The sequence below is a fragment of the Micromonospora sp. NPDC005237 genome, from assembly GCF_040607775.1.
Lineage (GTDB): Bacteria > Actinomycetota > Actinomycetes > Mycobacteriales > Micromonosporaceae > Micromonospora.
The window spans coordinates 428205-483145 of record NZ_JBEXHJ010000006.1 but is presented as its reverse complement, the minus strand read 5'-3'; the positions used below and the strand labels follow the sequence as shown (position 1 = coordinate 483145).

Here is a 54941-nt window from a genome sequence, read left to right as displayed (position 1 = left end):
GCCGACGACCGCCCCGCCGACGACCGCCCCGCCGACCACGGCCCCGCCGACGACGGCCCCGCCGACGACCCCGCCGCCCGCCGCCACCGGTTCCACTCTGCGTGCCCTCGCCAACAACCAGTACGTCAGCGCCGCCAACGCCTCCACCCCGCTGATCGCCAACAAGACCACTGCGGGGACCAGCGAGCGGTTCGAACTGGTCAACCTCGCCAACGGCAACGTCGCGCTGCGCGCCAAGAGCAACGGGCAGTTCGTCGCGGCGGAGAACGCCGGGGCTGCCGCGCTGATCGCCAACCGGGCCACCGCCGGGGCGTGGGAGACGTTCCAGCTGATCCGCAACTCCGACGGCACGGTCAGCCTGCGGGCCACCGTGAACAGCCGGTACGTGGCCGCCGACAACGGGGGCTCCTCCCCGCTGATCGCCAACCGGACCTCCATCGGCCAGTGGGAGAAGTTCAACCTCGTCACCAACTGACCGCGCCGCGGCTCGCTTCTTCACCACCCTCACCTGGCCGTGGTGCGCCCCCGCACGCCCGGCCCTGGTCGTCGAGGAAGGACGATCATGCTCTCGAACCCCCGGCGCTGGTCCCGGGCACTCGTCGCGGCGGTCACCACCGTCGCGAGTGTGACCCTGGCCGTGGCCGCACCCTCCACCGCCGCCCAGGCGGTGGTTATCCCCGCCAGCGACTATCAGCAGGTCAAACTCGCCACCGGCTCGGCCGAGCTGGGCGAGGCCATGTCCCTGGCCATCCTGCCCAACCGCTCGGTGCTGCACACCGCCCGCAACGGCGTCCTGCGGGTCACCGACGTGGCCGGCAACACCAAGGTCTCCGGCACCCTGTCCGTCTACACGCACGACGAGGAGGGGTTGCAGGGCGTCGCCGTCGACCCCAACTTCGCCACCAACAGATGGATCTACCTGTACTACTCGCCCACGTTGAGCACCCCGTCCGGGGACGCCCCCACCACCGGCACGCAGTCGGACTGGGACCGGTGGAAGGGGCACCTGCGGCTGTCCCGGTTCACCCTCAACAGCGACGACACGCTCAACCTGAGCAGCGAGAAGATCGTGCTCCAGGTCGCCAACGACCGTGGGCAGTGCTGCCACGTCGGCGGTGACCTGGACTTCGACGCCGCCGGCAACCTGTACCTGACCACCGGCGACGACACCAACCCGTTCGAGTCGTCGGGCTACGCGCCGCTGGATGAGCGCACCGACCGCAACCCGCAGTTCGACGCCCAGCGCTCGGCGGGCAACACCAACGACCTGCGGGGCAAGGTGCTGCGGATCAAGCCGCAGGCGGACGGGACGTACACGATCCCGTCGGGCAACCTGTTCGCGCCCGGCACGGCCAACACCCGTCCGGAGATCTACGCGATGGGTATGCGCAACCCGTTCCGGATGAGCGTCGACAAGGCGACCGGCGTCGTCTACGTCGGCGACTACGGCCCGGACGCCGGGAGCACCAACTCCAGCCGGGGTCCGCAGGGTCAGGTGGAGTTCAACCGCATCACGGCGCCCGGAAACTTCGGCTGGCCGTACTGCACCGGCAGCAACACGAGCACGGAAACATACAATGAATACACCTTCCCGTCCGGGCCGTCGCAGTCGAAGTACAACTGCACGGGCGGGCCGACCAACAACTCGTTCCGCAACACGGGCCTCGGCACGCTGCCCGCGGCGAAGCCGGCCTGGATCAAGTACGCCGGCGACTCCGGATCACCGTCGGAGTTCGGCAGCGGCTCCGAGTCGCCCATGGCCGGGCCGGTCTACCGGTACGACGCCTCGCTCAACTCCAGCATCAAGTTCCCGCAGTCGCTCAACGGCCAGTTCTTCGCCGGCGAGTACGGCCGACGCTGGATCAAGCCGATCGCCATCAACGCCGACGGCTCCCGCGGCGAGATCTCCTCGTTCCCGTGGAGCGGCACCCAGGTCATGGACATGGCCTTCGGCCCGGACGGCGCGCTGTACGTGCTGGACTACGGCACCGGCTCGAACAACCAGGCGCTGTTCCGGATCGAGTACATCGGCGGCGGCAATCGCAACCCCATCGCGGTTGCCTCGGCGAACCCCACGTCGGGGGCCAACCCGTTGACGGTGAACTTCTCGTCGGCTGGCAGCTCCGACCCCGAGGGCGGGGCGCTGAGCTACCTGTGGACGTTCGGCGACGGCACCACGTCGACGGCGGCCAACCCCACCAAGACGTACACCACCAACGGCACCTACTCCCCCACCCTGAAGGTCACCGACCCGGCCGGCCTGACCGGTACGGCGAGCCTGGTCATCACCGTGGGAAACACCGCGCCGACGGTGACGCTGACCTCGCCCGTCGACGGGCAGCTGTTCAACTTCGGCGACACGGTGTCGTACCAGATCAGCGTGAGCGACCCACAGGACGGCACGATCGACTGTTCCAAGGTGAGCCTGACGTACGCGCTGGGCCACGACAGCCACGCTCACCAGATCACCTCGAAGAACGGGTGCAGCGGCTCGATCACCCTCCCGACCGACGGTGAGCACGACGCGGCGGCCAACATCTACGGGGTCTTCGACGCCGCCTACACCGACAACGGCGGGCTGACCACGCACAGCATCAAGACGCTGCAACCGAAGCACCGCCAGGGTGAGCACTTCGGCGCGACGTCCGGTGTCCAGGCCACCGACCACACCAGCGCCGAGGGTGGCCGCACGGCCGGGTTCATCGAGAACAACGACTGGATCTCGTACACGCCGTACAACCTGGCCAACGCCAACCGCATTACCGTGCGGGCGTCGTCGGCCGGCGCCGGTGGCACCATCGAGGTCCGGACCGGGTCGGCCACCGGCACTCTGCTGGGCACGGTCACGGTTCCGGTGACCGGCAACTGGGAGACGTTCGTCGATGCGTCAGCCACTATCAGCAACCCGCCCAGCGCGTCGACCACGCTGTACCTGGTCTTCAAGGGCGGGTCGGGCTACCTGTTCGATGTCGACGCGTTCACCTTCACCACCGGCACCGGTGGCAGCACGCCGGTGAGCACGCTGCGGGCGCAGGTCAACAACCAGTACGTGTCGGCGGTCGGCAGCACCGCGTTGATCGCCAACAAGGCCAGCGTCGGCACGACCGAGCAGTTCGACCGGGTGGACGCCGGCAACGGCAACATCGCGCTGCGGTCACGTGCCAACGGGCTCTACGTTTCGGCCACGAACGCCGGCGCCGCAGCGTTGGTCGCCAACGCCACGTCGGTCGGGTCGTGGGAGACCTTCCAGCTCATCACCAACTCGGATGGGACGGTCAGTCTGCGCGCCACGGTCAACAACCAGATCGTGTGCGCGGAGAACGCCGGGGCCGGGTCACTGATCGCCAACCGTACGTCCGTCGGGGCCTGGGAGAAGTTCGTCCTCACCACCGGCTGACACGTGGTGGGCCCGGCCCGTTCGGTGACCGGGCCGGGCCCACCGCACCATCGACTGCCGACGCGCCGCGTCGAGAGGGGTCCCCGCCGTCAGGAGTCGGCGGGGACCCCGCTGTCGAGTTGCCCGATCATCGGCGCCAGCAGGTCGTTGAGTTCCCGGGCCAGCACCACGACCGCCCGACGTGCCGCGGCGGCGACGTCGTCGTCCGGGCCGTCGGGTGTCGGCGGCAGGCCCTCGAGCGGCAGCGGCGCCTCCACCTGGAGCAGCGCGCGAAGATGCGGACTACGCGTCCGGTCCTGCTCGGTGGGCGTGGTGAACTGGCCGAACAGCTGCGGCCAGTCCCGCCAACCACGGTCGCGTTGCCACTGCTTGGTCCAGGTCAGCTCCGCGGGCCAGCGGGAGGCCACGGTGACCGCGCAGACCATGCCGCCGTCCCACGGACTGCGTTCGCAGGTCGCCGAGATGATGCGCCGGTGCCACAGGACGAAGCCGGGCGACAGCTCGCTGGCCACCCGCCAGGCCGTCGCGGCGAACGCGACCGGCGCGAAGTCGCCCCACGTCTCGGCGAATTCGTCGATCCGGCGGAGCACCTCGGCCTCGTAGCGACCGTGCCCGCCGGTGCCGTGCTCGCGGTCGAACTGCTCGTCCACCCAGAAGGCGCGCGGTTCCCGCATCCTCGACCCCGTTCTCGACGACCGTCAGCACCCCGGTCGCACGAGTGCCACGCCACTATCCCACCATGATGCAGAACGGGTGGCCGGCCGGGTCGGCGTACACGCGCAACGGCTCGTCCGGGTCCTCGATCCGGTCGTAGCGCAGCCGGCCGCCGAGGCGCAGCACACGCTCGTGTTGAACCAGCAGCTCGTCGACGGAGTCCACGGTCAGGTCCAGGTGTAGCTGTTGTGGCACGTCGTTCTTCGGCCACGTCGCCTCGGGCAGGTCGTCGATTTGCTGGAACGCGATCTGTGGGCCACCGTCCGGGGACCTGAGCACCAACCAGTCACGGCCGCGCTCGTCGGGTCGGCCGTCCACGGGTGGCTCGTCGCCGGGTCGATAGACGAAGCCCATGAGCTGCCGGTAGAACTCCGCCAACTTCCGCACGTCGGTGCCGTCGAGCACCACCGACGTCAGCCGCGGAACGCTCTCCTGGTCGATCATCCTCCATCACCTCCGGACGCCATTGTGGTCGCGCCCTGCCCCCGTCGCACCCGCAGCCGCCGCGTGCTTGACACGCACCCCACTGCAGAGTGGACGATTCAGCGTGCGGATTCTCGTGGTGGGTGGCAGTGGCCTGATCGGCGCGCACGTCGTGGAGGTGCTGCGCGAGCGCGGTCATGCCACGACCGCGGTGTCGCGTACCGCCCAGCAGGGAGTCGACCACCTGCTCGACGTCGAGTCCGCCTCGATCGACGACCTGCGGTCGCTGCTCGCCGGTCACGACGGCGTCGTGTACGCCACCCGGACCGACGAGCAGCGGCCGCTGCCCACGCCGATCTACCCGCAGTTCCGGCGCGACAACGTCGATCCGGTGGTACGCCTGTTCACCGCCGCCCGCGCCCAGGGCCTCACCCGTGGCGTGATCATGGGCTCGTACTACACGTACTTTGACCGGTCGCACCCGCAGTGGCGGCTCGCCGAGCGGCACACGTACATCCGCTGCCGCCTGGAGCAGGCCCGGGAGGGGCGCGCCGCCGCCGGGGCGGGTCTGCCGGTCGCCGTACTCGAACTGCCCTTCGTCTTCGGCCGGGCCGGCGACCGGCTGCCGAACTGGGCCGGTCCGCTGGACCGGTGGGCGCGCTCGCGTACACCTCTGGTCGCGCCGACCGGCGGAAGCGCGGCGGCTTCGGCGCGCAGCGTGGCCGAGGTCGCGGCCGACGCCCTGGAGCAGGCCAGCGGCGCGGACATTCCGGTCGCCGACGAGAACCTCACCTGGCACGACATGATCGCGCGCATCGCCGACGCGGTCGGCCGACGCCGCAGGGTCGGCCGGCTACCGGCCGGCGCGGCACGCACGGCCCTGCGGCTCGGCGGCGCGTTGCAGGCCCTCAGTCGCAAGGAGTCCGGGATCAATCCCACTTACCTCGCCGACCTCCTGCTCGCGGAGTTGTTCATCGAGCCGACGACCGGCCGCGCGCTGGACCCGGCGCTGCGCGAAACCTTCCCTGGCTAGCCGGTTGGGCGCGCGAGGTACGCCGTCTTGACGTCGGCGGAGAACCCGCAGGCGCGGTAGAACGCGTGGGTCGCCAGGTTCTGCGAACCCGTCATCAGCATCGCCTTGTAGCAACCGGCGTCCCAGGCGGCCTGGAGCGTGCCGGCCATGATCTGCCGACCGAGCCCGGTGCCGCGTCGGGATTCGTCGACGACGACGTTCTCGATGACGGCGTACGGCGATGCCGATCGGCTGAGGTTGGGGATCACGTTGAGGTACGTCGTGGCGACGACGACCCCGTCCAGGTCGAGGACGAACAGACGCAGCCCGGGTGAGCCGAGGATCTGCGCGAAGGCCGCCGCATCGGTGCCGTCGTCCAGCACCGGATCGTCCGGGTTCAACTGCCGGTACAGGTGGATGATCTGCGCGAAGTCGTCGGGCCGGGCCGCACGGAACATGCCGCGAGCGTAACGAAGGCGGCGGTCGCCGTGAGCGCCGCGCTCAGTGGCAGTGCTGCGGCGAAGCCGCGCCGACCGGACCGACTCCCCAAGATCTGCGCAACTTCGGGGATATCGTGGTCTCCCTGCGCCGGGAGGCCGCAACAACCCTGAAGTTGTTGGCTCCGCCAGTGGCGGTGTCGCCCTCGTCGCCCATCCCCGCCGGCCGGGTTTCGTCGCGCTGCGCGTGACGGCCACCGGCACCGCCGGCAACACCGTGACGCAGACGGTGCTGCTGGCCTACCGGACCGCGTGACGGGTGGAGTCCGGGGCGGCGGTAACCACCCCGGACTCCACCGCCCGTGCTGTCGGCGACACTCACGTCGTACGCCAGCGTGACGTGTTGTCCAGCATTGGTCCCGGCTCCCGCCTCCGGGCAACCGCACGATCATGTGTGCGAGGCTGGCGCGGTGACCGACTTCGGCATCCGCGCGGCCACCCCAGCCGACGCCGACTTCCTGGTGGACATGCTCGTCGAGGCCGTGAACTGGCTGCCCGAGCGCGACTGGCCTCGCGAGCGGATCCTGGCGGATCCCGCGCTGGCCCACTACGTCACGGGGTGGATGCGACGCACCGACGTCGGTGTGGTCGCGGTCGACCCCGCTCACCGGCCGCTCGGCGCCGCCCTGGTTCCGGCACCTGAGCGCCGAAGATCCCGGCTACGGGTACGTCGCCGACGACGTGCCGGAGCTGACCATCGGTGTCCTGCGAGCCTGGCGAGGGCGGGGTGTCGGCCGGGCGCTGCTGCGTACCGTCCTGGGCGCCGCGCGGGACCGCGGCATCCGGACCGTGTCGCTGAGCGTGGAGCGGGCGAATGCCGCCGCCCGTCTCTACGCGTCCGAAGGGTTCCGCACGGTCGAGTCGTTCACGGACGCGGACACCATGGTCGCCGAGGTCGGGGCCTGACTCTCGCGGCTCAACGGAGGTGCTCGGCCAGTCCGACGATGATGCCCTCCGGGCCGCGCAGGTAACAGAGCAGGAAGATGTCCTCGTACCGCTCGACCTCCCCGACGAGTTCGGCCCCATGGGTACGCAGTCGGGCGATGACGTCCTCGATGTCGTCGACGGCGAACATGATCCGACGGATCCCCAGGGTGTTCGCGGGCGCGTTCTCCGGTGCGGGGCTGATCGCCTTCGGCGTGTGGAACATCGCCAGCTCGACCTTGCCGTGACCGTCCGGGGTCCGCAGCATCGCGACCTCCTGGCGGACGTCGTCGATGCCGATCACACGCTCCACCCACCGTCCCTCGATCGGCCCCCTGCCCTCCAGCTCCATGCCGAGTTCGACGAAGAACGCGATGACAGCGTCGAGGTCGTTGACGACAATGAGGACGTTGTCCATCCGCTGGATCGCCATGCGGGATCTCCTCGCTCTGGTGCGCCGCCGTGGTCGCATCCTCCCCCGAGACGAAGCCACCAGCGGGTTCTCGACACGGAAAGGGTCCCGACTGGTTTTTCTCTCGCCGTGCGACGCCTGGGCCGCGCTCGCTCGAAGGCGGCTGCGTCAACGCCACACCCTCCCGACGTGGGGCGGCATGGCTGGCAGGCTGCCCTCCCGGGATCGACCTCGGCGGGGAGTACAACCGGGTGTGCGATCATCGGGTCGTGGATGACCGGCTCCCAGGCGCGGTGGCGAGCACGGCCGATGACCTGGGCGGCAGAGGCGATGTCGCCCAGCCGGGCGTCGTGTCGCTTGGCACCGCCCTCCGGCGTTGGGCCCTTGGCCTCACCATGGGAACTCTCCTCGTCCTGGCGCTGTCCTAATTCTACTCCGACGGGATGCTCGCGATTCTCAGCGCGTTGGGCCTCCTGCATCGCACGGATGACCGACGGTCACGGTGGGTACTGGGCTCAGCGGTGCTGATCGCAGTGCCAGCGGCCCTTGCCGCTGCGGTGCTGTTGAAAGGGTCGCTACCGCAGCCCTGGGACGGCATCCTGTTCGCCGCACTCGGCGCTCTGCTCGGAAGCGTCGCCTACGCTGCCGTCACCCAGATCCGGCCAGGGACACGCTGACCACCCACCGGGGTCATCGTGGCCAACCAGGCTGTCGCCCCTCCACGTCGCGGGCAGCCGGCACCCGAACTCCGGTTGGGGCGTCCGATGTTAGGTTCGCTGGCATGACGCGGCAGATCACGGCCAGCGAGTTTCACGCGGCCGAGGGTGTGGAGGACTGGCGCTCCCTGTATCACCTGGTCTCCGCTCACTTCCCCACCGGTTCGTTGACCGAGGGCATCGCGTTCGTCGATGAGATCGGCCGCCTCACCGACGAGGCCGAGCAGCGGATTCTGACCATCGACGTACGCGGCACCGGCGTGACGGTGTCCCTGTCCCGGCGCGATGCCGGGCTGGCCAGGCGGATCTCGGCCGCCGCCAGGGAGCGGGGCCTCTCCGCCGATCCGACCGCCGTGCAGGTCATCAACCTCACCCTCGACGCGCTCGTCAGCGCGGAGGTGCTGCCGTTCTGGCGTGCGGTGCTCGGCTATTCCCAGATCGGCGACGACTACCTCTACGACCCGTCGCGCCGTGGCCCCGGCTTCGGCGTCCAGCAGATGGACGTGCCGCGCCCGCAACGGAACCGCATGCATCTCGACATCGCTGTTCCGCACGATCAGGCCGAGGCGCGCATCGCCGCCGCCCTGGCCGCCGGCGGCCAGTTGGTTTCCGACGCACACGCGCCGATGTGGTGGGTTCTGGCCGACGCGGAGGGCAACGAGGTGTGCGTCGCCACCTGGGTCGGCCGCGACCTCAGAGCGTCCGGGGCGATCTGAGCTGCGGGTCCGAGCACCCGCCAGCAGCACAGGCCCCCACGGCTTCTGGCTGCCCAATAGGGTCGGCGGCATGACGCCAGCCCCTGCCACCACCGCCTTCGACTCGCTCCGCCTCGACGCGGTGCCCGACCAGCAAGCGCTGCGCCGGGCCTACGACCTCCCCAGCGAGGCGGCCGTACGGAAACAGATGACCGAACTCACCGAGCAGACCCGACGGTTGATCGGCTGTGCGTCCCTTGTCCTGGTCGCGAGCGTGGACGCCGAGGACAACTGCGACGTCTCCCCGCGCGGCGGCCCCGCCGGATTCGTGGCCGTGCTGGACGCACGGACGGTGGCGATCCCCGACGCGACTGGCAACAAGCGCCTGGACACGCTGCAGAACGTCATCGCCACCGGACGGGCCGGGCTGCTGTTCATCATCCCCGGGCGCACCACGACGCTTCGGGTGAACGGCCGAGCCTGCGTCTCCACCCGCCCCGACCTGCTGTCGCAGCTGACCGCCGTGGGTAAGCCGCCGGCCAGTGCGCTGGTGGTGGGAATCGAGGAGGTCTACCCGCACTGCCCCAAGTCGCTCCTGCGCACCGGGGTCTGGGAGCCCGAGCGGTGGCTGCCAGCGGACGCGCAGCCGACCTCGGCCGAGGTGACGCTGGCCCAGCTGCGGATGCCGGAGCTGACGATCGCCGACATCGAGCAGGCGGAGGCGGACTCGCTGAAGTACCGGTACGAGTGACGAGCCGCGCAACGATCGTTTGAAACGATTCTTCGATCTTCCAGCGGCGGCCGGCCACCAGGACGAGGCTGCGTAGCGGGACGGCCTCGGGTGTCCAGCAGCGGTAGAAGGCCAGCTTGCCAGTCCTGCGGTTGCGGCGGATCAGCAGCCAGTGGTGCCCGCCGTGGGCGTCGGCGGCGTGTGGCAGTGCGGTAGAGGACTAGTCGTAGTAGCGATAGCCTTTCGCGCCTCGACCGGCGGACACCCGCTGCCAGGCGGTGGCAGGAAGACCGGCGGCTAGCACGTCAACGCGGTAGACGCCAAGGCCGGTGATCACCTGATGCGAACAGGCCACGGCCAGGACGTAGCCCAGTCGCAGCTCACGAAGCCGTGCGCCCAGATGCGGATCGTTGCCGTAGGCCTCGTCGCCGGCCACCCATCGACATGGCAGCGCGGCGGTGACCGCCGCGGCGATCATCCGAGACGCGAGCTGCGGCTTGGTCGCGAACCGCACCTGCTCAGGGACACCGGCCTCGGCGCGGCGCTCGGCGTCGTCGCACCAGGACCTGGGCAGGTAGAGCGCCGTGTCGAGCATCGCGTGAACAGCATCGGTGGCGTAGACGAGGTGCACGGCGACCTGACAGTTCTCGATCTTCCCGGCGGTGCCCGAATACTGCCGCTGCACGCCGACGGTGTGCCGGCCCTTCTTCAGATCGCCGGTCTCGTCGATGGCCAGTACCGCCTCGGCATCACCGAGGTGGTGGCCGACGAACTCGCGAACATCGGCGCGGACCTCGGCATCGTCCCACTTCACCCGGGTCAGCAGGTCCTGCATTCCGTCCAGACCCCTGTCACCCGCATGCTCCGCGATCGTCCAGCAGTTCTTTCGTGGTAACGGCGCCAGCAAGCCCCGGACGAAGTCACGCACCCGACGACGAGGCTCCGGCCTGCGGAGACGCTGCCCGGTCGTCAGCATCAGGTCATCGAACAACACCCGCCACCGCTGGGCGTCTACCCTGTATCCGGCAGTCACCGCCGCGTCATGCTCAGTCCACACAACCGTCCATGCTCGATGGTGGCTGCACCCGCTCCGGCCCCGGGTGAGCCCTCCCCCGGATCAGACCAACATCTCTGGCTGGAGTACGAGCTGATCGCAGCCGGCGCCATACCAGGCCTGCCGAGATACTCGCCGCAACGCCGATGACGACGCAGTTCAATAGGCGAGCGGCCGCTGGGACGGAGATTCGGACGGGACTGAGGCCATCTTCAGGCCCCGCTGCGCGCACTCTCGGTTCGGTCAACAAAGTTCTGGAATGCTCCTCATCAATGATCAGGAGAAAGCGTCGTCCTCGCCTCGTCCCCGCCGTACTCGCCGCCCAGGACCCCCGAGCCATCAGCCAGAAACGCCGAGCGACGTCGCCACGAAACATGCCGCCCAGCATGTCCCGAAGCAGCGGCTCCGAGATGGTGCCAATCTCGTAGCCCATCCAGGCGTACTGCAACAGCAGGTTGGTGTAGATGTGCTGCCGCTTGGCGGTGTCATCGGGCAAGTCCAGCGGACCCCAGCAGGGCAGGTAAACAGGTAAATCATCGAGTTGCATCCGGATCAGATCCGCGTGGAAACCGCGGATGGCCTGGATCCGTTCCGCTCTGGTCTGGCGGGCCTGGAGCAGCAGCGACGCCGCTACGCCTCCGAGCGCAAGTGCCGACAGGACCGCCGACGTGGCTCCGTAGGTCTGGCCGATATCACTTAACCGGCCCCAGTCTTCCGCCTCTCCCAGGCTCACAGCTCGCAGTGCGATGGGCGACAGGATCACCAGCCCCACCACGAGAAGGACTACAGCGACTGCGGCCGACGCTTGGCCGACGCGACGGGCCAGGCTCCGCCCTCCTATCGCCGGGCCTGGCACCGAAGCGCCACCGACACTGCGTCCGTCTGCACGGTCCCGACCCCTGGTGCTTCGATGCATCCCGGCATTCTGCCGTCCCGTGCTGCTCTTCTGCTGACCGTAACAATGGCTGGGTTGCGCCCCCGTGCTGCTGTCGTACCAGCGAGGACGGCATGAAGGTTCGGATCACGATCTCCGGCTGGAGTACTAGCCTCGGTGGCATACCACGACGACCGCTTGCCCTTAGGCAACAATCACGGGCGTCTACCTGCTGCTCTGTCGGCCATCCGCTACCGGCGTGGTCCGTGCTCGTCCGGTGGCGCCCGAGCCGGTCGTCACCCAAGCGCCGCCCTGGCTGATCTCGCAGCGGCGACACCTGCGCCCGCGATTGCGGATGCCGGCGATGATCCTGCCCTTGCCGGCGCACACGCGGCCGGCTACCTGCGTGCGTGGGCCGCCCTAGGCATGATGGTGGTCATGGAAAAGAGCCACTCGTTGATCGCGACGATGTGGGCGGTAGCTTGGTAGCGGACGGCGGGTTTGTCGTAGCGAGTAACGAGTGCCCGGTAGCAGCGTCCACCACCCGATCCGGGTACCCGGATACCGGCCAGGACCGGGATTGACTGCGGGCTGTCTCCTCGATGGCCGGTCAGCCCGGTCTACGAGTCGTCTCGGCCCTGCCAGGTCGTCACACAAGCCTCGTTACCCTCGATATCGGCGAGAACCCAGAAGGCGGGAGCATGGGACGCGGATACAAGTCGGCCACCGGCCGTCAGCGCGGCTTCGATCCGCCGTGGAGATTCGTCGTGCGGGACACAGATGTCGAAGTGGATGCGATTCCGGTCCCGGCGTGGCTGATCCATTTGCTGAAACCAGATCGCCGGACCCTGCCCGACCGGGTCGACGATCGGATCCTTCGGACCGTCGGCTCCCGCCTCGTCCGTGTAGCCCAGCACGGCCTTCCAGAACGGCCTGACCGCTGCGATGTCGAGCGCGTCGATAGCGATCTCCACGAGCTGGACCGACCGGGGCGCTCCCGTACCAATCTCAGGCTCCGTCCGTAGCCCGACATTCCAAATGGCGGCGGAAACTTGATGCGCCAGGTCGATATCGCAAGCGGTAAGCGCCGCCTGATCCAACGATTGCAGGGTCATGACAACCCGGTCTGGCCGGATATCAACGCGTAGGTGCTGATCGGCATGGCTGCCGCACGCCGCCACCACGCGCGCCGCCACCTCAGTTGCCTGGACCAATGAGCCGACGGGGACCGACGTGCGCAACGCGCCCAGCAAATACCGCCATCCCTGGTCGCTGACCGCGTCCGAGGCCGCCCGCCGACTCAGTGTCCGTTCCATGTAGGCATCCTCACATGCGCCCAAACGAATTCCGCACGCTGGCAAGGATCTAAATGGTCTAGACGTGGTCGTTACTTGGCGTTGAAGTAGCTCGCTTCCGGATGGTGGACCACGATGGCGTCGGTGGCCTGCTCCGGCATCAGCTGGAACTCCTCGGACAGCTCCACGCCGATCCGCTCCGACCCGAGCAGATCCACGATCTTCGCCCGGTCCTCCAGGTCGGGGCAGGCCGGGTAGCCGAACGCGTACCGGCAGCCCCGGTAGTCGTTGCGCAGGATTCCGGCCAGGTCGCTCGGGTCGTCGTGGCCCAGCGGACGCCCGTCGGGCAGGGTCAGCTCGGCGCGGATGCGCCGGTGCCAGTACTCGGCGAGGGCCTCGGTGAGCTGCACGGACAGCCCGTGCACCTCCAGGTAGTCGCGGTACTCGTTGCGGGCGAACAGCTTCGCCGCGTACTCGCTGACGGGTTGCCCGACGGTGACCAGTTGCAGCGCGACCACATCGAGCTGGTCGCCCTTGGGCTTGAAGAAGTCCGCGAGGCAGAGCCGTCGCTCCTGGCGCTGGCGGGGGAAGGAGAACCGGGCGCGCTCCGCGTGCCCGTTCTCGTCGAGCACCACCAGGTCATTGCCTTCGGAGTACGCGGGGAAGTAGCCGTACACCACGGCTGCCTCAAGGACCTGGTCGGCGATGAGCCGGTCCAGCCAGTACCGCAGACGCGGCCGGCCCTCGGTCTCGACCAGTTCCTCATAGGACGGCCCGCTGCCGCCCCGGGCGCCGCGCAGCCCCCACTGCCCGAGGAACGTGGCCCGCTCGTCGAGCAGCGCCGCGTAGTCGGCCATCGGTACACCCTTGACCACCCGGGTGCCGAAGAACGGCGGGGCGGGCACCTCCACGTCCAGCGCCACATCGGAGCGCACCGAGGAGTCGTGCAGCTCCGGCAGGGACTCGGTGACCATGGTGCGCTGCCGTTCCCGGCGGGCACGACGGGCCGCCAGGGCCGCCTCCCGCTCCGGGTCGATCACCGGCGCTCCGCCGCGCTTGGCGGTCATCACCTTGTCCATCAGGGACAGACCCTCGAACGCGTCCCGCGCGTAGTGCACCTCACCGGGGAACATCGACCGCAGGTCGTCCTCGACGTACGCGCGGGTCAGCGCCGCCCCACCGAGCAGGACCGGCCAGCGGTCGGCGACCCCGCGCGTGGCCATCTCGGCCAGATTCTCCTTCATGATGACCGTGCTCTTGACCAGCAGCCCGGACATGCCGATCGCGTCGGCGCGGTGCTGCTCGGCGGCGTCCAGGATGGCGCTGATCGGCTGCTTGATGCCGATGTTGACGACCTCGTAGCCGTTGTTGGACAGGATGATGTCGACGAGGTTCTTGCCGATGTCGTGCACGTCGCCGCGCACGGTGGCCAGCACGATGCGGCCCTTGCCGCCGTCCTCGGTGGTCTCCATGTGCGGCTCCAGGTACGCCACCGCGGTCTTCATCACCTCGGCCGACTGGAGCACGAACGGCAGCTGCATCTGCCCGGAGCCGAACAGCTCGCCGACGACCTTCATGCCGTCCAGCAGGATGTCGTTGATGATCGACAGCGGGGCTCGGCCGCCGGCCATCGCCTCGTCCAGGTCGGCCTCCAGGCCGTTGCGCTCACCGTCGATGATGCGCCGCTTGAGCCGCTCGTCCAGGGGCAGCGCCGCCAGCTCCTGCGCACGGGTGGCGCGCGCGCTGGTCACGTCGACGCCCTCGAAGAGCTCCAGGAAGCGCTGCACCGGGTCGTACCCCTCGCGGCGCCGGTCGTAGACCAGGTCGAGCGCGACCTCGCGCTGCTCGTCGGGGATCTTCGACATCGGCAGGATCTTGCTGGCGTGCACGATGGCCGAGGTCAGGCCGGCCTGGACGCACTCGTGCAGGAACACCGAGTTGAGCACCTGCCGGGCCGCCGGGTTGAGCCCGAAGGAGATGTTCGAGATGCCCAGGGTGAAGTTGACCCCCGGGTAGCGGGTGGAGATCTCCCGGATCGCCTCGATCGTCTCGATGCCGTCGCGGCGGGTCTCCTCCTGACCGGTGGCGATCGGGAACGTCAGCGCGTCGATCAGGATGTCGGCGCGGTCCATCCCCCACCGGCCGGTCAGGTCGTCGATCAGCCGTGCCGCGACCCGGACCTTCCACTCCTTCGTACGCGCCTGGCCCTCCTCGTCGATGAGCAGCGCCACCACCGCCGCGCCGTGCTCGCGCACGACGGGCATGACCCGCGCGTACCGGGAGTCGGGGCCGTCGCCGTCCTCGAAGTTGACCGAGTTGACCACGCACCGGCCGCCGAGCATCTCCAGCCCGGCCTCGACGACGGCCGGCTCGGTGGAGTCCAGCATGATCGGCAGCGTCGACGCGGTGGCGAACCGGCCGGCCAGCTCGCGCATGTCCCGGGTGCCGTCGCGCCCGACGTAGTCCACGCACAGGTCGAGCAGGTGCGAACCGTCGCGGGCCTGGCTGCGGGCGATCTCCACGCAGGCGCGGAAGTCACCGGCGAGCATCGCCTCCCGGAACGCCTTCGAGCCGTTGGCGTTGGTCCGCTCCCCCACCATCAGCACCGACGCGTCCTGGGCGAACGGCACCGGGTGGTAGACCGACGAGACACCCGCCTCGTGCTGCGGCTCGCGGGCCGGGGCGGTGACGCCGTGCAGCCGCTCGGCCAGCACCCGGATGTGCTCCGGCGTGGTGCCGCAGCAGCCGCCGACGAGCCCCACGCCGTACTCGGTGACGAACCGCTCCAGGGCGTCGGCCATCTCCACGGGAGTCAGCGGGAAGTACGCGCCGTCGGCGGTCAGCACCGGCAGGCCGGCGTTCGGCATCACCGACACCGGGATGCGGGAGTGCTGCGACAGGTAGCGCAGGTGCTCGCTCATCTCGGCCGGGCCGGTGGAGCAGTTGAGCCCGATCAGGTCCACCCCGAGCGGCTCGATCGCGGCCAGGGCCGCGCCGATCTCGCTGCCCACCAGCATCGTGCCGGTGGTCTCCACGGACACCTGACAGATGATCGGCACCTGCTGCCCCAGCTCGGCCATCGCTCGCTTCGACCCGACGACCGCCGCCTTGACCTGCAACAGGTCCTGGCAGGTCTCGATGATCAGAGCGTCCGCGCCCCCGTCGATCAGGCCGGCGGCGTTCTCCTGGTACGCGTCGCGCAGGGTCGCGTAGTCGGCGTGCCCGAGGGTCGGCAGCTTGGTGCCCGGCCCCATCGAGCCCAGCACGAACCGGGGCCGGGCCGGGGTGCTCGCCGCGTCGGCGGCCTCCCGCGCGATCCGGGCGGCCGCCGTCGACAGCTCCCGGATGCGGTGCGGGATGTCATATTCGGCCAGGTTGGCCAGGTTGGCGCCGAAGGTGTTGGTCTCCACGCAGTCCGCGCCGGCGGCCAGGTAGGCGTCGTGCACCCCCCGCACCACGTCGGGACGGGTGACGTTGAGGATCTCGTTGCACCCTTCGAGCCCGTCGAAGTCGTCGAGCGTGAGGTCAGCGGCCTGCAACATCGTGCCCATCGCCCCGTCGGCGATGAGGATCCGATCGGCCAGCACATCCAGCAACGAAGTCCGCACCCGTTCAGGTTAGTGCGATCCTGCGTGAACCCGAGCGCCGTCCGGGCCCGATCCCATATTGTGTCGGGCGGATCACGCTGTCCGGTTCGCCGCCGTATGCCCGGTGGTGGACCGGGCGGACCGGCGCGGCCGACGGGCCGCATCCCTGCCCGGCACGTAGGCTGGCGGACGTGAAGGACAACAGGGACGCCGCCGTGCACCACGGCCCGACGACCGGGCGCGGTCCCGGTGTCGGCCGCGACGAGCAGGGTGAGGTGACGGCGTGACCGAGTTCGACGGACTGCCGGTACTGCGGTCCCCCGTGGCCATTGCCGCATTCGAGGGTTGGAACGACGCCGCCGACGCGTCCACCGCGGCCGTCGAGCACCTGGAGCAGGTCTGGAACGCGCGGCAGATCGCCGAGCTGGACCCGGAGGACTTCTACGACTTCCAGGTCAGCCGGCCCACCATCACCATGGCCGACGGGGAGACCCGCCGGGTGGAGTGGCCGACGACCCGGTTCATGGTGGCGAGCCCCGAGGGCACCGACCGGGACGTCGTGCTGATCCGGGGCATCGAGCCGAGCATGCGCTGGCGGACGTTCTGCGAGCAGGTTCTGGAGATCTGCCACAGCCTGGAGGTGGAGCGGGTGGTGCTGCTCGGCGCGTTGCTGGCCGACGTGCCGTACACCCGGCCGTTGCCGATCAGCGGCAGCGCCTCCGACGCGCAGGCCGCGGAGCGCTACCAGCTCACCCCGACCCGCTACGACGGCCCGACCGGCATCGTCGGCGTGCTGCACGACGCCTGCGCCCGCGCCGAGGTCGACGCCGTGTCGTTCTGGGTGCACGTGCCGCACTACGCCAACAACCCGCCCTGCCCCAAGGCCACCCTCGCCCTGCTGCACCGGGTCGAGGAGGTCGTCGACCTGCCGGTGCCGATGGCCGACCTGGCCGAGGAGTCCGCCGAGTGGGAGCAGCGGGTGCGCAGCGCCGCCGAGCAGGACGCCGAGCTGGGCGAGTACGTCCGCGAGCTGGAAGAACGGGTCGGCGACGAGGGCATCACCCCGTTGACCGGTGACGAGATCGCGCAGGAGTTCGAGAAGTACCTGCGGCGTCGGGGCGGTTCGGCCGGCCCCACCGCCGGCTCCTGGTAGCACTGTTCTCTGCGGGCCCTCGGACCTTTTTGGTCCGGGGGCCCGTTTTCGCGTGTCCGGGGTGGCGCCGTCACACCCTCTACGGCATCCTAGGAACCTAGATGTGATCAAGGAGGCGGGTGTGCAGATCAATCCCGGCGCGGCCGAGTTCCCCCACCGGCAGATCGCCGCGCAACTCAAGGACCAGGTCCGCCGCGGTGACTGGGGGCCGGGCGAACGGCTGCCGTCCATCCCGGCCATCGCCGAGATGTTCGGCGTCGCCAAGCAGACCGTGCAACGCGCCGTCGACCAGCTGCGGGTCGAGGGCATCCTGATTACCAAACCCGGCTCCGGTACGTACGTCCGGGGCACCCGGCGCCGACTCAACCGGCTCTCCCGGGGCCGGTACGGCGGTTTCCGGGGCTACCACACCGACCTGGCCGCTCGGTACCGCCAGCAGCTCGTCTCGGTCGGCCGCGCCCCCGCGCCCGCCGAGGTCGCCGACGCGTTCGGCGTCTCCGACGGCACGGACCTGCTCTGCCGCCGCCACCTCGTGCGCACCGACGACTCCCCCGTCGAGGTGGGCGCCTCCTGGTTCCTGCCCGCCGACACCGCCGGCACCTCGCTGGAGCGCGCCGAGGCGTTCGGCCGGCCGCTCTACCAGGAGGCCGAGGAGGCCACCGGCCGGCGGTACGTCTCGGCCACCGACACGATCAGCGCCCGCCAGCCCAGCCGGGAGGAGGCCGAGACCCTCCAGATCCGGCCCGACACCCCGGTGCTGCACCTGCTGCACGTCGCCTTCGACGCGAACCGCAAGCCCATCGAGGTGGCCCAGGCCACCTGGCCCGGCCCGATGACCACCCTCACCGAGGAGTACAAGATCCCCGGCCCGACCCCCGACCCGGAACCCGACCCCGACCTGGTCCTGGGCTGACCAGCTCGTCACCGCGCCCCGGTGCCGCCCAGCCGTCTGCGTCCGCTCGTCGCGGTGCTGGTTCGGGGGGTGGGCCGGCATTCGTGTCCGCGGGTGGGGTCGGATGCGGCGGCCGAGGAGGTCGACGCCGGTGCGCGGTGACCCGCGGCGCGGTCAGGGCCTCGAGATGGCTGGGTGCCATCCACGCTGTTGGGCGTCATTCCTCAGAGTCATATTCATACCGCAGAGTCATGAGGGTCGAACGCGAACCCGCCCCCGGCCGGCGTCGGCCACCACGTCCTGCGCGCTGCTCCGACAGGAAACCGTCTCCCCGCGCCGCGGAGGGCTGCGGCGTGGCCGTGGACGCGGGTCAGAGGCGGATGCCGAGGAGGGCGTCGACGGTCTTGGCGAAGAGGGCGGGGGCCTCGGCGTCGTCCGTGGCGCCGGACAGGGTCGCGTCGGCCCAGCGGTCGGCCACGGCCAGGGCGCCCGGGGTGTCGAGGTCGTCGGCCAGGCGTTCGCGTACCCCGGCCAGCAGCTCGGCCTTGGACGGCCCGGCGGGCGCGGCGGCGGCCCGCCGCCAGCGGTCCAGGCGCTCCTGCGCGGCCGTGAGCAGCTCGTCGGTCCACGTGCGGTCGCCGCGGTAGTGCCCGGAGATCAACGCCAGCCGGATCGCCATCGGGTCGACCTTGTCGGCGCGCAGCCGGGACACGAAGACCAGGTTGCCGCGCGACTTGGACATCTTCTCGCCGTCCAGGCCGATCATCCCGGCGTGCACGTAGTGCTCGGCGAACGGCGCCTGGCCGGTGAGCCGCTCGGCGTGCGCGGCGGACGCCTCGTGGTGCGGGAACAGCAGGTCGTTGCCGCCGCCCTGCACGTCGATCCGGTCGCCGAGCAGGTTCAGCGCGATGACCGCGCACTCGATGTGCCAGCCCGGCCGGCCCGGGCCCAGCTCCCCGCCCGGCCAGGACGGCTCCCCCTCGCGGGCGCCGCGCCACAGCAGCGGATCGAGGGGGTCGCGCTTGCCGGCGCGGTCCGGGTCACCGCCGCGCTCCGGGAAGATCTCCAGCATCTGCTCGCGGGTCAGGTTGGACTCGTAGCCGAACCGGCCGGTGGCGGAGATGTCGAAGTAGACGTCGCCGGTGCCATCGTCGAGCCGGTACGCGGCGCCGTCCTTGAGCAGCACCTCGACCTTGTCGGCGATGTCCGGGATCGACTCGACGGCGCCCACGTAGTGCTCCGGCGGGATGATCCGCAGCGCCTCCATGTCCTCGCGGAACAGCGCCGTCTCCCGCATAGCCAGGACCACCCAGTCCTCGCCGTCGCGGGCGGCCCGCTCCAGCAGCGGGTCGTCGATGTCGGTGACGTTCTGCACGTAGCGCACCGGGCGCCCGGCGTCCCGCCACATCCGCTGCACCAGGTCGAACGTGATCATGGTGGCGGCGTGGCCGAGGTGGGTGGCGTCGTACGGGGTGATGCCGCAGACGTACATGCTTCCCGCGTCGACCGGCTCGCTCGGGTGGACGCCCTGCCGCGCCGAGTCGTACAACGCCAGCGGCTCGCCTCTGCCCGGCAGCCGTGGCACCTCGTGTCCCGCCCAAGACTCCATGGCCTCAGCCTAACCAGCCCTCAGGCGGCACCGGGCCGCCCCACGGGTGATCAAGATGACAGCGGTTCACATCGGCGGCCAGGGCACCGCCGGCCAGTCCTCCGGCGGCTGCGGAAAGCGGCCGGTCTTGCGCAGAACGTCGATGCGGGCGGCCAACTCGGCGATCTCGCTGATCGTCAGGTGATCGGCCAGCTCGTCGCCGAGCGCCCCGGCGACCTGCCCGGCAAGGCCGTCGAGCATCTCCACGGCGTCCGGCGGCAACTGCTTTCCGGCCCAACCCCACAGCACCGTCCGCAGCTTGCCCTCGACGTGGAAGCTCACCCCGTGGTCCACGCCGTAGATCCGGTCGTCCGCGCCGACCAGCACGTGGCCACCCTTGCGGTCCGCGTTGTTGATCACCGCGTCGAGCACCGCGAGACGGGCCAGCCGGGGGTCGTCGGCGTGGGCGAGGGCGTACGCGACGCCGTCGTCGTCCCGCGCCGCCGCGATGGGGAACCAGCGTGGCGGCAGCTCGTCGGCCGGCACGAACCCGACGAGCGGCTCGGCGTCGTCCGGCTCGTCGATCCAGAGCTGGCAGGAGCCGGGGCCGAACGGCCCGTCGCGCAGCACGGTGGGCGGCACCAGACCCCAGCCGGTGGCGTCGGAGACCAGGAACGCCGACACCTCCCGCCCGGCGAGGGTGCCGTCCGGGAAGTCCCACAGCGGGCGCTCGCCGCGCACCGGCTTGTAGACACAGCGGGCCGTGACCCCGTCGAGGGTCAGGATGCCCCGCAGGGTGGTGTTCGACGCGTCGACCAGCCGGCCCTCCAGGTCGAGCGTGCCGTCGCGCAGCAGCCGCAGCGCGGCGTCACCGTCGCGCAGGGGCTCGAGGCCGGACAAGGTCACCGGTGGTAACCGTTGTGCCGCGGGCACAGGTGCCCGGCGGGATCCAACGGCTGGCCGCACAGGGGGCACGGCGGCCGGCCCGCGTTGACCACGCGCCGGGCCCGCTCGATGAACTGGCGGGTGGCCTGCGGGGTGAGCCGGACCCGGAGCCGGTCCAGGTCCTCGTCCGGCTCGTCGTCCTCGTCCTCGTCGTCTTCGTCGCCCAGCTCGACCTCGGGCTCGACCTCGCCAGCGGCGATCGCCTCGATCACCACGGTCGCGGTGTCCACGTCGAAGGCCAGCCCGAGGGTCCCGACGCGGAACTCCTCGTCGACCGGAGTGTCCAGCGGCTCGTTGTCGCCGATCACCGGCGCCAACTCGGGCAGGTCCACCCCGAAGCGACGCTGCGCCTCGGTGAGCAGCTCCTCCAGCTTCTCGGCGAGCAGGGACACCTGGACCTTCTCCAGCGCGACGCTGACCAGCCTGCCGCCGCCGCGGGCCTGCAGGAAGAACGTGCGCTCCCCCGGCGGCCCGACAGTCCCGGCGACGAACCGCTCCGGCGGTTCGAAGGCGTGCACCTGGTGGGTCATACCCACGACCCTATCCGGCCCGCCATGGCATCGCGCACCCCACCGACCCGAATCACCGCAGGGGCAACGCGCCCGGTGTATCGGGGGCCACACCCGGGCGTGGCGGCCCCCCGGGCCGTGGCGGCCTCGGCGTTCGCGGGGGTCGCGGCCCCGGCCGTGGCGGCCTTGGTCGGTGGTGGCGTCACCGCGCGCGTCACCTGGCCGCACCAGCCCCGCCGCCCACGGCGGCGTCCGAGTCGGCCGCCCGCGTGTTCCGCCGACGCCGCTTGCGCGGCGGCGGCACCAGCGCGGCGAGGTCACCGCCGGTGTCGTTGAGCCGCACCAGGAACGGTCGCAGCGGCGTGAAGCGGATCGCGGTCACCGACGCCGGGTCGGCCACGATCCGCTGAAAAGCATCCAGGTGTACGCCGAGCGCGTCCGCCACGATGGCCTTGATCACGTCACCGTGGCTGCACGCCAGCCAGACCGCCTCGGGCCCGTGCTCCGCGCTCACCCGGGCGTCCCAGTCGCGTACGGCCGCCACCGCGCGGGCCGCCATCGCCGCCATCGCCTCCCCCTGCGGGAAGACCGCCGCGCTGGGGTGCTGCTGGACCACCGGCCAGAGCGGCTCCTTGGCGAGCTTCTTCAGCGGCTGCCCCTCCCAGCTGCCGTAGTCGCACTCGATCAGCCCCTCCTCGACCACCGGCGTGGCCTGCGGCACCGCCAGTTCCAGGGTCTGCCGGCAGCGGATCAGCGGACTGGTGACGACCGCCGCGAGCGGCACCGCCCGCAACCGTTCCCCCACCGCCGTGGCCTGGGCGCGCCCGGTGTCGTCCAGCTCGACCGGCTGCCGACCGGCCAGGCCGCCGTCGGCGTTCGCCGTGGTACGGCCGTGTCGCAGAAGCAGAAGGGTCGCCACACCGATCACCCTAGGGCCTCACCCGTGCCTCCGATCGCCGCGGGCTCCGCGCCGCACCCCGTGCCGTTCTCCGAGGCCGGGCTCCGAGGCCGGGCTCCGAGGCCGGGCTCCGAGGCCGGGCTCCGAGGCCGGGCTCCGAGGCCGGGCTCCGAGGCCGGGCTCCGAGGCCGAGTTCCTTGATCGACTCGGGCTCTTGAATGTCGGGGTGTCCCGGTCGTCCGGATGCCCCGGTTTGCAGGAACCCGAGTCGATCAAGCCTGAGGGTGCGAATGACTGCCACCGGCAGGTCAGGCGCCCTGCTGGCTATCAGGGATTGGCCAATCGGGCGCCGAGCCCCGGCAGCGATGTGGGAGTGTCCCGCTCGCTTGGTATGACGATGTCGCCGACCTGGAGTCGATCATCGCCGGGCAGCCGGCCTGACGCGCCCGACCTGTCCAGTCGGGCGTGATGTCTGCTTGGCGACGGCTGGCGACGGCTGACGCGTTCGGCAATGATCGACACGGTATGGGCGATGTGGGGATGTCCCACTCGTCTGATACGGCGATGTCGCCGACCTGGAGTGGATCACCGCCGAGCGACCGGCCTGACGCGCCCGGCTTGGTGTGTTCTGGGCCTGGTGTCTGGTTCGGGCCGGCGCTCACCTGTGACCGGTCGCATCCGTGGGCTGGAATCGTGGCGGGCCGGTGGTCGTTACACACCCTGACGATCGCAGGACCACGGCCACCCCGCCCGCTCAACCGGGATGGGAATGGCCGGCCCGGCCGGGTCGTTGCAGACCCCCGAACGACCGCAGGCCCCGCCGACCGGTGCGCCCCTCCGGCCCACCGCCGCGGGAATCCCCCCGGCCCGACAGCCGTTACACACGGTCCGGCGCCACGAGCCCCACTCGCGGGCCGCCCCGGGAATCCCCCCGGCCCGACGGTCGTTACACACCGTCCCGGCGCCACGAGCCCCGCTCGCAGGCAGCCGCCCCGGCGCCACGAGCGATCAGCCCGCCGGCCGCCCCCAAACTTTCCCCGCTTGATAGTGCAGCGCCCGACGAGGTGCTCACACCCGCGTCACCCACCCCCGGTGGTGGCGTGTGGTGTTCCTACCCCTGAAGGAGCTACCCCCATGAACACGATCTTCCGTAAGAGCATGCTGTCCGTTGCTGGTCTCGCGTTCGCCGGTGGTGTCTTCGCCGGTCCGATCGCCGCCCACGCCAACCCCGCCGCCGATGCGAAGCCCGTCGCGGCCGTGCAGACGGTGTCGAAGCCGCAGGGCGACCAGTCGCACATCAGCCTCAACGGCGAGCAGACGGCCAACGCCAAGGCGATCATCGCCGCCACGAAGAAGGCCGGCCTGCCCGAACGCGCCGCGGTCATCTCCATCGCGACGAGCCTGCAGGAATCGAAGCTGGACAACCTCGGCCACCTCGGCGACATGAACGACCACGACTCGCTGGGCCTGTTCCAGCAGCGCCCCTCCAGTGGTTGGGGCACCCCGGAGCAGATCACCAACCCCGAGTACTCCACCACCGCGTTCCTCAAGGGCCTCAAGCAGGTCGACGGCTGGCAGGACATGCCCCTGACCCAGGCCGCGCAGACCGTGCAGGTCTCGGCGTACCCGGACGCCTACGCCCAGTGGGAGCAGCAGGCCACCGACCTCGTCGCCCAGCACTGGAACAGCTGACCCACCGCACGAACCAATGGCCGGCACCCCGAACCCGGGGTGCCGGCCATTGTCATGCCCGCGAGATCTTGGACAGTTTCCGTCAGCAGCTGACGGAAACTGTCCAAGATCTCAACGGAACGACGCCGCTGATCAGGTGGCGCTGATCGTGCCGGTCAGCAGGAGAGCCAGGACCAGGGTGCCCAGCGCGACCCGGTACAGCACGAAGACGTACAGGGTGTGGTGGGCGACGTAGCGCAGCAGCCAGGCGATGGCCGCGTAGCCGATGCCGAAGGCGATGGCGGTGGCCACGATCGTCTGGGCCACGGTGGGCACGGACGTGCCCGGGGCGGACGGTTCGAAGACGTCGCCGAGGCTGAACACCCCGGACATCACCACCGCCGGGATGGCCAGCAGGAACGAGTAGCGCGCCGCCGCCTCCCGGGTCAGGTTGAGCAGCAGGCCGGCGGTGAGCGTGCCGCCGGAGCGGGACACCCCCGGGACCAGGGCCATGGCCTGGGCGAAGCCCATGACCACACCGTCCTTCATCCGGAAGTTCTCCAGCGTGCGCGTCTGCCGACCCCAGTACTCGGCGAACGCCAGCACGAACGCGAACACGATCAGGGTGGTCGCCACCACCCACAGGTTGCGCCCGGCGGTCTTGATCTGGTCCTTGAAGAGGAACCCGAACAGCCCGATCGGGATCGAGCCGACGATCACGTACCAGCCCATCCGGTAGTCGAGGCTGGAGCGCACCGACTTGTCGCGCAGCCCCACCAGCCAGGTACGCGTGATCCGCCAGATGTCCTTCGCGAAGTAGATCAGCACGGCTGCCTCGGTGCCGAGCTGGGTGACGGCGGTGAACGACGCGCCGGCGTCGCGGTCGAAGAAGATCGCCGAGGTGATCCGCAGATGCCCCGACGAGCTGACCGGCAGGAACTCGGTCAGCCCCTGGACGACGCCCAGGACGATGGCCTCGATCCAGGTCACTCGCCGACTCCGGAGAGGTCGAGCGCCTCGGCGACGGTACGCAGGGTCTGCACGCCGCTGTCCCGGTCGGCCACGAACAGGGTCACCGACAGCGTGGTGACGCCGGAGGCGGCGTACTCCCGCAACCGTTCGGCGATGCGCTCCTTCGGGCCGAGCAGCGAGGTGCGGTCGATGAACTCCATCGGCACCGCGGCGGCCGCGTCGCGCTGCCGCTTGGCCAGGTACAGGTCCTGCACCTCGCGGGCGGCGTCGCCGTAACCCATCCGGGTGGCGAGCTGGTTGTAGAAGTTCTGCTTCCGGCTGCCCATCCCGCCGACGTAGAGCGCGGCGTACCAGCGCACCAGCTCGGCACAGGAGGCCACGTCGTCGCCGATGACGACCGGCACGGAGGGCACCACGTCGAAGCCGGCCAGTTCCTTGCCGGCCTTGGCCCGCCCGGCGGCCACGGCGGCGAGGTGCTCGTCGGCGAACTCCGGGGCGTAGAACACGGCGAGCCAGCCATCGGCGATCTCGCCGGCCAACTCCAGGTTCTTCGGCCCGACCGCGGCCAGGTAGATCGGGATGTGTTCGCGAGGTGGGTGGAAGCTCAGCCGCAGCGCCTTGCCGGGGCCGTCGGGCAGCGGCAGCGTGTAGTGCTCGCCGTCGTACGCCACCTCCTTGCGGGCGACGGCCAGCTTGACGATGTCGACGAACTCGCGGGTCCGGCCCAGCGGCTTGGCGAACCGCACACCGTGCCAGCCCTCGGAGACCTGCGGGCCGGAGACGCCGAGGCCCAGCCGGAACCGGCCGCCGGAGAGCGCGTCGATGGTGGCGGCGGTCATCGCGGTGGCGGCCGGCGTACGGGCGGGGATCTGCATCACCGCCGAGCCCACGTCGATCCGTTGCGTCTGGCCGGCCATCCAGGCGAGCATGCTGGGCGAGTCGGAGCCGTAGGCTTCCGCCGCCCACACCACCGAGTAGCCGAGGCGATCCGCCTCCTGGGCCAACGCCAGGTGGTCGGCCGGCGTGCTCCACGCCGTCTGGTATCCAAGGCTGAGCCCGAGTCGCACTGGTCCTCCCCCATCCGTGGCACAGGTCGCACCAGGTTACGCAATGCCGAAAACGGACCCGATCACCGGCTCACCGCCAATGATTCCCCGTCCGTCGCGGTGCCCGCCGGAGGCGGAACCGGCAGAACCGGCAGAGATGACGGGAGCGAGGATATCCGTGGCGGCGGGTTCGAAATAAGGTTCACCCATGCAACAGCGACCGCTCGGCCGAAGCGGGCTGGCGGTTTCGCGGCTCGCGCTCGGCACCATGACCTGGGGCCGGGACACCGACGCCGACGATGCGGCCGCCCAGCTGAAGAGTTACCTGGACGCGGGCGGCAACCTGATCGACACCGCCGACGTGTACGGCGACGGCGACGCCGAGTCGGTGATCGGGTCGCTGCTGGGCACCCTCGTACCGCGCGACGAGCTGTTGATCGCCACCAAGGCGGGGTTGCGGCCGGGGAGCGGTCGGCGTCGCGACGGCTCCCGGGGCCACCTGCTGCGCACCCTCGAGGCGTCGCTGCGCCGGCTCGGCACGGACCACGTCGACCTTTTCCAGGTGCACGGGTACGACCCGGACACCCCCCTCGAAGAGACCCTCGCGGCGCTGGACCACTCGGTGGCCAGCGGAAAGGTCCGCTACGTGGGTGTGTCGAACTTCTCCGGCTGGCAGACCGCGCGGGCCGCCGCCTGGCAGACGGCCTGGCCGGGCCGGGCGCCGGTGGTCGCCGCCCAGGTGGAGTACTCGCTGCTGGAGCGGGGCGTGGAGCGGGAGGTGCTGCCGGCGTGCGACACGTTGGGCCTCGGCGTGCTGCCCTGGTCGCCGCTGGGTCGGGGTGTGCTCACCGGCAAGTACCGGCACGGCCGGCCGGCGGACTCGCGGGCCGCCTCGCCGCACTTCGAGCGGTTCGTCTCCACGTACCTGGAGCCGCGCTGCTCGAGCATCGTGGAGGCGGTGGCGACCGCGGCCGGCGGCCTGGGGGTGTCGCCGCTGGAGGTGGCGCTGGCGTGGATCCGGGACCGACCGGGGGTGACCGCGCCGATCCTCGGCGCCCGGACGGTCGGGCAGCTGCTCGGCGCGTTGCAGGTCGAGCGGATCACGCTGCCCGAGGAGATCACCACCGCGCTGGACGACGTCTCGTCGGTGCCCATCGGCTACCCCGAGCGCGACGGGTGAGACGCGGGCGCTCACCGAACCGGCGCTGACCGGGGCGCCTGCTAACCGCGGGCGGCTCCCGCGCGGCGGAGACCACGCGCGGGCGCCCGGGGCGGCACGAACCACGCAGGGCAGCGGCGTTGGTCACCCCGCAGGGGGTGGCGAACGGCCGCTGGGCTGGGCAGCATGGACGGCATGGACTACGAGTACGCGCCGCTGCGGCTGCCGCCGAACGTCGACCGGTTGACCGCCGCGGCGCAGTTGGCGATCCAGGCGGAGTTCTCCGGATGGGAGTTGGCCCGGGTGCGGCTGTTCCGTGACGGCACGCGGCAGGTCATGCTGCGCCGTCGGCGGGTCAACCAGCCGCAGCCGGGCCTGTCGTACTGACACCGGGCCGGGACGGGCGGTGACACGCCCGGGGCCCGAACCGCGAACGGTTCGGGCCCCGGGCGTCACCTGGCCTCGTGCCTGGCCCTCGGTCGGTCCGCGGCGGAGGAGCCCCGGCCGACGCCGGCCCTAGTGCTGGTGCCCGGCGTGGTCGTGGTCGTCGTCGAGCTCCAGGAACGGGTGCTCGTCGAGTCGACCGACGAGCCGGTCGTCGCTCGCCGGCTGGAACGGGCCGGCGGCGTCGTCATCGTCGAACGACTCCAGGTCCACGGGGGTGCCCACCTCGCTAACCATGACCACCCCGTCGAGGGGCTCCAGCTCGGGGACGTCCAGCGCGCCGAGCGAGCCGTCGCCGCTCTGCAGCAGCTCCAGCACCGCCTCGCCGACGCCCTCCACCGGCGCCGGCTCGTCGTCCTCCGGGGTGCCCTCGCGCCGGGCCGCCTCGGCCGCCCGCAGCAGCGCGGAGATGCTCGGCACCCGGTAGTCGCGGCGTTGACGTACCGAGATCACCCGCGGGTGGGGGTCGCTGGCCTCGGCGCCCTCGCCGCCGAAGCGCTCGTCGGCCTCGTCCGGGTCGATCGAGTCGACGTCCCACGGGGTCACCTCGCCGAAGGCGTCGAGCAGTTGCTCGTCGTAGGCGAAGGACGCGTTGTTCAACGCCACGTACGCCTGCCAGACGTCGTCGTCGTCGACGCGGCCCTGCGCGGCGCGTACGGCGGCCAGGTGGTGGCGGGCCGCTTCGATCACCCGCTCGAGAGCGGCGTCCAGCTCACCGTGCTGGTCGGTCATGTGGGGCAGTCCCTTCACGATGGGGAGATAACGCGCCGGGTGCAGCTACCGGACACGGTTAGCAGGTGCGGAGGAACCGGTCGAGAACCCGCACGCCGAACTGTAGTCCGTCGACCGGAACGCGCTCGTCGATGCCGTGGAACAACGCCGAGAAGTTCAGGTCGGCGGGCAGCCGCAGCGGCGCGAACCCGAAGCAGCGGATGCCGAGCTGCGAGAACGCCTTCGCGTCGGTGCCGCCGGAGAGCATGTACGGCACCGGCCGGGCGCCCGGGTCCTCGGCGCGCAGCGCCGCCGACATGGCCTCGACCAGGTCGCCGTCGAAGGTGGTCTCCAGTGCCGGCTGTCGCTGGACGTACTCGATGGCGATGTCCGGGCCGACCAGCTCGCGCAGCTGCCGCTCCAGCAGCTCGGACTGGCCGGGCAGGCTGCGGCAGTCGATGGTGGCGGTGGCGCGGCCGGGGATGACGTTGTCCTTGTAGCCGGCGCTGAGCCGGGTGGGGTTGGCCGTGTTGCGGATGGTCGCCCCGATGATGTTGGCGATCGGGCCGAGCTTGGCGATGGCCGTCTCCGGGTCGTTCGGGTCCAGCTCGATGCCGAGCAGGTCGGAGACCTCGGTCAGGAACGCCCGCACGGTGTCGGTGACCACCACCGGGAAGCGGTGCCGGCCGATGCGGGCCACGGCCTCGGCGAGGGCAGTCACCGCGTTGTCGTCGTGCACCATCGATCCGTGCCCGGGGCGGCCCTTGGCGTGCAGCCGCAGCCAGTCGATGCCCTTCTCGGCGGTCTCGATGAGGTAGAGCCGCTGGCTGTCGTTGACCGAGTAGGAGAAGCCGCCGACCTCGCCGATGGCCTCGGTGCAGCCGTCGAACAGGCCGCGGTGGTTCTCCACCAGGAAGCGCGCGCCGTAGTCGCTGCCCGCCTCCTCGTCGGCGGTGTACGCGAGCACGATGTCGCGCGGGGGCCGTACGCCGGTGCGCTGCCAGTGCCGCACCACGGCGAGCACCATCGCGTCGAAGTCCTTCATGTCGATGGCGCCACGGCCCCACAGGTAGCCGTCGCGCTCTTCGCCGGAGAACGGGTGCACGGACCACTCGTCGGCGTCGGCGGGCACCACGTCCAGGTGGCCGTGCACCAGCAGCGCGCCCCGGCTCGGGTCGGCGCCGGGGATGCGGGCCACCACGTTGGCCCGCCCGGGGGCGGACTCGTGCAGGACCGATTCGACGCCCACCTCGGCGAGTTTCTCCGCCACGTACTCGGCGGCGCGGCGCTCGCCGACGCTGGTGTCGTTGTCCCCCGTGTTGGTGGTGTCGATGCGCAGCAGGTCGCGGCAGAGGTCCACGACCTCCGCGCTGGGGTCCGGTCGGGCGGAGGCGGCATCGCTCGTCATCGCCCCTTCATACCAGCCCGGGGTGACCGGCGGGCCGGCGCACCGGCGTGCCGGGGCCGGGCATTCACCTCGGCGGATCCGCGTGCCGGTTTCGCGGCGTCCGCGTTCGGGTACCGCCGCCCACGACCGCACATCCCCTGCCGGAGCTTCCGCCCGCCAGTCGAGGAGGGCACCATGTCCGCCGTCCCCCTGCCCCCGTTGCCGCCCGCGCCCGCATCCGAGGAGGGTTACCGGCCCGGTGGCCGCAGCATCGCCGACATCGTGGACCGCGAACACCGGCAGCTGCTGGCTCTCGTGGACCAGCTGACCGGCCCGGACGCCACCCCGCAGGAGGGGCTGGCGGTGCTCACCGCCGCGCTGTCGCGGCACGTCTCCGCCGAGGAGCAGTACCTGCTGCCGGCGGTGCGGGCGGCGCTGCCGGCCCAGGCCGACCGGGTGGACGCGGAGATCGACGCTGACGCCGCGCTGCTGGCGGCCCTGAAGGGGCTGTCCGACGAGACCCTGACCGAGGTCGCCGAGCGGGTCCGCCGCCACGTCGACGGGGTGGGCGCGCTGGTGGCCGAGTTGCGCGCGGTGGCCACCGGGGAGGAGCTGATCCGGCTGGGCAACCGGTTCAAGATCGCCGAGGAGGCCGCGCCGACCCGGCCGCACCCGGGCACCCCGGCCACCCCGCCGTGGAACCGGATCGTCGAGCCGGCGGTGGGTGTGGTGGACAAGGTCCGCGACGCGGTGACGCGGCGGCCGACGTACCTGGCCGACCTGCCGGAGCCGCCGCGCGACTGAAGCGCGGGCCGCGCCACGAAATGCATTCAACGTCACCGATTCGCTTGGCCTCTTCCGCAGGCTGCGACGTGGTCCTACCGTCACCGTATGAACCTGGAGCTGCGACACCTGCGGGTGGTCTGCGCGATCGCGGAGACAGGGAGTGTGACCAAGGCGGCGTCGGCGCTCGGGCTCGCCCAGCCGGCGCTCACCGCTCAGCTCCAGCGGATCGAGCGGACGCTGGGCGGGCCGCTGTTCGACCGGGATCGGCGCGGCGCCCGGCCCACCGCGCTCGGTGAGCTGGTGCTCGCCCGGGCCCGGGTGCTGCTGCCGGCGATGAAGGGCCTGCAGGACGAGGCGGCACGGCTCGCCGGGGCGGGCGCGGCGCCTCGCTGCTACCGCCTCGGCGGGGTGAACAGCCCGATCCTGGGCCGGTTGGTGCACCGGCTGGCCGCCGAGCAGCCACCGGCCCAGATCACCACGTACGCCTCGTGGTCGGTCGACGAGCTGGCGCAGTTGGTGGCCGGCGGGCGGTTGGACTTCGCCCTCACCGGCGTGTGCGGCGACGCCACCCCGTCGGCGGCGTTCGGGTTGCGCTGGCGGGAGGTGGCCATCGACCCGGTGCTGGTGCTGCTGCCGGAGACCCACCCGCTCGCGGAGCGGGCCGAGGTGCGCCTGGCGGACCTGGGTCACGAGCAGTGGGTGGCCGCGCCGGGCGACGGCTGCTTCGGCGACTGTTTCGCCGCCGCGTGCGCCCGCGCCGGCTTCACCCCCCGCAAGGTGTACGAGACCGACATCCGCGGCTGCGTCGACCTGGTGGAGGCGGGCGTGGCGGTGGCCCTCTGCCAGGCGACGTTCCGCCCGGTCGCCGGCCTGGTCACCCGACGGCTGGCCGGTGTCCCGCTGCGCTGGCGGCTGCTGCTGGGGTGGCATCCGGACTCGCCCGCCGCCGGGGACGCGGAGCTGGTGCTGGCCACGGCGAAGGCGGCGTACACCGACTCGCTGGCCCCGCACCCCACCTACCTGGACTGGCTGGTGCGCAATCCGGGTTTCGGCGTCCGGCAGCCCAGCGGGGTGTGAGGGCCCACGGGAGGTCTAGCGGGGCGCGGCGACGGGTTCCTCGTCGCCGGAAGAGGGCGTGGCGGACCGTGGCGTGAAGAAGCGGACGAGGTCGTCGGCCGCCGTCGGGGACAGCATCATCGCCTGAACTCGTGCGCACATCTCGGCGATCGGCTCGATCCTTTCGAACATCGCCTCCTCGTACGCCCGGATCGCCGCGTCCGGGTCGGCGGGGTTGGCGGCGAGTTCGCGTGCGAGTTCGGCGGCGTCCAGCATGGCCTGGTTGGCGCCCTCGCCGACCGGCGGCATGAGGTGCGCGGCGTCGCCGAGAAGCGTGGTTCCCGGCTGGTGGGCCCAGCGCGCGCCGACCGGCATCGCCTCGACCCGGCGCGGCGTCGGCGGGCTGTCGGCCGCGTCGATGAGGGCGGTGAGACGGGCGTCCCAGCCGTCGAACAGGTCCAGCAGGGCACGCGTGTCACGGTAGGCGTCGAGGTCGCGGTCGTCGGCGGGCAGGGAGATCCCGACCCGGATGCTGCCGTCGCCGAGGCGTTGCGCCGCGAGGATCTGGTTCACGCCGACGCACCACAGGTTTCCCGGGCCGACCAGCTCGGCGAGATCCGGGTGGCGTCGGTCGGCGTCGTCGATGGTCAGCTCCACGTGGCTGGACACGTGGGACAGTCCCGCGTCGGTCAGCAGCGCCCGGACGACCGAGCGCGCGCCGTCCGCGCCGACCAGGATGTCGCAGTCGGCGCGGTGGCCGCCGTCGAAGGTCAACCCGAAGCCCCCGCCCGGTCGTGGCGTCGCCGCGACGAGGCGGTGCCGCCACGCCACCGCGTCGGGCGGCAGCGAGTCGAGCAGGAGATCACGCAGGACGGTGCGGTCGATCTCGGGGCGGCCGGCGAACGAGCCGGGTCGGGGCGTGTGGTGCACGAGGGTGCGCCCGGCCGGGTCGAGGATGCGATGTTCCTCGCCCTCGGGCCGCGCCTCGGAGCGGAACCGGTCGTCGAGACCCGCCTCGGCGAGGGCCAGTTGCCCGGACTCCGGGTGCAGGTCGAGCATTCCGCCCTGGGAGCGTGCGGATCGGCTGGCCTCGCGTTCGTAGACCACCGCGTCGATGCCGTGCCGGTGCAGGATCCGTGCCAGCGTCAGGCCGCCCAGGCCACCACCGGCGATCGCCAGTCGCATCCTCATGCCCTACCATACACTGTATCGCGTGGATACATCGTACGGTAGCGAGGTCGTGCCCATCTGGGAACGCCCGGAGCCCCAGCCCCGGGCGACGCCGGTGCCGTTGAGCCGCGCGAAGATCGCCGCCACGGCGATCCGGCTCGCCGACGCGCACGGCCTCGACGGACTGTCGGTTCGCAAGATCGCCAAAGAGCTCGGCGTCGGTCCGATGCGGCTCTACGACTACGTGGCCAACAAATCGGAACTGCTCGACCTGATGGTCGACGCCGTCTATGCCCAGATCGCCGAGACCGGCCAGCACTCCGGGTGGCGGGCCACGGTGCTGGCCGTCTTTCGGCGGACCCGCGCCGCCGCCCTCGACCACGAGTGGTTCTCCGACCTGCTCGGCGGCCGGCCACACCTGGGCCCGCACGCGCTGGCCGTGGGCGAGATGAGCGCGGCGGCCCTCAGCCAGGCCCCCGGCATACGCGACATCGACGACCTCCAGCGGGCCCTGGGCGCCCTCAACGCCTTCGTCGTCGGCGCCCTGCGCCGAGAGGTCACCGAGCGGCGCACCGCCCGCTTCACCGGCACCGATGTCAGCGCCTGGCAGGCCAGCCTCGGCCCGTACCTGACCCGCATGCTCGACACCGGTCGCTACCCCACCGTCGCCCGGCTCGTCATCGAGGGCGCCCACCTCAGCGCCGAGGAGACCTTCGACCACAACCTGACCACCATCCTGGACGGCATCACCGGCCACCCCCACCCGGGCGAGTAGTCCCGGCCACGCGACCGGGACGTCGGCTACTGCCTGGTCGGTGGCGGTGCGAACGGCCGCTGTCGGGGTATCTGGCGGACATGACCGATCTCTACCCGCCCGCCGACGACCGGGAACTGCTCCGCCAGGCCGCCGCCGCGCACACCGCCGCCACCCGCCAGGTGGAGGCGTTCCTGCGCCGGCTGCCGGAGGTGCCCGACCCGGCCGACGTCACCGAGTACGCCAACCTGCTCACCCGGGAGGACCAGACCCGGGGCGAGCGCGACGCCGCCGCCGACGCGGCGGGGCTGACCATCGGCAGCCTGGAGTCCGACCAGGGCCAGTAGCGGCATGCGACGGTGCCGCCCCGCACCCGGGACGGCACCGTCGCGTACGGCATCGCTCAGCGTTCGACGAGAGGGTCGTGGCCGAGGTCGAGCAGCGAGTGCCGCCACTTGTCGTCGGCGTTGCCGCGCTGGGGCTTGGCGTCCATCAGCTCGCGGATCCGCTCGACCGCCTCCCGCATCACCTCGATGTCCTCCGGGGTCAGGTCGACCTTGCGCTTGTTGAGCACCTTGAGGATCTCCCGTCCCGGCTGGGGCAGGTCGAGGTCCGGGTTCGGGCTGAACGACTCCTCGCCGGAGCCCCGGGTCAGCAGCCAGGTGCGCAGCTGCTCCGACGGGACGTTGACCTCGGCGTGGAAGTCCTCCCAGAGCACTTCCACCTCGGGGTCGATCCGCGTGTCGCGTACCATCAGGTCTCCTCTCGACGATGGTGACCCGACGTCTCCGGGTCGTCCTGGTCGGTCTTCGGATGCAGGCCCTCGGCGGGCACCCGCGTGCGGCGCGGGTTCGCGGTCGGGGGCGCCAGGATCGGGTCGGGATGGTCGTCGTCGTCGTCCTCGTCCCGGGGCTTGGCGGACTCCGCGTGCTCACGCGGGTCCTCGTGGTCGTCTCGTCGCGCCGGCCCGGTCATCGCGGGTGTGTTGTCGTGGCGGCGGTGTACCCCCGCTCACCTGCGGTCACGTCGAAGGTGAGCTGCCCGTCGCGGGCATCCACGATGACCTTCTGCCCGGGCGAGATCGCCGACTCCAGCAGCATCCGCGACAGGTGGTTGTCCACCTCCCGCTGGATGACCCGGCGCAGCGGACGGGCCCCGAACTCCGGCTGGTAGCCGTGCTCGGCCAGCCAGTCGATGCCGGCGGTGGTGAACTCCACCTGGATGTCCTGGGCGTGCAACCGGCGGCGGGTCTCCTCCAGCAGCAGCGCGGTGATGTCGCGCAACTGCTCGGCCTCCAGCCGGCGGAAGATGATGACCTCGTCGATGCGGTTGAGGAACTCCGGCCGGAAGTTCTCCTGCAGGCGGCGCATCAGCCGTTCGCGCAGCTCGTCGTTCTCCTGCTCGCTGCCGGGCGCGCCGGTGCCGAACCCGACGGCCCGCTGGGTTCCGGTGATCAACTCGGAGCCGAGGTTGCTCGTCATGATCAGGACGGTGTTCTTGAAGTTCACCGTGCGGCCCTGGCTGTCGGTGAGCCGCCCGTCGTCGAGCACCTGGAGCAGGATGTTGAACACGTCGGGGTGGGCCTTCTCGATCTCGTCGAGCAGCACCACCGCGTACGGGCGGCGGCGCACCGCCTCGGTGAGCTGACCGGCCTCCTCGTAGCCGACGTACCCGGGTGGGGCGCCGACCAGCCGGCTGACCGTGTGCCGCTCCTGGAACTCGCTCATGTCCACCCGGACCATCCGGTCCGCCTCGCCGAACAACGCCTCGGCCAGGGCGCGGGCCAGCTCGGTCTTGCCGACGCCGGTGGGGCCCAGAAACAGGAAGCTGCCCATCGGGCGTTCCGGGTCGGCCAGCCCGGCCCGGGAGCGGCGCACCGCCTCGGCCACAGCGGTGACCGCGGCGTCCTGGCCGACCACCCTCTCGTGCAGGTGGCCCTCCAGGCGCAGCAGCCGGTCGCGTTCCTCCTCGGTGAGCTGGCTGACCGGGATGCCGGTGGCCCGGGAGACCACCTCGGCGATCTCCTGCGGGCCCACCTCGGGCACCTGCGAGGTCGAGCCGTCAGCGCCCCTCGCGCGGCGCATCTCCTCCTCCAGCTCGGAGATCCGGTCCCGCAGCGCCGAGGCCCGTTCGTACTGCTCGTCGGTGACGGCCTGCTCCTTGTCCCGGCGTACGTCGTCGAGCTGCTGTTCCAGCTCCCGCACGTCGGACGCCGGGGTGCGGGTGCGCAGCCGGACCCGGGCGCCGGCCTGGTCGATCAGGTCGATGGCCTTGTCCGGCAGGAACCGGTCGGTGACGTACCGGTCGGACAGCTCGGCGGCGGCGACCAGCGCCTCGTCGGTGAAGCGCACCTGGTGGTGGGCCTCGTACCGGTCGCGCAGGCCACGCAGGATGGCGATGGTGTCGTCGACGCTGGGCTCGGGCACCAGCACCGGCTGGAACCGCCGGGCCAGCGCGGCGTCCTTCTCGATGCTCTTGCGGTACTCGTCGAGCGTGGTCGCGCCGATCACCCGCAGTTCGCCCCGCGCGAGGGCGGGCTTGAGCATGTTGGACGCGTCCATTCCGCCCTCGCTGCCGGCCCCACCGGCGCCGACCAGGGTGTGGATCTCGTCGAGGAAAATGATCAGCTCGTCCCGGTGCGCCCGGATCTCGTCGATCACCTTCTTGAGGCGCTCCTCGAAGTCACCCCGGTAGCGGGTGCCGGCGACCAGGCCGGCGAGGTCGAGCTGCACCACCCGCTTGCCGAGCAGGGTCTGCGGCACGTCGCCGTCGCAGATCCGCTCGGCCAGACCCTCGACGATCGCGGTCTTGCCGACACCGGCCTCGCCGATCAGCACCGGGTTGTTCTTGGTCCGCCGGGACAGGATCTCCACCGCCTGCTCGATCTCGTCCGCCCGCCCGATCACCGGGTCGATCTGGTCGGCGCGGGCCAGGTCGGTGAGGTCCTGCCCGTACTGGTCCAGGGTGGGTGTGCCGCGGTCCGGCTTCGGCCCGGCCATCGGGCCGCGTTCGGCGTTGGCGGCCTGCAACGACTCGGGCTGGATCCGACCGGCGGCCAGCATCCGCCCGGCCGGCGACTCGGGGTTGAGCGGCAGGGCCATCAGGATGTGCTCGGGGCCGATGTAGTTGGCCCCCATCGCCCGGGACAGTTGGTGGGCGTCGAGCAGCGCCCGCTTGGCCGCCGGGGTCAGCGACAGGTTGGGCGGCACCTCCCCGCGCGGCGCGCCGTCGCCCTTGCCGCCCAGCGCGTTGAGCAGGGTGTCCGGGTCGGCGCCGGCCCGGCGTACCAGGTCGCGCAGGGGTTCGCGTTGCAGCGCAGCCCAGAGCAGGTGGTCGGTGTCCAGGTCGTTGCTCTGCCGCTGCGCGGCGCGGCGGGCCGCGTCGGCCAGCATCTCCCGCGCGTCGGCCGTCATCAGTCGGGTGATGTCGACCCGGTGCGGCGGTCGGCGTCCTCCCTCACCCCGGCCGAAGTACCGGGCCAGGAATTCGTCCCACGGGTCGGAGCCAGGGTCACCGGGTCCCATCATGTCTGTCCTCCGCAGTCGGGCGCGGCACGGTCGCCAGGGGCTACCCGGCGCTCGGCCCGACAAACGCCGCAGGCGGCGGCGCCCACCGCGATGTGGAGTGGCATCGGGCCGGCGCCGGCCGCAGGTGGCAGGCTGACGCCATGACTGAGAACCCGCTGCTGATAGTGGACGGCGCCAACGTGGTGGGCTCGCGCCCGAACGGATGGTGGCGGGACCGGGCCGGGGCCGCCGCCCGGCTGCGGGACTCCCTGGCCCCGGTGGCCGCCACGGGCCTGCCCGCCCGTCTGACCGCCCCGGTCGAGGTGGTCCTCGTGGTCGAGGGCGCTGCCCGGGACGTGCCCGGCACCGACGACGTCCGCGTGGTCTCCGCCCCCGGCTCCGGCGACGACACGGTGGTCGAGCTGGTGCAGGCGGCGCCGCAGCGCCGTCGGCTGGTCGTCACCGCCGACCGGGAGTTGCGCGAGCGGGTCACCGCCCTCGGCGCCGAGGTGTACGGCCCGCGCTGGCTCCGCGATAATTGAGAAGTTCTCATACTGGGACTCCCACAGAACGGACTCCCGGCACTTCAGGTGGGTTAACGGTCAGTCGGGCAGGAACACCGCCAGGGCGGATGTTCTCCCATGGACGCCAGTAAGCTCTAATGGAGATCTCCCCGCCCCCAGGAGGTTCCGCCGTGGCGAGCGTCGCCGAGCTGAAGGCTGCCATCGATGTCGCTCTCCAACAGATCGGCGACGGGCAGACAGCCGTCCAGGCGGCCGGTGAGAAGCTCGCCGAGGCGCAGCAGACCCTGGCCGGCGCGCTGGAGGGCAGCGGGCACGAGACGGTCGAGGCGGCCCAGGCGTCGCTGACCCAGGCCAGCCAGGAGCTGGAGGAGTGTCTCGCCGCGACACTGGTCGCGGTCGAGCAGGCGCAGCTCTACGTCTCCACCCTGTAGGCCACCGTGTCCATCATCGAGGACATCGGCGGCCAGGTCCGCGCGGCCAGCGAGGAGTTCCCGGTCGGCCTGCTCGGGCAGGCCCTGGAGAAGTTCGGCCTGGCCGCGGAACGGCTGCGCTGGGTACGACAGGAGTCGGCCAACCCGATGGGGGTGCCCGAGCTGTCCGCCGCGACCGAGCACGCCGAGAGCGCCAACTACGCGCTGCGGGTGGCGCAGGAGCAGCTGTCGGCGTATCTGGCCGCGATCGGGCTGGCCGCCGACGGCGCCCCGCCGCCCCGCCCGCAGCAGCGCGACCCGCGCCACGACGCGGCCCCGCCGCACGGGCCGACCACCGTGGCGCCCGAGCAGGCCGAGCAGGTTCGGATGCGTCGCTGGTGGTCGGTGCGGGTGGCCGAGTTGACCGGCGGGCGCGACGGCGACGCCGACGAGCCCGACGAGCGGCTGCGCGACTCGCAGGAGCTGCTGCGCCGGGTCGTCGGCGGGGTGCGCGCCGGTGACCGGGACCGGCTGCGCACCGAGCTGCGGCGGGCGCCCGCCGACGTGGGGCTCGGCATGGCCGCGCTCGCGCCACCGCTGCTGCGGGAGCTGGCCGGTGAGCTGCTGGGGCATCCGCCCCGCGCCGCCGACCTCGGCCGGCTGCGCGGCGAGCTGGACGGGCGGGTCCGGGACCTGCTGCCCGGGTTGCCGCCGCCGGTGCTGGAGACGTTGCTGACCCGGGTGTGCCGGATGCCGCCACCCCGCGCGTCGGGAGAGCCGCCCCACGCCGCCGACTCCGCGGTCACCGCCGGCGTGGCAACCGCGCTGCTGCTCGCTCGCCTCGGCCGGGACCTGCCCGTCGGCACCGGCACGCCGCAGGCCACCGGTGACCAGCGCCCCGGCGACGCGGGTCCGCGCCCCGCTGAGCAACGCTCCGCGAAGGCGAATCCACGGTCCCCCGAGCCACCCTCCGGCGGCGTCGGTCCACGTCCTGGCGCGGTTAGCGGTAGGCAGGCGTCCGGCGGCGTCGTGCCGCAGCGGGGCGCCGGGCTGCCGCCGCGGACCGGCAGTCCGTGGCGGGACGCGCCGGCCCGCCGGGGTTCCGATGGCTGACCGGCGTGGCCAGCTCGCCACCCGCATCCGGGACACCCTCTCCGAGGCGCTGGGTGCCACGCGTACCCGGTTGTCGGCCGCCCAGGCCGAGCTGACGGCGGGCCGCGAACGGCTGACCCGGGTCCGGCGGGCGGCCGCCGCCGTACCGCAGCGGGTGGGCGCCCAACGGGACCGTCGCCTCGCCGAGATCGACGCCCGGCACGCCACCGGGATCGCCGAGCTGGCCCGCCACGCCGCCGACGCCGCCCGCCGGGAGGCGCCCGGCTGCGCCGGCGCCGACTGGCCGGGCTGGACGCCCACGCCCACCCGCCGGGCCGAGCCGCCCGGTGCGCTGCGGGTCGGCACGGTCCGGATCGACGACGTCGACCCGGTGCCCGCGCTGGTGCCGCTCCTCGACGCCGGGCACGTGCACCTGTCCGGGGACGACCGCGCCGGCTGCGACGCGGTCGTGTCCGCGCTGCTGTTGCGGGCCGTCGGCCGCGCCGACCCGGGCGGGGTACGACTGGTCGGGTACGACCCGGAGCACCTCGGCGGCGGCCTGGCCGGGTTCGCGCCCCTGGGCACCGCGGGGCTGCTCACCTTCGTCGGCCCGGGCGGGTTGGGCCCGCTGCTGGACGACCTGGTCGAGCAGATCCGCCGCATCAACGAGACGGTGCTGGCCGGCGAACACGGCTCACTGCGGGAGCTGGCCGCGGCGACCGGCCGCCGCCCCGAGCCCTGGCGGGTGGCGGTGCTGCTCGGCGGCGACGAGCTGAGCCGGCACGAACGCGGCCAGCTCGAACGAGTGGTCCGCGCCGGCGCCGCCTGCGGGGTGCACCTGGTGGTCCGGGGCGTCCCCCTGCCGGACGACCCGACGGTGACCCGGGTGGTGACCGAGGCGTCCGGCGCGCGGATCGGCGGCCCGTCCGGCCTGTCGGTCCGGCTGGACCCGCCGCCACCGGCGACGCTGGTCACCGAGACCTGCCGGGAGATCGCGGCCCAGGTCAACGCGGGCCCGCCGCCGACCCCGTTCGCCGACCTGCTGCCCCCACCGGAGCAGATGTGGCGGGAGGACTCGGCCAGCGGCCTGACCGCCCCGATCGGCGAGGGGCCGCAGGGCCGACCGGTGCGCCTGACCCTGGGCGACTATCCACCGCACGCGCTGATCGGCGGACCGTCCGGAACCGGCAAGACCAACCTGATCTTCGCGTGGATCGGCGCCCTCGCCGCCCGCTACTCCCCCGCCGAGCTGGAGTTCTATCTGCTGGACTTCAAGGAGGGGGTGTCCTTCGCCCGGTTCGCGCAGGGCCGGCGTGACCCGAGCTGGCTGCCGCACATGCGTCTGGTCGGCATCAACGTCAACACCGACCGGGAGTTCGGGTTGGCGCTGCTGCGGTTCCTCACCGAGGAGCTGCGTCGCCGCGCCGACGCCGCCAAGAAGCACGAGGTGACCAAGCTGGCCGAGCTGCGCGCGGTCGACCCGACCGGGCACTGGCCCCGGATCGTCGCCGTGGTCGACGAGTTCCAGATGCTGCTGGCCGGCCGGGACGTGGTCGCGCGGGAGGCCGCCGACCTGCTGGAGGACCTGGCCCGCCGCGGCCGGTCGCAGGGCATCCACCTGGTGCTCGCCTCGCAGGACGTGCGGGGCATCGAGGCGCTGTGGGGCCGTCCGGCGCTGGTCGCCCAGTTCACGTTGCGGATCGCGCTGCCGAAGGCGTTGCGGATCCTGGCCGAGCGCAACGACGCGGCACAGTCGCTGCCCCGCTGGCACGCGGTGGTCAACGCCGAGTCCGGCATGGTGGAGGGCAACGAGGTCGCGCGGATCCCGTCGGCAAGCGACTGGGAGACGTGGAGCGGCCTGCAACACCGGCTGTGGCGGATGCGCCCGCCGGACGCCGCGCCGGCCCGACTCTTCGACGGTGACGCGATCCCCCGGCTGGACGAGGCCCCGGACTTCCGGGCGCTCGCCGCGCCGCCGGACGGCCGCGCGCCGCGCAACCCGGTGGCCCTGCTCGGCGAGATCATCGACGTGCAGTCCCGCTCGGCGGCGCTACGGCTGCCGCGCGCACCCGGGCGCAACCTGGCGGTGCTGGGCACACGGGTGGACGAGGCGTGCGCGGTGCTCGACTCGGCGGCCCGGTCGCTGGCCCGCCAACACCCGCCGGGCACCGCCCGGTTCTCCATCGCCTGCCTCGACCCGGACGCCGATCCGATCGCCCGCGCGCTCTACGACGACCTCGCCGACGACGCCTCCTGGTACGACGAGGAGACCGTCGGCGAGTTGATGACCGAGACGGCCGACGGGCTGTCCGGCCCCGGCAGCCCGCACTATCTGCTGCTGTTCGCGGTCGACGCGGCGGCCGGCGCCCTCGCCGCGCGCACGGGTCGGCGCACCGGCCTGGAGCAGCTGCGCCGCATCCTGCACGACGGACCGGAGCGGCGCACCCACGTGCTGGCCTGGTGGCGGGGCGTGGCGCGGATGCGGGCGGACCTGGGCGGCCCGGCCGCCCGCACCGACCAGATCGGCGCCTGGGTGGCGCTTGACGCGCACGGCGGCGAGTTGGGCGCCTCGCTCTATCCGGGCACCGGCGGCCCGGACTGGTATCCCCGGCCGTGGCGCGGGCTCTTCTTCGACCGGGCGGTGCACCGCACCGGCCAGGTGCTCATCCCCTATGGACCGTCGCGATGAACCAACCGGTGACCAGTGACACGTACACGGCGCAGCTGCGGCGACTGGCCGAGCTGAGCGCCCGGGTACGCGAGCAGCGCGCCGAGGCGCACACGTGGTACGAGCGGCAGTGCGCGGCGGCCGAGCGGGCCGTCGCCGACGCCGCCGACCAGGTGCGCCGCGCCGAGGAGGAGTTGGTGGCGGCCCGCGAGGAGCAGGAACGCGTCGACGCCGAGGTGGCGCACCTGTGGCAGCAGGTGCGGGCCCGCCTCGGCGCCCGCCGTCTCGGTGCGCCGCCCGCGCCAACCAACGGCAGTGCGGCCGGCGAGCCGGTGCTGCTGCTCGGCCGGGCCCGGGACCTGCTCGACCGGGCCGGGCAGCCCGGTGAGCTGCCGAGCTCGGTCAACCCGCTGCTGGCGCTCTGCGGGGTGGCCGGCGCGGTCGTGGCGTACGCGCTGGGCTCCGGCGCGCGGGCGCTCGGCGTCGGGTACGGCGGGGACCTGGCGGTCGGGATGCCGGTGCTGGCGCTGGTGGTGACCCTGCTCGGGCCGTTGATCGGTCTCGTGCCGGCGCGGGTGCTGGCCGACCGCCGGCACGCGCTGCTCGGCCCGCGCCCGATCACCGTGGTGCTCGGCGCCGGCTTGGTGGCCACCGCGCTGCTGCTGGTGCTCGGCCGCTGAGCTGAGCCGACGACTGGGGCCCGCTGGCGGCGGTCACTGTCGGTCACGTCCGTCGAGGCGAATGCGGTGGTGAGCGGTATACCTCAGAGTCATATTTATGCCTCTGAGGTATACCGCTCGTCAGCCACATCGGCCCGGCAGGCCGGGGGTGGGACTCAGTCAGGCCGGGATCAGGACGGCCTCGCGCAGTAGGCGGCGGGCCAGGGTGACCCGGTCGGCGTCGTCGGGCAGACCGGGCAGGTCACCGACGCGGGTGACCGTCCCGCCCAGCAGGGCGCGGGCCGCCGGCTCGCAGTCCGCCGGCAGGGTGATGGTGCGGTCGAACAGGCGCAGCGCCACCTGGTCCGACCCGTGCGGCACGAGCTGCCAGCGCAGGCCCGGACGCAGGGTGAGCCGGGAGTCGGCGTCCAGCGTGGCCACGGCGCCGGCCTGGGCGAGCGGCCGGATCGGCGCCGGTCGGGCGGCCGGCCAGGCGCGGTGGCGCAGTCGCGCCGCGACGGCGGCCGGGTCGGCGCGCAGCAGCCAGTCCCGCAGCGCCTCCACCGTCTCGGTCAGCTCCGGCTCGATGGCGTCGGGATCGGCCACGTCGGTGCCGAACGGCAGGCTGGCACGCAGCCGCTGGTCCTCGGCGGCCAGCGCGAGCAACTCTTCGACCAGGGCATAGCGCGTCAGCGCGCGGATGCCCACGGTCAGGTGCAGGGAGCTGGCGTCCTGGGCCTGCGCGCTGTGCAGCCAGCCGCGGGGCAGGTAGAGGGCGTCGCCGGGGGCGAGCACCACGTCCAGCGCGGCGGGGCCCTGCGCGGTGGCGGAAACCTCGTCGGCGCGGCCGCCCCACGGCTGCTTCTCCAGCGGGTCGGGCAGCACCGGCGGGTGGATCCGCCAGTGCTTGCGGCCGTCGACCTGGAGCACGAAGACGTCGTGGGTGTCGTAGTGGGTGGCGAAGCCCTGGCTGCCCGCGGGGGTGAGGTAGGCGTTGATCTGCAGCGGCTGGTTCAGCGCGAGGCCCAGGTCGCGGGCGAAGTCGACCAGGGGCGGCCAGATCCGGTGCAGGCCCTGCAGGACCAGGGTGGCGCCGGCGGCGTACTGCTCCAGGACCCGCTCGTCGAGGACCTGGTCGCCGATTTCCGCGCCGGCGCCGCCGCCGCCGGTCCACCGCGCCGCCGGCACGAGCTGGCCGTCCTTGGCGACCCGCAGGAACGGGGTACGCAGACCGCGCCGGCTGAGCAGCTCGTCGGCGTCGGCGGGGCTGAACAGGTCGGTGAAGCCGGCCGGGTCGGGCAGCTCGGCGGCGCGGGACAGCAGCGGGGTGTGCCCCCAGTGCGCGGCGGCGAACTTGGCCGGCTCGACCGAGACACAGCGGGCCAGCGCGGCGGTGGCGCCCGCGGACGGAACCGCCGGGCGGCCGTGGCCGCCCGGCGGGTCGAGGTGCGTCATGACGGTCCGTTACCGGGCGCTGCCGTCAGCGCCGCCGTCCTGGTGACCCGGGGTCGCACCGCCGTCGGCCGGACCCTCCGCGCCACCGTCAGCGCCACCGTCCTGGTGACCCGACGTCGCGCCGCCGTCGGCCGGACCCTCCGCGCCACCGTCGGCGCCGCCGTCCTGGTGACCCGGGGTCGCACCGCCATCGGCCGGACCCTCCGCGCCACCATCGGCGCCGCCGTCCTGGTGACCCGGGGTCGCTCCACCGTCGGCCGGGCCTTCCATGCCTCCGCCGCCCGTGGTCTGCATGTCATCGTCGTTGAGTGCCATCGGTACTCCCTCGGGTGTGCCGCCCCGCCGTACGCCGGGGTCCGTCGTGCTGCGGGTGGTACCCCACGCGCGATCTTCTCTAACCCACACCGTAGACGCCGAACCGGGGCGACACGGGCGGTTCGCGGGCGGTGGCGGTCGGTGTCAGGATGGGGAGGTGATCCTGGTCGGCACCTCCGGTTGGCAGTACCGGGACTGGCGGGGCCGCTTCTACCCGCAGCGGCTGCCGCAGCGACTCTGGTTGGAGCACTTCGCCGCGGGCTTCGCCACCGTCGAGGTCAACAACGCCTTCTACCGGCTGCCGGAGCGGGAGACGTTCGCGGCGTGGCGGGCGCGGACACCGGCGGACTTCTGCGTGGCGGTGAAGATGAGCCGCTATCTCACCCACATCAGACGTCTGCGGGACCCGGCCGAGCCGGTGGCCCGGTTCCTCGGCCGGGCCACGGCCCTCGGTGACCGGCTCGGGCCGGTGCTGCTGCAACTGCCACCGAACCTGCGGGCGGACGTCGAGGCGCTCGACGCGACGCTGCGGCTGTTCCCGGCGCAGGTGCGGGTGGCGGTCGAGCCGCGGCACCCGTCATGGTGGACCGACGCCACCCGTGCCGTCCTGGAACGGCGGCGGGCCGCGCTGGTCTGGGCGGATCGCCTCGGTCGTCCGGTGGCGCCCCGCTGGCGTACCACCGACTTCGGCTACCTGCGGCTGCACGAGGGGCGGGCCCGACCGTGGCCGCACTACGGTCGTACCGCGCTCGGCTCGTGGGTTCGCCGGCTCACCGACGCGTTCGGCGCGGACGAGCCGGCGTACGTCTATTTCAACAACGACCCCGGCGGCGCGGCCGTCACCGACGCCGTCGCCTTCGCGGCGCTGGCCCGCGCGGCCGGTCATCCGGTGTCGCGGGTGCCCTCCGCTGCCGAGGCCGACGCGGCCGAGCGCTGAGCCCGCCCGACGGCGTCGTCGGGCGGGCTCACGCGTCACGGCGTCACGGCATGAACGTGGCGAGATTCTTCGGCATGGTGTCCTTCACGTCCTGCCACTCGCCCTGGGTGACGTGCCGACGCAGGGTGTCCAGCACCACCTGCGTCACCCGCTCCGCGCCGCCCTCGACGTCGTACGGGAAGCCCTGCCGGACCTCGTAGAGGAAGTCGTCGCGGTTGAGCTTGATCGGCACGTCCGACGGGTTCCAGCCGTCGAAGTAGATCCCCCGGACCAGCACCGGCAACTGCTGGGCGAACTCGACGCTCTCGTTGACCGGCAACCGGTCGCGCAGCAGGTGCAGCACGGTACGCAGCGCCGCGTACGACTGGTTGCGCTGCTCCTTCGGCCACCCGTAGGCGTTCTCGATGTCCTTGAGGATCAGGTTCGTCTTGTCCAGCGAACTCTCGAAGGCGGAGATCATCGCTTCAGCCATCGGTCGACCCCCGTTCCGTCGTGTCCCACCGTCGGTCGTCAGCGCGTCGCGGCGGCCCCACCGGGCCGCGGCGGGCCCGTACCGGGGTGCCCTGTGGCGCGCGCCGGGTGTTGTCGGCAGTGCCGACCACGTGCAGGACGGCGCCCCGCCGTCGATCCGTCACCACTCGAACCGTCATCCCCCGTCACCTCCGTGTCCTCTCCGGCGTCGGCCACCTCCGTGCGGCCGTACCCACCGTGTCCACCGTGCCGGTCGGGCGGGTGAGCCGGCCCCACCCGGATCGGGTGAGGTCAGCCGACGTCGAGGAGATTCGCGAGGGTTTTCGCGTTGGTCTGGGCGAAGTCCCGGTAACAATTGTTCATGAGGACGTGGGTCTGCCCGGCGGAGTCGGCCAGCTCGCGCAGCTTCGGCGCCCAGTCGGCCAGTTCCCGCTTCGAGTAGTGGTAGCCGAACTTCTCGTGGATGTCCTTGCTGGTCCACTTGTCACTGTGGCCGTGAAAGCGCATCACCGCGAGGTCGCCGGTGGCGGCCAGCACCGGCGGCACCGACGAGCGGTGGCCCTGCGGCATGTCCACACAGACGTACGGCAGTCGGTGCTCGCTGAGGAAGGCGAGGGTCTCGTCGGCGTTGTCGCCGTCGAACCAGGACGCGTGGCGGAACTCGTAGGCCGGTCGCAGCGGCGCACAGCGCTTCGCCACCTCCAGCAGGTACTGCTTGTTGGCCCGCTTGATCGTGAACCAGGGCGGGAACTGGAACAGCAGCGCCCCGAGCTTGCCCGCCTCGACCAGCGGGTCCAGCGCGGACAGAAAACGCGTCCACACCTCCTCGTACGCCTGCGCGGGCAGGTCGTCGGGGTAGACGTTCTTCTTGTCCGTCTCCGGCCGCAGGTCCTTGTAGAGCGCGCCGACCCGGGTGGGATGCCCGGTGAGCAGGCTGAAGGCCTTGATGTTGAACGTGAAGCCCGCCGGGGTGCGCTCGGCCCACAGCCGTGCGGTCGCCTCGGCGGGCGGTGAGTAATAGGTCGCGTCCACCTCGACCAGCGGAAACTGCCGGGCGTAGTACGCCAGGCGCTTCTCCGGCGTGTCCGCGGTCTGGGGATACCAGCCCGAGTCGAGCAGTGTGCGGTCGGTCCAGGACGCGGTGCCCACCAGGATGTCACCCATGGGGGAAGTCCATCGTGTCGTGGACCGACCGGCAACCGCTGCCGTCGCTCAGGCCGCCCGCCGCTCGCGGGTCTGCTTGCAGGTCACGCAGGTGGTCGCGGCCGGGAAGATCTCCAGGCGCTCCACCGGGATCGCCGCCGAGCAGCCCTCGCACCAGCCGTACGTGCCCTCGGCGAGGCGGCCCAGGGCGTGCTCGTACTGGGTGCGCCGGTCGAGGATGGTCCGCAGCAGGGACTGCGCGGTGTCGCGCTCGGCCGTCTTGGTGCCGCTGTCGGCCTGGTCGTCGCCGGCGGTGTCACCGACCTCCACCAGACGCAGCACCTGACTCTGCAGCACGGCCTGCTCGTACTCGGCGGTCAGCTCGTCGTAACGCGCCTGCAGGGAGTGCCGGATCTGGTCGATCTCCGTCTGGGATCGGCCCGTACCGACCGTGTCGTGGACGAGCATCGCTGCCTGCCTTTCCTGGGCCTGGTGGCTCAAGGTGAACCGGGTGCCGGCGGCGTGGGCCCCGGTCAACGGTCGCATCCGGTACGCGGGCGGTCACCCGCGCTCTGTGAGCCGGGCGAGTACCCGGCGGACGTGACACGCAAACCGACGATTTCTCAGCTGCCGCCGGCCTGCACGAGCGCGGGGTGACGGGGGTCGTCGGCGCGTACCACCACGTCGGCGAAGCTGGCGGGGACCACCTCCTCGGCGTAGCGGTCGAAGGCCGGCAGGGTCCACTCGTCGGCCGGACCGGTGCGGCGGCGCAGCGCCGCCGGGGACAGCTGAAGGTGGACGGTCACGTCGAAGGGCAGCGCCCCACCGAGCAGGAGCGCGCCGCTGACCAGGACCACGCCGCCGGGTGGCAGGTCGACGTACCGGGCGCGGCTGGCCCGGTCGGCGACGGCGTCCCACAGCGACGGCAGCACCCGCCCGTCGCCGCCGGGGCCGGCCGGGTCGAGCACCTCGCGGCGCAGGCCGGCCTCGTCGTTCCAGCCCTCGTAGTAGGCGTCCGGGTTGGTGCGGCCGAGTTCGAAGCGCAGCGAGGCGGGTCGGAGAAAGTCGGCGGCGCGTACGTGCAGGACCGGGCGGCCCCGGGCGCGCAGCGGGTCGACCAGCGCGGCGGCCAGCTCGTCCGGGCCGGCGGCGGGGGCGCCGTCGATCGCCACGCGCAGCCGGGCGGGCTCGACGGTGCGGGAGGCGTCGTCGAGCCGGCCGGTCAGTTCGGCGACGAGCAGGTCGGGCGAGATGGGACGGATGCGCACCGAACCATCCTGCCCCGCGTGCCGAACGGGCGGTCGTCGGACGGTCAGCCGGTGCGGTCGACGGTGACGCGGGCGTCGTCGGCCAGCCGGTAGCCGACGCCGTAGACGGTGGTGACCAGGGGAACGTCCACGCCGACCTTGCCGCGCAGCCGGCGCACGTGCACGTCAACGGTGCGGACGCCGGCGTGCTCATAGCCCCAGACGGCGTTGAGCAGTTGCAGCCGGGTGAACACCCGGCGGGGGTGGGCGACCAGATGCAGCAGGAGGTCGAACTCCAGCCGGGTCAGCGGCAGCGGCTCGTCGTCGCGCAGCACCGACCGGGACGCCGCGAGGATGTGCAGGGCGGGGATCGTCGGGGTGAGGGCTCGGGCGGGCGCCCGGTTCGCCGGCACCCCGTCGGCGCGACGCTCGGCCGGAACGGAGGTGATCACGCCCTCGCCCCGCTCCAGCATCTCGCGCGCGGCTTCGAGCAGCCGCCGGGCCGGCGGGGTCAGCGACTCCTCACAGGCCAGCGGGATGGACAGCGTCACGGTGAGCATGGGCGCGGCGGTGTTCGCCGGGCGGCGTTGACCGCCGGGAGGTCGACCGGGCACCGCGGGTTGGGACGTATGCCATCCGGCGCGCGACGAGGCGGGGCTGACCGACATGGTCCTCCTTGGGCTGGTCCGGGTATCTCCCCACGGCCCGGGACGCCGCTTCATCGATGCTTCCGGGCGCCCGGGCGAGGGTCAAGAGGCGGCTGCGTTGCATGAATGTGACAATTGACGAACACATCGGAGCCGGATGCTCGCTCTGCGTACGAAGCCTGATGATTACAGCAGAGCCGCCAGGATGCCCCGATACGGGGGTCCCCGTCCTGTTCACCATGCCACCGCCGTCGCCTGCGGACCGCCGCACGAGCGCTGCTCAGCGGGTGTGGTCGACGCTGATCCGCGCCTCGTCGCCCAGCCGGTAACCCACCCCGTAGACGGTCGTGACCACCTCCGCCCCGGCCAGCTTGGCGCGCAGCCGCCGGACGTGCACGTCCACGGTGCGGGCCACGGCGTGTTCGTAGCCCCAGACGTTCGACAGCAGCTGGAGGCGGGTGAAGACCCGGCGCGGACGCTCGGCGAGGAAGAGCAGCAGGTCGTACTCGATGCGGGTCAGCGCGACCACCCGGTCGCCCAGGCGGACCACCCGCGAGCCGGCCAGGATGCGCACGTCGGCCCCGTCGGTGTCGGCGGCGGGCACCTCGGCGGTGGCGGGGCGCGACAGCGGTCGCGGCGTCGACGGCACGTCCTCAGCGGGGCGCAGCCGACCCTCCCCGGCCTCGGCCAGCTCGCCGAGCAGCTGCACCAGCCGGGCCAACCGAGGGCTCATCGGCCCGGGGGCCAGGTCGAGGGTGATGGTCAGGGTCGGGCCGGTACGCGGGCGGACGGCGGCCCGGCCCGGGTGACCCGGCGAGTAGGGACGGGTGGGGATCGCGACGACGGACATCGTGCCTCCTGAGATGGCGGTACGCCCGCCACGCCCGGTGCGGCGTGGGGGTCAGCGGCGCGCCCAGCCGGCGGTGACCGGGGGCGCGAGGGGGGATGCGCGGTGCAGCGGGGTGGGGCCGAGCGCCGGCAGGCCGGCGATGCGCCAGGCGGCGAAACCGCCGTCGACGTCGGTGGCCCGGTGCAGGCCGATGTCCTGCAACGCGGCGGCGGCCAGCGACGAGGTGTAGCCCTCCTGGCAGATGACGACCACCGGCACGTCGTAGTCGACCGCCTCGGGCAGCCGGGCCGGGCACCGCGGGTCGAAGCGCCACTCCAGCACGTTGCGCTCGACCGTGAGCGAGCCGGGCACGACGCCGTGCGCGGCGCGCTGGGCGGCCGGCCGGATGTCGACAAGCAACGCGCCGGCCCGGCACGCCAGGTGCGCCCGCTCCGGGTCCAGTCGGTCGAGGCGGGCTCGCGCGGCGGCCAGGATCTCGTCGATGCCCCGGGAGCCCGGCGGTGGCACGGGTGCCGGACAGTGCTCGGCGGTGACCTGCATTATCGATTCCTTCCGGTGACGAGAGGGCGGTGCGAACGAGAGGCTCACCAGGACCGGCCAGCCTCGGCGACCTCGGCGACCCGCAGGCGCCCGTCGAGGAGGTCGTAGCGGGTCATCCGGCGCAGCGCCGGCCGGTAGACGTGCACGCTGACCGCCGGCACCGGGCCGCGGTTGGTGACCTGGTGGACGTGGCGGGGGCCGAAGCGGCGGGCAGCGCCGGCGGGCAGCAGACGGGGGCGCAGCGCCGCACCGCTGACCGTCTCCTCGGTGAGGGCGCCGGCGACCACCCGGAACGCGCCGGCGGAGCCGCCATGGTCGTGCAGGTCGGTGCCCTGGCCGGGCAGCCAGCTCAGGGCCCACACCTCGTGGTCGTCGGCGGTGGCGAGCCGGGCGTACCAGCGCTCGGTGGGGTCGAAGCGCAGCGCGACCGGCCAGCCGGCCGGGTCGGCCCACCGGGCGGCGACGGCGAGCAGGTCGGGGGCCGGGCGATCGTGGGTCATCGGTGGTTCCTCAGCGGGTCGTTCGGCGGGGTGCCTCCGTACTCTAGCCGGCAAAGCCTATAGGTTTAGTAGGTAATTCCACATGCCGGGAGGCGAGCAGGCGACCGCTCGGGCTCAGCGCAGAACCGGGGGGCCCACCCGGTAGCCGGGCAGCGACGGCCAGCGCACGGTCAGCACCACCGAGGCGCGCTCCGCGTACCAGGAATGATCCACGCCCCGCGCCCACACCACGTAGTCGCCGGGTGCGGCCAACCGGACCGTCCGGTCCGGCAGCTCCACCCGGAAGCACCCGTCGACCAGCACCAACAGGGTGGTCCGACGCTCGCCGGTCGCCCACCGCGCGCGGGCCTCCCCGGGCGGGTGCACGCCCCACTTCACCTCGACATCGGTGCTGTGCCGGATCTCGTCCGGCGGCGCGAAGTGCCCGAGCAGCCAGCCACCGTTGCCGACGCCGTCGACGCCCGCGTTGCCCACGTAGACCGTCTCACCCATCGGACCCCTCCCCCACCGCGCCGGCCGAGCAACCTATCAGGACCTCGGCGACTACCCTGGACCGGTGACCGATGACCTTGACGCCGAGACCCTGGCGTTCGCGCACCGGATGTTCGACCTGGCCCGCGCGGGCTCCACCGAGGAGCTGGCCGCCCAGGTCGACGCCGGTCTGCCGGTCAACCTGACCAACGACAAGGGCGACACGCTGCTGATCCTGGCCGCCTACCACGCCCACCCGGACACGGTGGCCGCTCTGCTGGACCGCGGCGCGGACCACACCCGTACCAACGACCGAGGTCAGACCGCACTCGCCGCCGCGGTCTTCCGCAGCAGCGCCGACGCCGTCCGCGCGCTGCTCGCCGCCGGGGCCGATCCGGCGCACGGCAACCCGTCGGCGGCCGAGACCGCGCAGTTCTTCGACCTGCCGGAGATGGCCGCGCTGCTGCGGGCCGGCTGACGCGGCACCCGACGGGCCGGTATACAGGGTCGGTGGAAGATCCCCTGCCCGAACAGATGCGTGCCGCCGGCACCGCGCTGCTGGCCGCGCTCGACCCCGCGACCCGCATCGGCGCCGTGTACCCGTTCGACGACGAGTCGGCCCGGCGCTGGCTGGAGTACCGGCCCCGCCCCCGCCCCGGCGTCTGCCTGGCCGAGCTGGACGTCGCCGGGCGCAAGGCCGCGCACCGGCTGCTGGCCACCGCGCTCAGCCCGTCGGCGTACGCGCAGGCCATGGCGATCATCGCGCTGGAGGAGGTCCTCGACCGGGCCGAGGGCTGGCACCGCGGGCGGCACAGCGGCGACTACTGGATCGCGGTGTTCGGTGACCCGGCCCGCGACGACCGCTGGGCGTGGCGGCTCGAAGGGCACCACCTGTCGGTGACCATGACCGTGGTCGACGACCAGGTCTCCCCCGCGCCGATCTTCTTCGGCGCCAACCCGGCGGCGGTGCGCTACGCCGGGCACACCGTCTCCCGACCGCTCGCTGTCGAGGAGGACCTGGCCCGCGCCCTGCTCGATGCGCTGGGTCCGGCCGGGCGGGCCGCCGCGATCATCGCCGACGAGGCGCCGACGGACATCATCAGCGCCACCCGCGGGCGGGTCGACGGGCCCCTCGAACCGCTCGGCGTGCCGGCCGACCGGCTCGGCCCGACCGGCCGCGCGCTGCTCGACCAGGTCGTCGCGCTCTACCTGGACCGGCTGCCTCCCGAACTGGCCGTGCAGGAGGCGGCCCGCGTCGAGGGCGGCCAGCTGCACTTCGCCTGGGCCGGCCCGACGAGGCCCGGCCAGCGGCACTACTACCGGGTGCAGGGCGACGACCTGCTGATCGAGTACGACAACACAAGCGACGACGGCAACCACGCGCACACCGTGCTCCGCCGCCCCGCCAGCGACTTCGGCGCCGACATCCTGGCAACCCACCACCAGGCCCACCCCCACTGACCCGTACCCCGGGGCGCGACGCCCCGGCAACCATCATGATCAGCGCGTCGAGGTGGGGCGGGCGGCCTCGATGAGGAAACGTCGGGCGTGGGCGACGAAGGCGCCCTCGGCCGTGATGCGGCGGTGCAGGGCGAGCAGTTCGCGGCGGTAGCGGTCCACCGTGAAGCCCGGCACCGTCCAGACCACCTTGCGCAGGAACCAGACGACCGCGCCGATGTCGTGGAAGGTCGCGCGCAGCGTGGCCCGGCGCAGGTCGACCACCCGCAGCCCGGCGGCCTCGGCCGCGGCGACCGCGGCCGCGGGGTGCCGCCCGTCCGGCGGAGGCAGCGGGCCCAGGATCGCCTCGCTCAGCTCACGCATGGTGCCCGGACCGATCTGCTGGGACAGGAACGTGCCGCCGGGGCGCAGCACCCGGGCCGTCTGGGCCCAGTCGGTGTGCACCGGATGCCGGCTGACCACCAGGTCGAAGGACCCGTCCCGAAACGGCAGCGCCGAGTCGGGGGCGACCGCCACCACCGTCGCTCCGAGCGGGCGCAGGGTCCGCCGGGCGACCTCGACGTTCGGCGGCCACGCCTCGGTCGCCACCAACACCTTCGGCGGGTACGGAATCTCGGCCAGCACCTCGCCGCCACCGGTGTCCACGTCGAGCGCGGCGTCGGCGCGCGCCATCCGTTCGGCGACCAATCCGGCGTACCCCCAGGGTGGACGTTCCTCGGTGGCCCGACCGGACAGCCAGTCGAAGCCCCAGCCGTCGACCGGCGCGGCGGCCGCCTCCGCGATCAACTCCTCGGCATCACGTTCGGCGCTCATGGCGGTCAGCCTCGCCGTCCGGCCAGACAGCGGGCAACCGATTTGCCGGCGCGTGCGCCGGGTCGGTCACGGGCGGGGGCGGGCGACCTCGACGGTGCCACCGGCGAGGGTGTCCAGGCCGCCGGTCTCGGCCCGGCCCGCGTCGAACTGGCGCATGAGCCGGGCGCCCAGGTGCACACCCATCCCACCGGCGGTCAGCGCGACCAGCTCGGTGGCCAGGATCGCGACCGTCGCGCCCCGGTCCGGCGAGTGGGCGCGCACCAGGCAGGTGACCAGGAACAGGCCCGCCATGGCCGCGTTCACCAGGTTGAAGGCGATGGCGGTGCGGCGGGTGCCGTCGACCGGCACGTCCCACAGGTCGACCATGCCCGCGACCGCCGTCATCGCGGCGGCGAACAGGGCTGCGACACCGGTCCAGTAGCCGACCTCACCGAGGAAGGCCGGCCCGCCGAGGACGTCGGTGAGGTCGAAGACGGCGGCGCTGACGAAGAGCCCCAGCGGGAACGTCACAAGCATCGGTTGGATGGGATGCCCCTGCACCCGCAGCCGGCTCTGCATCGTTCCTCCCCAGGGTCGGCGCAGCTCACCAATACCAGAGTGCTACCCGACCCCTCGTCGCGCGAAACGACGCCGCCCGACTCGCCGCCGACCGGGAGAACGGGCACGCCCGGCCTGATCCTCGCGGGAAACCGCGCCGTCACCACGGCTCGGACGCCCCGACCTCCCGGCGACCGAGCCGGCCACACCGCCACGGCGGCGCGCGGCGGGCAGGTCAGGTCAGGTCTCGCGGGGGCGGGAGACCGTCCGGATGAGGCGTTCGGCCACCTCGCGCAGCGGGATGTCCAGGGACGAGGCGGCGGTGCGCAGCACGTCGAGGGCCTCGGCCGCCGGGCAGCCGCGCTGCGTCATGATCACACCGATGGCCTGCCCGATGACACCGTCGTGCAGGAGCGAGGCGTCCCGCTCACCGACGAGCGCCTGCTGGCGGCTCCGGTCCCGGACGGCGGCCAGCAGCAGGCCGGCATGTTCGGCGAGCAGCATCGCGGTCAACTGGTGCTGCGGGGTGAGGACGTCGGGCGCGGCAGCGTACAGGTTGATCGCCCCGATGACCTGGTCGTCGATGTCCAGCGGGGCGGAGATGACCCCACGGACGCCGAGGTCGCGGGCGCGGGGCGTCCAGGCCGGCCAGCGTGACTCGCCGGCCAGGTCCACCGCGAGGATCATCTCGCGACGCCGGATCGCGCTCATCGCCGGCGAGTCGGGCCCGTGGCGCAGGTCGTCGAGGCCGGCCAGCCGCTCGTCGGAGGCGGCCACGCCGGCCGGCTCGCCGGCCCGCAGCGCGGTGAAACCGCACCAGCGCACCCCGGCCACCGCGTCGCGGGTGACCCGGACCAGTGCCAGCAGCGCCTCGTCGAAATCGGTCAACCCGATCAGGCCGGCGGTCAGCTCCCGCAACAGCGCGGCGGTCTCCAGCACACCGAGTCGCTCGACCACCGGTTCCCGCGTGTCCAGGTTCACCGTTCCACTGCCCTCGTACGCCCTCGCGTGCATCCCGCCAACGTCGTCACAGGTGCCATCGTCTGCTCTCTTCCGAGTTGACCGACCCGCCCTACTACCCTCGCAAACCGGGATCGAAACGGCGTAAGGAGGGGCCTCTGCCCACCCGGAGGTGTGGCAGAGGCCCCGGAGGTCAGGTCAGCGCGACGCGCCGCTGAGCCGCCGGCCGATCGAGGCGATCAGCCGGTCGAGCTCAGAGCCGAACGG

Annotated in this window: 57 protein-coding genes and 1 pseudogene (2 of these 58 cut by a window edge); 23 read left to right on the top strand and 35 right to left on the bottom strand. The window is 72.3% G+C overall.

Annotated elements, in window-relative coordinates; translation table 11 throughout:
• Both ABZT87_RS19535 and ABZT87_RS19530 read left to right on the top strand, forming a co-directional pair.
• A protein-coding gene (locus tag ABZT87_RS19535) for a ThuA domain-containing protein (protein WP_355137105.1) crosses the window boundary here: on the top strand, window positions 1-475 show its 3' portion. 806 nt of this gene lie to the left of the window's left edge; only the last 475 of its 1281 coding nucleotides appear in the window; its start codon lies beyond the left edge, outside the window; it ends in the stop codon at window positions 473-475.
• An 87-nt stretch (window positions 476-562) separates the two neighbouring features.
• Window positions 563-3397 carry a PQQ-dependent sugar dehydrogenase gene (locus ABZT87_RS19530; RefSeq protein WP_355137103.1) on the top strand — a complete coding sequence of 945 codons (2835 nt, stop codon included), beginning with the start codon at window positions 563-565 and terminating at the stop codon, window positions 3395-3397.
• Window positions 3398-3486: 89 nt separating this feature from the next.
• Here the strand turns inward: ABZT87_RS19530 and ABZT87_RS19525 are convergent, their stop codons facing one another.
• Window positions 3487-4071 (bottom strand): hypothetical protein, encoded by a 585-nt coding sequence (locus ABZT87_RS19525; protein WP_355137101.1) that lies wholly within the window; start codon window positions 4069-4071, stop codon window positions 3487-3489.
• A 55-nt stretch (window positions 4072-4126) separates the two neighbouring features.
• Window positions 4127-4555 (bottom strand): VOC family protein, encoded by a 429-nt coding sequence (locus tag ABZT87_RS19520; protein ID WP_354861873.1) that lies wholly within the window; start codon window positions 4553-4555, stop codon window positions 4127-4129.
• Between the two features lie 103 nt (window positions 4556-4658).
• Between ABZT87_RS19520 and ABZT87_RS19515 the strand changes: the two genes are divergently transcribed.
• On the top strand, window positions 4659-5567 hold the full coding sequence (locus ABZT87_RS19515) for an NAD-dependent epimerase/dehydratase family protein (RefSeq protein ID WP_355137099.1): 909 nt from the start codon (window positions 4659-4661) through the stop codon (window positions 5565-5567).
• On the opposite strand, the gene ABZT87_RS19510 is transcribed toward ABZT87_RS19515, so the two are convergent.
• Window positions 5564-6004: a GNAT family N-acetyltransferase gene (locus ABZT87_RS19510; RefSeq protein WP_355137097.1), complete on the bottom strand. Its 441-nt coding sequence runs from the start codon at window positions 6002-6004 to the stop codon at window positions 5564-5566. The genes ABZT87_RS19515 and ABZT87_RS19510 overlap by 4 nt on opposite strands.
• Before the next feature lie 621 nt (window positions 6005-6625).
• Here ABZT87_RS19510 and ABZT87_RS19505 point away from each other — a divergent pair.
• Complete coding sequence (locus tag ABZT87_RS19505) at window positions 6626-6949, top strand: GNAT family N-acetyltransferase (protein WP_355137095.1); 324 nt, start codon at window positions 6626-6628, stop codon at window positions 6947-6949.
• Window positions 6950-6959: 10 nt separating this feature from the next.
• On the opposite strand, the gene ABZT87_RS19500 is transcribed toward ABZT87_RS19505, so the two are convergent.
• Entirely contained in the window at window positions 6960-7400 is a 441-nt protein-coding gene (locus ABZT87_RS19500; RefSeq protein ID WP_355137093.1) for a VOC family protein, read from the bottom strand.
• A 760-nt stretch (window positions 7401-8160) separates the two neighbouring features.
• Here ABZT87_RS19500 and ABZT87_RS19495 point away from each other — a divergent pair.
• Window positions 8161-8811, top strand: coding sequence for a VOC family protein (locus ABZT87_RS19495; protein ID WP_355137091.1), 651 nt, complete (start codon window positions 8161-8163; stop codon window positions 8809-8811).
• Between the two features lie 70 nt (window positions 8812-8881).
• Window positions 8882-9541 carry an MSMEG_1061 family FMN-dependent PPOX-type flavoprotein gene (locus ABZT87_RS19490; protein WP_355137089.1) on the top strand — a complete coding sequence of 220 codons (660 nt, stop codon included), beginning with the start codon at window positions 8882-8884 and terminating at the stop codon, window positions 9539-9541.
• A 19-nt stretch (window positions 9542-9560) separates the two neighbouring features.
• Here ABZT87_RS19490 and ABZT87_RS19485 read toward each other — a convergent pair.
• The 4 genes and pseudogenes from ABZT87_RS19485 to metH all read right to left on the bottom strand — a co-directional run.
• Window positions 9561-10553: pseudogene (locus ABZT87_RS19485) on the bottom strand (IS701 family transposase); the annotation flags it as partial.
• Window positions 10554-10566: 13 nt separating this feature from the next.
• Window positions 10567-11349, bottom strand: a complete 783-nt coding sequence (locus ABZT87_RS19480) for a DUF6082 family protein (RefSeq protein WP_355137087.1) — start codon at window positions 11347-11349, stop codon at window positions 10567-10569.
• A gap of 719 nt (window positions 11350-12068) precedes the next feature.
• The gene (locus ABZT87_RS19475; protein WP_354861890.1) at window positions 12069-12764 is read right to left on the bottom strand and encodes a VOC family protein; all 696 of its coding nucleotides are present in this window, start codon (window positions 12762-12764) and stop codon (window positions 12069-12071) included.
• 71 nt (window positions 12765-12835) lie between these two features.
• The gene (gene metH / locus ABZT87_RS19470) at window positions 12836-16351 is read right to left on the bottom strand and encodes a methionine synthase (RefSeq protein ID WP_355137085.1); all 3516 of its coding nucleotides are present in this window, start codon (window positions 16349-16351) and stop codon (window positions 12836-12838) included.
• Between the two features lie 262 nt (window positions 16352-16613).
• On the opposite strand from metH, the gene ABZT87_RS19465 reads away from it, so the two are divergent.
• Window positions 16614-17483, top strand: coding sequence for a PAC2 family protein (locus tag ABZT87_RS19465; RefSeq protein WP_145782100.1), 870 nt, complete (start codon window positions 16614-16616; stop codon window positions 17481-17483).
• A gap of 121 nt (window positions 17484-17604) precedes the next feature.
• A complete protein-coding gene (locus ABZT87_RS19460; protein ID WP_355137083.1) occupies window positions 17605-18396 on the top strand; it encodes a GntR family transcriptional regulator in 792 nt (263 codons plus the stop codon).
• Between the two features lie 349 nt (window positions 18397-18745).
• Here ABZT87_RS19460 and mshC read toward each other — a convergent pair whose 3' ends face one another.
• From mshC to ABZT87_RS19440, 4 genes are all read right to left on the bottom strand, one after another.
• Entirely contained in the window at window positions 18746-19984 is a 1239-nt protein-coding gene (mshC, locus tag ABZT87_RS19455; RefSeq protein WP_355137081.1) for a cysteine--1-D-myo-inosityl 2-amino-2-deoxy-alpha-D-glucopyranoside ligase, read from the bottom strand.
• 66 nt (window positions 19985-20050) lie between these two features.
• Window positions 20051-20869: an SCO1664 family protein gene (locus ABZT87_RS19450; protein ID WP_355069179.1), complete on the bottom strand. Its 819-nt coding sequence runs from the start codon at window positions 20867-20869 to the stop codon at window positions 20051-20053.
• The gene (locus ABZT87_RS19445) at window positions 20866-21438 is read right to left on the bottom strand and encodes a DUF3090 domain-containing protein (protein WP_355137079.1); all 573 of its coding nucleotides are present in this window, start codon (window positions 21436-21438) and stop codon (window positions 20866-20868) included. The genes ABZT87_RS19450 and ABZT87_RS19445 overlap by 4 nt, the downstream gene beginning before the upstream one ends.
• 193 nt (window positions 21439-21631) lie before the next feature.
• Window positions 21632-22345: an MSMEG_4193 family putative phosphomutase gene (locus ABZT87_RS19440; RefSeq protein ID WP_355137077.1), complete on the bottom strand. Its 714-nt coding sequence runs from the start codon at window positions 22343-22345 to the stop codon at window positions 21632-21634.
• A gap of 1104 nt (window positions 22346-23449) precedes the next feature.
• Between ABZT87_RS19440 and ABZT87_RS19435 the strand changes: the two genes are divergently transcribed.
• The gene (locus ABZT87_RS19435) at window positions 23450-24007 is read left to right on the top strand and encodes a hypothetical protein (RefSeq protein WP_355137075.1); all 558 of its coding nucleotides are present in this window, start codon (window positions 23450-23452) and stop codon (window positions 24005-24007) included.
• Between the two features lie 132 nt (window positions 24008-24139).
• On the opposite strand, the gene ABZT87_RS19430 is transcribed toward ABZT87_RS19435, so the two are convergent.
• A complete protein-coding gene (locus ABZT87_RS19430) occupies window positions 24140-24976 on the bottom strand; it encodes an undecaprenyl-diphosphate phosphatase (RefSeq protein ID WP_355137073.1) in 837 nt (278 codons plus the stop codon).
• Window positions 24973-26025, bottom strand: a complete 1053-nt coding sequence (locus tag ABZT87_RS19425; RefSeq protein ID WP_354860358.1) for an LLM class F420-dependent oxidoreductase — start codon at window positions 26023-26025, stop codon at window positions 24973-24975. Before ABZT87_RS19425 ends, ABZT87_RS19430 begins: the two co-directional genes overlap by 4 nt.
• 187 nt (window positions 26026-26212) lie before the next feature.
• Between ABZT87_RS19425 and ABZT87_RS19420 the strand changes: the two genes are divergently transcribed.
• Together ABZT87_RS19420 and ABZT87_RS19415 are read left to right on the top strand one after the other, a co-directional pair.
• Window positions 26213-27184, top strand: coding sequence for an aldo/keto reductase (locus ABZT87_RS19420; RefSeq protein ID WP_355137071.1), 972 nt, complete (start codon window positions 26213-26215; stop codon window positions 27182-27184).
• Between the two features lie 174 nt (window positions 27185-27358).
• The gene (locus tag ABZT87_RS19415) at window positions 27359-27550 is read left to right on the top strand and encodes a DUF5703 family protein (protein WP_039906151.1); all 192 of its coding nucleotides are present in this window, start codon (window positions 27359-27361) and stop codon (window positions 27548-27550) included.
• Between the two features lie 129 nt (window positions 27551-27679).
• On the opposite strand, the gene ABZT87_RS19410 is transcribed toward ABZT87_RS19415, so the two are convergent.
• A complete protein-coding gene (locus ABZT87_RS19410; RefSeq protein ID WP_354860356.1) occupies window positions 27680-28339 on the bottom strand; it encodes a hypothetical protein in 660 nt (219 codons plus the stop codon).
• Between the two features lie 58 nt (window positions 28340-28397).
• Complete coding sequence (locus ABZT87_RS19405) at window positions 28398-29726, bottom strand: M20/M25/M40 family metallo-hydrolase (protein WP_354860355.1); 1329 nt, start codon at window positions 29724-29726, stop codon at window positions 28398-28400.
• 174 nt (window positions 29727-29900) lie between these two features.
• On the opposite strand from ABZT87_RS19405, the gene ABZT87_RS19400 reads away from it, so the two are divergent.
• Together ABZT87_RS19400 and ABZT87_RS19395 are read left to right on the top strand one after the other, a co-directional pair.
• The gene (locus ABZT87_RS19400) at window positions 29901-30509 is read left to right on the top strand and encodes a hemerythrin domain-containing protein (RefSeq protein WP_355137069.1); all 609 of its coding nucleotides are present in this window, start codon (window positions 29901-29903) and stop codon (window positions 30507-30509) included.
• 87 nt (window positions 30510-30596) lie between these two features.
• Window positions 30597-31568 (top strand): LysR family transcriptional regulator, encoded by a 972-nt coding sequence (locus ABZT87_RS19395; RefSeq protein WP_354860352.1) that lies wholly within the window; start codon window positions 30597-30599, stop codon window positions 31566-31568.
• A 15-nt stretch (window positions 31569-31583) separates the two neighbouring features.
• Here ABZT87_RS19395 and ABZT87_RS19390 read toward each other — a convergent pair whose 3' ends face one another.
• A complete protein-coding gene (locus tag ABZT87_RS19390; protein WP_355137067.1) occupies window positions 31584-32738 on the bottom strand; it encodes an FAD-dependent monooxygenase in 1155 nt (384 codons plus the stop codon).
• Between the two features lie 22 nt (window positions 32739-32760).
• Here ABZT87_RS19390 and ABZT87_RS19385 point away from each other — a divergent pair, with 22 nt between their 5' ends.
• Both ABZT87_RS19385 and ABZT87_RS19380 read left to right on the top strand, forming a co-directional pair.
• Window positions 32761-33492 carry a TetR/AcrR family transcriptional regulator gene (locus ABZT87_RS19385; RefSeq protein ID WP_355137065.1) on the top strand — a complete coding sequence of 244 codons (732 nt, stop codon included), beginning with the start codon at window positions 32761-32763 and terminating at the stop codon, window positions 33490-33492.
• Between the two features lie 80 nt (window positions 33493-33572).
• A complete protein-coding gene (locus tag ABZT87_RS19380) occupies window positions 33573-33818 on the top strand; it encodes a hypothetical protein (protein ID WP_234582022.1) in 246 nt (81 codons plus the stop codon).
• Window positions 33819-33874: 56 nt separating this feature from the next.
• Here ABZT87_RS19380 and ABZT87_RS19375 read toward each other — a convergent pair whose 3' ends face one another.
• From ABZT87_RS19375 to ABZT87_RS19365, 3 genes are read right to left on the bottom strand one after another with little or no spacing between them, the layout of a single operon-like run.
• Window positions 33875-34225, bottom strand: a complete 351-nt coding sequence (locus tag ABZT87_RS19375; protein ID WP_354860348.1) for a DUF3140 domain-containing protein — start codon at window positions 34223-34225, stop codon at window positions 33875-33877.
• Window positions 34225-34446 carry a hypothetical protein gene (locus ABZT87_RS19370; RefSeq protein WP_355137063.1) on the bottom strand — a complete coding sequence of 74 codons (222 nt, stop codon included), beginning with the start codon at window positions 34444-34446 and terminating at the stop codon, window positions 34225-34227. Before ABZT87_RS19370 ends, ABZT87_RS19375 begins: the two co-directional genes overlap by 1 nt.
• Window positions 34443-36998: an ATP-dependent Clp protease ATP-binding subunit gene (locus ABZT87_RS19365; RefSeq protein WP_355137061.1), complete on the bottom strand. Its 2556-nt coding sequence runs from the start codon at window positions 36996-36998 to the stop codon at window positions 34443-34445. The genes ABZT87_RS19370 and ABZT87_RS19365 overlap by 4 nt, the downstream gene beginning before the upstream one ends.
• Window positions 36999-37138: 140 nt before the next feature.
• On the opposite strand from ABZT87_RS19365, the gene ABZT87_RS19360 reads away from it, so the two are divergent.
• The 5 genes from ABZT87_RS19360 (at window position 37139) to ABZT87_RS19340 (ending at window position 42351) form a co-directional block, all read left to right on the top strand.
• Window positions 37139-37519: a hypothetical protein gene (locus tag ABZT87_RS19360; RefSeq protein ID WP_234582026.1), complete on the top strand. Its 381-nt coding sequence runs from the start codon at window positions 37139-37141 to the stop codon at window positions 37517-37519.
• Between the two features lie 152 nt (window positions 37520-37671).
• On the top strand, window positions 37672-37932 hold the full coding sequence (locus ABZT87_RS19355) for a hypothetical protein (RefSeq protein WP_007076395.1): 261 nt from the start codon (window positions 37672-37674) through the stop codon (window positions 37930-37932).
• A 6-nt stretch (window positions 37933-37938) separates the two neighbouring features.
• Window positions 37939-39024: a hypothetical protein gene (locus ABZT87_RS19350; protein ID WP_355137059.1), complete on the top strand. Its 1086-nt coding sequence runs from the start codon at window positions 37939-37941 to the stop codon at window positions 39022-39024.
• Window positions 39017-41692 (top strand): FtsK/SpoIIIE domain-containing protein, encoded by a 2676-nt coding sequence (locus tag ABZT87_RS19345; RefSeq protein WP_355137057.1) that lies wholly within the window; start codon window positions 39017-39019, stop codon window positions 41690-41692. Before ABZT87_RS19350 ends, ABZT87_RS19345 begins: the two co-directional genes overlap by 8 nt.
• Entirely contained in the window at window positions 41689-42351 is a 663-nt protein-coding gene (locus tag ABZT87_RS19340) for a hypothetical protein (RefSeq protein ID WP_354860340.1), read from the top strand. Before ABZT87_RS19345 ends, ABZT87_RS19340 begins: the two co-directional genes overlap by 4 nt.
• Window positions 42352-42510: 159 nt before the next feature.
• Here ABZT87_RS19340 and ABZT87_RS19335 read toward each other — a convergent pair whose 3' ends face one another.
• Window positions 42511-43785 (bottom strand): cupin domain-containing protein, encoded by a 1275-nt coding sequence (locus tag ABZT87_RS19335; RefSeq protein ID WP_355137055.1) that lies wholly within the window; start codon window positions 43783-43785, stop codon window positions 42511-42513.
• A gap of 9 nt (window positions 43786-43794) precedes the next feature.
• Window positions 43795-44100: a hypothetical protein gene (locus tag ABZT87_RS19330; protein WP_355137053.1), complete on the bottom strand. Its 306-nt coding sequence runs from the start codon at window positions 44098-44100 to the stop codon at window positions 43795-43797.
• A 157-nt stretch (window positions 44101-44257) separates the two neighbouring features.
• Between ABZT87_RS19330 and ABZT87_RS19325 the strand changes: the two genes are divergently transcribed.
• Window positions 44258-45037 carry a DUF72 domain-containing protein gene (locus ABZT87_RS19325; RefSeq protein ID WP_354860337.1) on the top strand — a complete coding sequence of 260 codons (780 nt, stop codon included), beginning with the start codon at window positions 44258-44260 and terminating at the stop codon, window positions 45035-45037.
• A 43-nt stretch (window positions 45038-45080) separates the two neighbouring features.
• Here ABZT87_RS19325 and ABZT87_RS19320 read toward each other — a convergent pair whose 3' ends face one another.
• From ABZT87_RS19320 to ABZT87_RS19280, 9 genes are all read right to left on the bottom strand, one after another.
• The gene (locus ABZT87_RS19320) at window positions 45081-45509 is read right to left on the bottom strand and encodes a DUF2267 domain-containing protein (protein ID WP_354860335.1); all 429 of its coding nucleotides are present in this window, start codon (window positions 45507-45509) and stop codon (window positions 45081-45083) included.
• 290 nt (window positions 45510-45799) lie between these two features.
• On the bottom strand, window positions 45800-46672 hold the full coding sequence (locus tag ABZT87_RS19315; protein ID WP_354860334.1) for a DUF72 domain-containing protein: 873 nt from the start codon (window positions 46670-46672) through the stop codon (window positions 45800-45802).
• 48 nt (window positions 46673-46720) lie between these two features.
• Entirely contained in the window at window positions 46721-47119 is a 399-nt protein-coding gene (locus ABZT87_RS19310) for a TraR/DksA C4-type zinc finger protein (RefSeq protein ID WP_007459738.1), read from the bottom strand.
• A gap of 155 nt (window positions 47120-47274) precedes the next feature.
• The gene (locus tag ABZT87_RS19305; RefSeq protein WP_354860332.1) at window positions 47275-47919 is read right to left on the bottom strand and encodes a uridine kinase; all 645 of its coding nucleotides are present in this window, start codon (window positions 47917-47919) and stop codon (window positions 47275-47277) included.
• Between the two features lie 44 nt (window positions 47920-47963).
• Entirely contained in the window at window positions 47964-48566 is a 603-nt protein-coding gene (locus ABZT87_RS19300; protein WP_354860331.1) for a winged helix-turn-helix domain-containing protein, read from the bottom strand.
• Window positions 48567-48825: 259 nt separating this feature from the next.
• Window positions 48826-49395: a winged helix-turn-helix domain-containing protein gene (locus ABZT87_RS19295; protein WP_355137051.1), complete on the bottom strand. Its 570-nt coding sequence runs from the start codon at window positions 49393-49395 to the stop codon at window positions 48826-48828.
• 51 nt (window positions 49396-49446) lie between these two features.
• The gene (locus tag ABZT87_RS19290; protein WP_355137049.1) at window positions 49447-49935 is read right to left on the bottom strand and encodes a rhodanese-like domain-containing protein; all 489 of its coding nucleotides are present in this window, start codon (window positions 49933-49935) and stop codon (window positions 49447-49449) included.
• Window positions 49936-49979: 44 nt separating this feature from the next.
• Window positions 49980-50435 (bottom strand): cysteine dioxygenase family protein, encoded by a 456-nt coding sequence (locus tag ABZT87_RS19285; RefSeq protein WP_354860325.1) that lies wholly within the window; start codon window positions 50433-50435, stop codon window positions 49980-49982.
• Between the two features lie 114 nt (window positions 50436-50549).
• A complete protein-coding gene (locus ABZT87_RS19280; protein ID WP_354860324.1) occupies window positions 50550-50927 on the bottom strand; it encodes a signal peptidase I in 378 nt (125 codons plus the stop codon).
• Window positions 50928-50991: 64 nt separating this feature from the next.
• On the opposite strand from ABZT87_RS19280, the gene ABZT87_RS19275 reads away from it, so the two are divergent.
• Both ABZT87_RS19275 and ABZT87_RS19270 read left to right on the top strand, forming a co-directional pair.
• Window positions 50992-51384 (top strand): ankyrin repeat domain-containing protein, encoded by a 393-nt coding sequence (locus tag ABZT87_RS19275; RefSeq protein WP_355137047.1) that lies wholly within the window; start codon window positions 50992-50994, stop codon window positions 51382-51384.
• A gap of 32 nt (window positions 51385-51416) precedes the next feature.
• Entirely contained in the window at window positions 51417-52367 is a 951-nt protein-coding gene (locus tag ABZT87_RS19270) for a DUF3500 domain-containing protein (protein ID WP_355137045.1), read from the top strand.
• A 39-nt stretch (window positions 52368-52406) separates the two neighbouring features.
• Here the strand turns inward: ABZT87_RS19270 and ABZT87_RS19265 are convergent, their stop codons facing one another.
• The 4 genes from ABZT87_RS19265 to secA2 form a co-directional block, all read right to left on the bottom strand.
• Window positions 52407-53177 (bottom strand): class I SAM-dependent methyltransferase, encoded by a 771-nt coding sequence (locus ABZT87_RS19265; protein ID WP_355137043.1) that lies wholly within the window; start codon window positions 53175-53177, stop codon window positions 52407-52409.
• Between the two features lie 66 nt (window positions 53178-53243).
• Window positions 53244-53735, bottom strand: coding sequence for a DUF2231 domain-containing protein (locus ABZT87_RS19260; protein WP_354862118.1), 492 nt, complete (start codon window positions 53733-53735; stop codon window positions 53244-53246).
• Window positions 53736-53954: 219 nt separating this feature from the next.
• Window positions 53955-54695, bottom strand: coding sequence for a GAF and ANTAR domain-containing protein (locus ABZT87_RS19255; RefSeq protein ID WP_354862123.1), 741 nt, complete (start codon window positions 54693-54695; stop codon window positions 53955-53957).
• A gap of 177 nt (window positions 54696-54872) precedes the next feature.
• A protein-coding gene (gene secA2 / locus ABZT87_RS19250; protein ID WP_354862116.1) for an accessory Sec system translocase SecA2 crosses the window boundary here: on the bottom strand, window positions 54873-54941 show its end. It continues 2223 nt past the right edge of the window; the window shows 69 of its 2292 coding nt (coding positions 2224-2292); its start codon lies beyond the right edge, outside the window; its stop codon occupies window positions 54873-54875.

Excerpts from the sequence above, each read along its gene's own strand:
- ABZT87_RS19405 (WP_354860355.1), bottom strand. The coding sequence starts at position 29,726 with ATGACGAGCGATGCCGCCTCCGCCCGACCGGACCCCAGCGCGGAGGTC.
- ABZT87_RS19340 (WP_354860340.1), top strand. The coding sequence starts at position 41,689 with ATGAACCAACCGGTGACCAGTGACACGTACACGGCGCAGCTGCGGCGA.
- ABZT87_RS19365 (WP_355137061.1), bottom strand. The coding sequence starts at position 36,998 with ATGATGGGACCCGGTGACCCTGGCTCCGACCCGTGGGACGAATTCCTG.
- ABZT87_RS19260 (WP_354862118.1), bottom strand. The coding sequence starts at position 53,735 with ATGCAGAGCCGGCTGCGGGTGCAGGGGCATCCCATCCAACCGATGCTT.
- ABZT87_RS19280 (WP_354860324.1), bottom strand. The coding sequence starts at position 50,927 with ATGGGTGAGACGGTCTACGTGGGCAACGCGGGCGTCGACGGCGTCGGC.
- ABZT87_RS19370 (WP_355137063.1), bottom strand. The coding sequence starts at position 34,446 with ATGACCGGGCCGGCGCGACGAGACGACCACGAGGACCCGCGTGAGCAC.
- ABZT87_RS19435 (WP_355137075.1), top strand. The coding sequence starts at position 23,450 with ATGAACACGATCTTCCGTAAGAGCATGCTGTCCGTTGCTGGTCTCGCG.
- mshC (WP_355137081.1), bottom strand. The coding sequence starts at position 19,984 with ATGGAGTCTTGGGCGGGACACGAGGTGCCACGGCTGCCGGGCAGAGGC.
- ABZT87_RS19310 (WP_007459738.1), bottom strand. The coding sequence starts at position 47,119 with ATGCTCGTCCACGACACGGTCGGTACGGGCCGATCCCAGACGGAGATC.
- ABZT87_RS19265 (WP_355137043.1), bottom strand. The coding sequence starts at position 53,177 with ATGAGCGCCGAACGTGATGCCGAGGAGTTGATCGCGGAGGCGGCCGCC.
- ABZT87_RS19380 (WP_234582022.1), top strand. The coding sequence starts at position 33,573 with ATGACCGATCTCTACCCGCCCGCCGACGACCGGGAACTGCTCCGCCAG.
- ABZT87_RS19525 (WP_355137101.1), bottom strand. The coding sequence starts at position 4,071 with ATGCGGGAACCGCGCGCCTTCTGGGTGGACGAGCAGTTCGACCGCGAG.
- ABZT87_RS19315 (WP_354860334.1), bottom strand. The coding sequence starts at position 46,672 with ATGGGTGACATCCTGGTGGGCACCGCGTCCTGGACCGACCGCACACTG.
- ABZT87_RS19500 (WP_355137093.1), bottom strand. The coding sequence starts at position 7,400 with ATGGCGATCCAGCGGATGGACAACGTCCTCATTGTCGTCAACGACCTC.
- ABZT87_RS19330 (WP_355137053.1), bottom strand. The coding sequence starts at position 44,100 with ATGGCACTCAACGACGATGACATGCAGACCACGGGCGGCGGAGGCATG.
- ABZT87_RS19510 (WP_355137097.1), bottom strand. The coding sequence starts at position 6,004 with ATGTTCCGTGCGGCCCGGCCCGACGACTTCGCGCAGATCATCCACCTG.
- ABZT87_RS19295 (WP_355137051.1), bottom strand. The coding sequence starts at position 49,395 with ATGTCCGTCGTCGCGATCCCCACCCGTCCCTACTCGCCGGGTCACCCG.
- ABZT87_RS19400 (WP_355137069.1), top strand. The coding sequence starts at position 29,901 with ATGTCCGCCGTCCCCCTGCCCCCGTTGCCGCCCGCGCCCGCATCCGAG.
- ABZT87_RS19300 (WP_354860331.1), bottom strand. The coding sequence starts at position 48,566 with ATGTCGGTCAGCCCCGCCTCGTCGCGCGCCGGATGGCATACGTCCCAA.
- ABZT87_RS19495 (WP_355137091.1), top strand. The coding sequence starts at position 8,161 with ATGACGCGGCAGATCACGGCCAGCGAGTTTCACGCGGCCGAGGGTGTG.
- ABZT87_RS19390 (WP_355137067.1), bottom strand. The coding sequence starts at position 32,738 with ATGAGGATGCGACTGGCGATCGCCGGTGGTGGCCTGGGCGGCCTGACG.
- ABZT87_RS19360 (WP_234582026.1), top strand. The coding sequence starts at position 37,139 with ATGACTGAGAACCCGCTGCTGATAGTGGACGGCGCCAACGTGGTGGGC.
- ABZT87_RS19290 (WP_355137049.1), bottom strand. The coding sequence starts at position 49,935 with ATGCAGGTCACCGCCGAGCACTGTCCGGCACCCGTGCCACCGCCGGGC.
- ABZT87_RS19415 (WP_039906151.1), top strand. The coding sequence starts at position 27,359 with ATGGACTACGAGTACGCGCCGCTGCGGCTGCCGCCGAACGTCGACCGG.
- ABZT87_RS19320 (WP_354860335.1), bottom strand. The coding sequence starts at position 45,509 with ATGGCTGAAGCGATGATCTCCGCCTTCGAGAGTTCGCTGGACAAGACG.
- ABZT87_RS19520 (WP_354861873.1), bottom strand. The coding sequence starts at position 4,555 with ATGATCGACCAGGAGAGCGTTCCGCGGCTGACGTCGGTGGTGCTCGAC.
- ABZT87_RS19530 (WP_355137103.1), top strand. The coding sequence starts at position 563 with ATGCTCTCGAACCCCCGGCGCTGGTCCCGGGCACTCGTCGCGGCGGTC.
- ABZT87_RS19410 (WP_354860356.1), bottom strand. The coding sequence starts at position 28,339 with ATGACCGACCAGCACGGTGAGCTGGACGCCGCTCTCGAGCGGGTGATC.
- ABZT87_RS19285 (WP_354860325.1), bottom strand. The coding sequence starts at position 50,435 with ATGACCCACGATCGCCCGGCCCCCGACCTGCTCGCCGTCGCCGCCCGG.
- ABZT87_RS19395 (WP_354860352.1), top strand. The coding sequence starts at position 30,597 with ATGAACCTGGAGCTGCGACACCTGCGGGTGGTCTGCGCGATCGCGGAG.
- ABZT87_RS19445 (WP_355137079.1), bottom strand. The coding sequence starts at position 21,438 with ATGACCCACCAGGTGCACGCCTTCGAACCGCCGGAGCGGTTCGTCGCC.
- ABZT87_RS19375 (WP_354860348.1), bottom strand. The coding sequence starts at position 34,225 with ATGGTACGCGACACGCGGATCGACCCCGAGGTGGAAGTGCTCTGGGAG.
- ABZT87_RS19345 (WP_355137057.1), top strand. The coding sequence starts at position 39,017 with ATGGCTGACCGGCGTGGCCAGCTCGCCACCCGCATCCGGGACACCCTC.
- ABZT87_RS19475 (WP_354861890.1), bottom strand. The coding sequence starts at position 12,764 with ATGGAACGGACACTGAGTCGGCGGGCGGCCTCGGACGCGGTCAGCGAC.
- ABZT87_RS19335 (WP_355137055.1), bottom strand. The coding sequence starts at position 43,785 with ATGACGCACCTCGACCCGCCGGGCGGCCACGGCCGCCCGGCGGTTCCG.
- ABZT87_RS19420 (WP_355137071.1), top strand. The coding sequence starts at position 26,213 with ATGCAACAGCGACCGCTCGGCCGAAGCGGGCTGGCGGTTTCGCGGCTC.
- ABZT87_RS19490 (WP_355137089.1), top strand. The coding sequence starts at position 8,882 with ATGACGCCAGCCCCTGCCACCACCGCCTTCGACTCGCTCCGCCTCGAC.